A 57,671-nucleotide genomic window follows, 5' to 3' on the forward strand; every position below is an offset into this window, starting at 1 on the left:
CCCTCATGGTGAGCCTGTCGAACCACGAACCATGTTGATGCAAAGCATCCTAAAATCAGAAGGCGGCGGTTATTCCGCCGCCGCCTGTTCATCATCCAATCCGAGGAAGCCACCGGATTGGCGGGCCCAAAGCCCGGCATAGATGCCGTCAGCGGCAATGAGTTCCTCATGGCTACCGCTTTCGACGATTTTGCCCTGATCCATCACCACGAGGCGATCAAGCGCCGCAATGGTGGACAGGCGGTGTGCGATGGCAATGACGGTCTTTCCCTGCATCAACCGATAGAGGTTGTCCTGAATGGCCGCTTCCACTTCCGAATCCAGCGCAGAAGTCGCCTCATCCATGATCAGAATGGGCGCATCCTTGAGCATGACCCGTGCGATGGCTATACGCTGGCGCTGACCGCCCGACAGTTTCACACCGCGTTCGCCCACATGAGCATCGAACCCGCGCCTTCCCTTGGGGTCAGATGCAGCCTCGATGAACGTTTCCGCCTGTGCGTTCTGCACAGCCTGCCGCATCAGTTCTTCCGATGCCTCAGGCTTGCCATAAAGCACATTGTCGCGGATCGAGCGGTGCAACAGCGAGGTATCCTGCGTGATCATACCGATATGCTCACGCAGGGAGTCCTGCTTCACCTTTGATATGTCTTGTCCATCAATGGTTATGCGACCGCTCTCCAGATCGTAAAACCGCAGCAACAGGTTGACGAGCGTCGACTTGCCCGCGCCTGACCGCCCGACGAGACCGATCTTTTCGCCGGGGCGAATATCAAGTGACAGACGGTCGATGACCCCTGCTCCCTTGCCATAATGGAAGCCGATAGCATCGAAGCTGATGGCACCGGTACTCACCTTGAGTTCGGGAGCGTTGGGAACATCGGTGACAAGGCGTGGCAACGAAATGGAGGTAATGCCGTCTTCCACTGTGCCGATATTCTCGAACAGTGCCGACATTTCCCACATGATCCACTGCGACATGCCGTTGAGACGAAGCACGAGACCAATACCGACTGCCACCGCGCCAACCGAAATGGCAGAGCCCAGCCACAGCCAGATCGCAATGCCGCTGACCGAGAACAGCAACAGGCAGTTCATCACATAGAGCGTGGCGTGGAATCCCGTCACCATGCGCATCTGCGTATAGGCTGTTGACAGGAACTCCTGCATTCCCTCGCGCGCATAGCTTTCCTCCCGTTTGGAATGGGAGAACAGCTTGACGGTGGCAATGTTGGTATAGCTGTCAACGATACGTCCGGTCATGGACGAGCGGGAATCCGCCTGCGCCTTTGATGCCACCTGCAATTTCGGGATGAAATACCACATCAGGCCGACATAGGCGGCCAGCCAGACGAGAAATGGTATCATGAGACGCAAATCCGCAGCGGCGGCAATGATCAGGGTACCGCTGAAATAAACGATCACATAGTTGAGCACGTCGAGCAGCTTCATCACCGCCTCACGCACGGCGAGCGATGTCTGCATCAGCTTGGTGGAAATTCGCCCGGCGAACTCGTCCTGGAAGAACGTCATCGACTGGCGAACCACATAGCGATGCACCATCCAGCGGATGCGCATGGGATAATTGCTCAGCAGCGTCTGATGGATGACAAGCGAATCGAGCAGAACAATGCCGGGCATTACAATCAGCACAACGCCGGCAAGCAAGGCGAGCTTCCAGCCTTCCTGCGCAACAAAGGTATCGCGTGACTGGTTGGACAACCAGTCAACGACATTGCCCATAAAGGCATACATCGACACTTCAAGCACGGCGATCGACGCGGTGCAGATGGCCATGACAACAAGCCACGGCCAGACACCACGTGTATAGTGCAAACAGAACGCAACCAGCGTTTTGGGTGGCTCCCTGGGCTCGGCAGATGGAAACGCCTCAAGCCTTTGTTCAAACCAGCGGAACATTATCAAACCTCTTTCGGGCAGCGGTCTCGAAGAAATGCGAGACAGGAATAAATCCGACGCAGATTGGCAGGTACTGCGCTTGAGTTGCCGGAGCATGATCGAAAGTGAAGAAAACAAACATGCAAACGCCAACTCGGGCGAATGCGACTTGTGTCAGGGAAGAAAAACTACGCGGAAAAAACAGACACAAGACCGCCAACGACACCGGCCAAGGCTTCAGCAGGTGAAGCCATCCGGTTTGGAAGAAGTCGGAAAAATTCAGTCATCGACACCTCCAAAGTTAGCGTTGCGGTCGAAACCCTATACCTATTATGAACAGAAAAAGCGAGAGGCTTTTCTAAGGAAAGATACTTGCGCGAATAGATTGTTGCCAATGGAGCACGCCGCCTGTGACTGACGCCAGACCTGACCTGCGCATTGCGCTCTACCAGCCAGATATTCCCGGTAATACAGGCACGATCCTGCGCATGGCCGCCTGTTTCGGTATCAGCGTTGATTTGATCGAGCCCGCAGGCTTCGATATTTCCGATCGTTCACTCAAGCGGGCCGGTATGGACTACCTCGAACAGGCAGCCCTCACGCGCCATGCGGACTGGCAGCATTTTCAGAACTGGCGGCTGGGCGAAAAGCGCCGGTTGTTGCTTTTCTCAACCAAAGCGGCCGTGCCCTATACGCAATTTGCGTTTCAGCCCGGTGATATATTGCTGCTCGGGCGCGAATCGTCAGGCGTACCGGATGAGGTGCATCAATCGGCTGATGCGCGGCTGATTATCCCGATGGTGCCGGGCGCCCGGTCGCTCAATCTCGCACTATCAGCAGCGATTGCCACCGGCGAGGCTCTCCGGCAGTTTTCCCTACCATCATAAAAAACGCCGGTCATTGCTGACCGGCGTTCTTATTCACATCAAAGCAAGCTTACTTGACTTCAGCTGCCTTGCCGCCTTCCCACTTGTAAAGAACAAAGGTCGGCGTCGTCAGATCGCCAGTCTTTGCATAGGTAAGGTCGCCAACAACGGTTGAAACCGGTGCGCCGGAATGCAGTGCTTCAGCCACCTTTGCCGGATCGGCAGAGCCAGCCTTTTCGATGCCAGCCTTGATGACCTGCAGCGCAGCATAGGCATTGAGCGTGAAGGCTTCAGGTGGAATGTTCTTGGCTTTCAAAGCTTCCATGATCTTCGCAGCGGATGGGTTCTTTGTCGGATCGGCACTGTTGGTGAACAATGTACCAGCAGCAGCTTCGCCGCCAATGGCCCAATATTCCGTGTTCGACAGGCCTTCGGCACCAATGATCTGGGCTTTGATGCCCTGATCAGCCAGCTGGCGGGCAATCAGGCCGCCTTCCGGATGATAACCACCGAAATAGATCACTTCGGCCTTTTCGGACTTCAGGCGGGTAATGAGCGCGCTATAGTCCTTTTCACCGGCATTGATGCCCTGATCGACAACTTCCTTGACGCCACCCTTGTTGAGCGCAGCCTTCAGACCATTGGCCAGACCCGTGCCATAGGTGTTCTTGTCGTAGACAACGGCAATGCGCTTGTCCTTGTAATGCTCAAGGATGTACTTGGCAGCCACGTCAGCCTGCTGGTCATCACGGCCGCAGGTGCGGAACACGGTTTCCAGACCGCGTGTGGTCAGTTCAGGCGTGGTGGATGTCGGGGTAATCATCAGGATGCCGTTTTCAGCCAGCACATCGGAAACCGGCATCGAAACGCCTGATGTAACCGGACCAACAACGAACTTGATGCCTTCGCCGACCACCTGGTTGGCAACCGACACGCCCTGCTTGGGCTCGCCCGCATCATCGAACAGCTTGATGACGATCTTTTCGCCCTTGATGCCCCCCTCGGCATTGATGGCTTCGGCGGCCGCTGCAACGCCGTTCTTCACCTGTGTGCCATAGGCAGCAACAGGGCCGGTAACAGGCGCGATATTTCCGATGACGATGTCAGCCCGGGCGAATGAAGTCATCGCCATGACAGCCGTCAACGCCACGCCAGAGATCAACGATAAGCGCATAGTGTCCTCCTTGAATTTTTTATTGCGCGGCCGGAAGATTCTCCGGCACTGAAAAAAGTTCTACTGTCTTTATGGCAGGCTGTCAGCCACGATTCATGACAATCCTGAATCCTTCGTTGAAATATTTTGATGCCATTTATGAAGAAAAGTGTTCCGTACCAGCAGTTTCAACCCGAGATTGTCAAAAATTCCAGAGTTCCCGTACTGAAAACAGTCTTTTCAGCGGATTTTAGTCCGCATTTGGCAAACGGCGCATGGTGAACTCGATGATATCGCCAGGCCGCTCGTACCAGCTCTCAATCTCGGTCCAGTAGGCGGCTTTCGGGTATTGCTCGAACCATTCCTTCGCCTTCTCGCGCGCTGCAAGGCGCGGCAGACGAAAACTCTCGCGGATGAATGCCCCGCGCTGCCGGCCGGTTTCACTGCGGCTTTCTTTCAGCTGCTTGCGCAAGCCGTCGAGCGGCGGCTTGGGGAAGTGTGCTCTGGGTACTTTGGAGACCATCTCGTATCCCTTCCTGAACCCTACATCCTCAGATTAGATCAAACTCAGCCCTGAAAACGAGTCATTTTTTTGGGATAGGTAAAACAGCTCCTTCCTTTGCTGGTGCCCTGATGTGATAACGTGCACAGCAAGAAGGATTCGTTGATATGGACCGCCCTGATATTCCTGCCATCCTGCCAGAAGCACTTGAAGACAAGAAGACAGCCGCGACTGCGTGGTTTGCCGAACTGCGCGACAAGATTTGCGCCAGTCTTGAGAAGTTGGAAGATGATCTGGATGGCCCCCTCTCCGACCGGGCGCCGGGCCGTTTCATCCAGACGCCTTGGCAACGCGAGGAAGGCAAAGGCGGCGGCGGCATCATGTCCATCATGCATGGCCGTGTCTTTGAAAAGGTTGGCGTGCATACATCGACGGTTCATGGCGAATTTTCACCCGAATTTCGCAAGCAGATACCGGGCGCCGAGGAAGATCCGCGCTTCTGGGCTTCCGGCATTTCGCTGATTGCCCATCCGCAGAACCCTTATGTACCGGCTGTTCATATGAACACGCGCATGGTCGTGACCACCCGCCAATGGTTTGGCGGCGGCGCTGACCTGACGCCGGTTCTTGATCGCAAGCGGACGCAGGAAGATGCGGATACGGCGGCCTTCCACAAGGCGCTGAAATTTGTCTGTGACAAACACTTTGCCGTCGCGAACCACGAGAAGTTCAAGAGCTGGTGCGATGAGTATTTCTACCTGCCGCATCGCAAGGAACCACGCGGCACCGGCGGCATTTTCTATGACTGGCTGCATTCATCGGAAGAAAATGGCGGCTGGGACGCGGATTTTGCCTTTACCCGCGATGTGGGCCGGGCATTCTCGGTCGTCTACCCGCATCTTGTGCGGCAGAACTTCAATCAGGATTGGGGTGCTGAGGACCGGCAGGAGCAGCTTATCAGGCGCGGCCGCTATGTGGAGTTCAACCTCCTCTATGATCGTGGCACGATCTTCGGGCTCAAGACCGGTGGCAATGTGGACTCGATCCTGTCTTCCATGCCACCGACAGTCAAATGGCCGTGATTTGATTTTTTAAGGGATCAATCTGGTTTTTTATGCGTTATGCTGCTGTTGGTACGGTTTTGACGCCGTATCTCGATGGAGAGAGTTCGTCTTATACGTGCTCACGACAGGGAGAAAAGCCATGAAAGAACTTCATTGCATCGTTCCCGGTTGCCAGTGGCATACCCGTCACGACACCGAAGCTGAAATCATCCGCCGCACCACCGAGCATCTTCGCGAAACCCATGGTGAGACGACCATTCGCGAATCCATGCTTGAAACCATCAAGGCCAATATCCAGCCTGAAAAGATCAAGGCTGCTTAATCAGGCCTTCCCATCAGTTCAGGAATTCTGGCAAGCAGCGCATCGCGGTCGAGGGCAAAGCCTGAGTCAATCCAGGCATCTTCAAGTGCGCGTTGCAGCTTGCCCACCTCGGGCCCCTTTTCCAGCCCGGCAGCGACAAGATCGCCGCCGGTTAGAGGGAATTTCGGTTTTTCATACCGCTCGGCAAATTCCAGCAATTTTGACAGATGACCGGCGCGCATCATGGCAGCATTATCATTGAGCGCACCCAAGCGCGCGGAGACCAATGCCAGCCGCAAGCAATAAATCATACCCTGACGGTCGCTGCGATAAAGCCGCTTGGCGAACCCCGTCTCCGAGATTTCGGCATTGGGCACGACAGCCGTCGCCCATGCTTCCAGACGCTCACGCTCCTGATTGGAGAGCTTCAAACGCACTGCCATCTCATTGATACGCTCCGCATTTGGCGGAATGATGCTGGCCAGACGCAGCAGCGGATCAACCTGCCAGCCCAGTTCTTTTTCAGTTTTGACAAGTCCATGGATCGTGTCGATGCCCCATTTCTCGCTCTCGGGCAGAACGGACGTCAGCACACCCGCCTGACGCATCCATAGAAGTGCGCGCGAGGGGTCCGGCGCCGCCAGCATTTTCTTCAGCTCCGACCAGACACGCTCCGACGACAATTGCGCCAGACCATCTTTCAACCGGGCGCAGGCTTTCAAGCCTTCGCTTTCGGGCCGGCCATGGCCATACCAGGCGAAAAACCGGAAAAACCTGAGGATACGCAGGTAATCTTCGCGGATACGCTGCTCGGCATCGCCGATAAATCGCAATGTCCGGCTTTCAATATCCGCAAGGCCGCCAACCAGATCAACAACCGTGCCATCAGCCTCAAGATAGAGCGCATTAATGGTGAAATCGCGCCGCGCCGCATCCACCTGCCAGTCCCGCCCGAAGGCGACAGCCGCATGACGCCCATCCGTCTCCACATCAGTCCGCAACGTTGTCACCTCGAAAGGCCGCTTGTCGGCGACGACTGTCACCGTGCCATGGCTTATGCCGGTTGGAATAGTCTTGAAACCAGCCTTCTGAGCACGATGAACCGTTTCATCGGGTACACAGGTTGTTGCAATATCGAGATCAGACACCTCTTGGCCCAGCAGCGTATTGCGCACCGCACCGCCGACAATGCGCGCGCCTTCGCCATCAGCGGAAAGAATGGAAAGCAATGTCTGCAAGGCTTCGTCCTGCAACCATGGAGCCTTGTCAGCAATGGAAATTCTCGTGCTCAAGAATAGAGCCTTTCATAAAGTATGCGGATGATGCCAGCTGTAGCGCCCCAGATGAAGCGGTCACCAAACGGCATGGTGTAATAGAAGCGCTCCTTGCCCTGCCATACACGACTTTCCCTTTTGTGGTTGGCAGGATTCATCAAAAAGGACAATGGCACTTCGAACACATCGGCCACTTCATCCGGGTTGGGTGTCAGGGTAAAAGGCGGATGGACCAGCCCGAGCACCGGCGTGATGGAATAGCCAGTCATGGTAAGATAACGCGGCAAACGGCCGAGAAGCTCCACATGCCGCCCCTCAAGCCCGATCTCCTCGTGGGTTTCGCGCAAAGCTGCCTTCTCAGGCTCGAAATCGTCCTCCGGATCAATCGCACCACCGGGGAAAGCCACTTGGCCCGAATGTTTACGCATATTGGCATTGCGCAGTGTCAGGATGACACCCGCCTCGTCGCCGCGGTCAACGATCGGGATCAGCACAGCCGCATCGCGCAATTTGGTTGCCGCTATCAACGCATCGAGATCGGGATTGAGCAGATGGTCGCCATTATCCCCGCTCAGCGGTTCATTGCCTTTCGATGCCACGCGCAGCGCAAAGGCGCGGGCAGAAAAGCCATCCTCATGCCACATGGTCTGGCTCATAGGCTCTGCTCTTCCAGCTCGCCCGATGGCATGATCGGGAAGATTGTTCCCTTGGAGCGCACGGCAAACATGGATTTGCCGTCGATCACCATATCTTCGCCATGGCTGACTATTTCATACATCACGGGCCGGGCCAGCAGGGCTTCCAGCCGCCCGCGCACCAGCAGATAGGGTTTCAAACCGCCATTATCAGGATCAATGACAAACCGCAGCGGATGATCCGCGCCAGCCTCGATAATATCGCCGACATTGCTGCGGAACGTCATGACCTGATCATCGCCCTCGCCAGAGACATTAAGCTCAACAGCAATGAAATGCGCATCCGCAATACGGATACCAACCTTCTCGACCGGGGTAACCAGATAGGTCTTGCCATCCGCATCCTTGCGCAGGACGGTGGAGAAAAGGCGGACCAGCGGCGCCCTGCCAATAGGGGTGCCCATATAGAACCAGGTACCATCGGCCTTGATCTCCATATCGAGATCACCGCAGAAATCCGGGTTCCATTTTTCAACCGGAGGCAGGCCCTTGCCTTGCGCAGCGGCGCGCGAAATCAGCGCTTCAAGTCCCGCCGCGTCCCGCAGACTGCCCTCTGACTGTGCCATTTTCAGACCTTTTTGCTCATTCGTCACGAAATAGTCACCGTTAAACCGCTTGTCAGCATGTCATAGTGATTTAGACTCATTTAATAATGGAACTGACCATAAACCAGCTCCGCAGGCCAGTGGTACGAATTTGACATGGAGACGAGGTAAACCATGACGATTATCAAAACCGGGGAACAGTCCGATCCGAAGGCGATGATAGCCGAAGCCGAAAAGGCGCTGGCCGATATTTCCAGAATACGCGCTGCAATCGGTACTGTCATCTTTGGTCAGGAAAGCGTGATTGAACGTACACTGGTGGCGCTGCTGGCTGGCGGCCATGCGCTTCTCGTGGGTGTTCCCGGCCTTGCCAAGACCAAGCTGGTGGAAACGCTCGGAACGGTGCTTGGTCTCGATGAGCGCCGTGTGCAGTTCACGCCCGATCTGATGCCATCGGATATTATCGGTTCGGAAGTCATGGAGCAGGACGACCATGGCAAGCGTTCGTTCCGCTATGTCAGGGGCCCGATCTTTGCGCAATTACTGATGGCCGACGAAATCAACCGCGCCTCGCCGCGCACCCAATCTGCGCTGCTGCAATCCATGCAGGAATATCATGTGACGGTTGCCGGTGAACGGCATGACCTGCCAACGCCGTTCCATGTGCTCGCGACACAGAACCCGCTGGAACAGGAAGGTACCTATCCCCTGCCCGAAGCCCAGCTTGACCGCTTCCTCATGCAGATCGACATTCTTTATCCTGAGCTTGATGCGGAACGCCGCGTCCTGCTGGAAACCACCGGCACATCGGAAGTACGCGCCGCCAAGACCATTGATGCCGAACGCCTGCGCGAAATGCAGCAGCTTATCCGCCGCATTCCTGTTGCAGAAGGCGTTGTCGAAGCCATTCTCAAGCTTGTGCGCTCGGCGCGTCCCGGCGCTGACAACGAGATTGCGCAAAAGTTCATTGCATGGGGTCCCGGACCTCGCGCCAGTCAGGCGCTGATGCTGTGTGCCCGCGCCCGCGCGCTTTATGACGGACGGCTCGCGCCTTCAATTGATGATGTCAGGGCGCTTGCCGAACCTGTTTTGCAACACCGTATGGCGCTGACATTTGCCGCCCGCGCCGACGGCATGAATGTACGTGAAGTCATCGCGAAACTGACAAAGGCAGCCCTCTGATGGCTGCAATCGGCGCGCAGGTCCAGAAGACAGCAACAAGAGAGGCACTGGCGCGTGCACGCCAGCGCGCCGCTCTGTTGCCTGATCTTCTGGTCGAAGCCCGCCGCATTGCCAACACCACGAATACCGGCTGGCATGGCCGCCGCAAAAGCGGCGTCGGTGAAACTTTCTGGCAGTTCCGGCCCTATACGGAAGGCGAAGCCGTTTCGCGTATCGACTGGCGCCGCTCGGCCCGTGATGACCGGATTTATATCCGCGATCAGGAATGGGAAGCCGCCCATACTGTCTGGCTTTGGGCTGATTCGTCCGCATCCATGCTCTACAAGTCAGAAATGGCGCAGGTATCGAAGGAATCACGCGCGCTCGTGCTCATTCTGGCTTTGGCCGAGCTTCTTTCGCGCAGTGGTGAGCGCATCGCCTTCCCCGGCGTGACTGACCCGACCTCCGCCGCCAATGGCGCAGAACGGTTGGCGACAGCATTGTCCCACGCAATTGATTTACCCAAACAGCCGGATTTCAGCAGGGTCAGGCGGTTTTCCGACGTGGTACTGGTGAGTGATTTTCTCGAACCGGTCAATGAAACGCTTGCCATGCTTGAGCAGATCGCGCAGCGCGGTGCCCGCGCCCATCTGGTCGAAATTTACGATCCGGCGGAAGAGGATTTCCCCTATAAGCGGCGCACGGAATTCGTCGACCCGGAATCCGGCGCGATACTGACTGTTGGTCGCGCGCAGGATTATGCCGAAGAATATAAGCGATTGTTCATTGCCCGGCGCGAAACCTTGAGCGCCTATTGCCGTCGCATCGGCTGGAGCTACACGACCAACCGCACGGACCGGCTTGCCTCTGAAGCGCTTGTTTCCGTTCACCTGAACATGACCGCTGACGCCGGTTATCAGAGGACCGGCATATGATGAGTGCTTTTCCTCTTGCCCTTGGTGCTCCGGCGATCCTTCTGGGTCTGCTGGCATTGCCAATTATCTGGTGGCTGCTACGGGCAACACCGCCACGGCCAATCCGCGAATCCTTCCCGCCGCTGAAAATTCTGGCGCAAATCCTCAAGAAGGAAGAAACACCGGATAGAAGCCCGTGGTGGCTGACATTGTTGCGGCTCGTGCTGGCAGCGATTGTCATTCTGGCACTGGCCGAGCCCATCTGGAATCCACGCCCCGAAACTTTGAGCGGCAAGGAACCTGTTGCCATCGTGCTCGACAATGGCTGGTCTTCCAATGAAGAATGGATTGCCCGCAAGGAGACGGCAGAGCGGTTGATTGCCGATGCCAATTCTTCCGGTGCGCTCATCTACATTCTTGGCACCGCCGAGAAACTGAATACCGATGTCGGGCCATTCGATGCCACAGCGGCGCTTGAACGGCTGCGAGCGCTGAATATCAGGCCAATCCCCGTCGACCGCGCTGCGGCTTTTGACCGGTTGAAAGCCGTTCTGACTGATGTCAAAGGCGTTCGTGTTGCCTACCTCAATGATGGTGTCGATACCCCGCAGGCAACCGCCGCCGTGAAATCGATGGAAGGATCAGGCATCGCCTCGGTGATCTGGTATCAGCCGTCTATCGCCAACCTTTCCGCCATCCGGCAGGTAGAGAACAATGCAAACGGGCTGACCGTTCACGCCGTGCGCTCCAATGACAGCCGCGCGTCCGGCGGCATTACTATTGGTGCCTATGACGAAAAAGGCCGCCGCATTGCCGAAACAGGACTGGTTTTCCGTGCCAATGAATCAACAGGCGAGGCAGTGATCACAGCGCCTTACGAGCTGCGCAACGATTTCAACGCACTGCGCATCGACAATGCTCCCAATGCCGGGGCGACATTCCTCGTCGATGACAATAACAAGCGGCGGCGCGTCGCGCTGCTTTCGGGCTCTGAAGCTGATCTGTCGCAGCCCCTGCTTTCACCACTCTATTACATTTCGCGCGCGCTGGAGCCTTTTGCCGATCTCCTGCGCCCGCACAATGCGGAACTGACCAAAGCCATTCCCGAACTGCTGGAGCAAAAACCATCCGTGGTCATCATGGCTGACATTGGCAAACTGCCCGGTGAAACGGAGCAGGCTATGGTCGATTGGGTGGCCAAGGGCGGCACGCTCATCCGCTTCGCTGGTCCACGCCTTGCTGGAAACAGCGAAGCGGACCCGCTTTTGCCTGTTAATCTGCGTAAGGGCGAGCGCTCGCTTGGCGGCGCATTGTCATGGAAAGAATCGCAGCCCATTGCCGCTTTCCCGGATAAGGGCCCGTTTGCCGGCCTGCCGACGCCGCAGGATGTCACGGTCACACGGCAAGTGCTGGCGGAACCCGCCGTCGACCTCTTCGAAAAGAGCTGGGCTAATCTCGCTGACGGCACACCGCTGGTAACAGGCGAAACGCGTGGCCGCGGCCAGATCGTCCTGTTCCACGTGACGCCCGAGGCCACATGGTCAAATCTTCCCATCAGCGGTAGTTTTGTTGACATGCTGCACCGGATTTTGACTTTGTCGCGCAACACAGGTCCATCACCGCAGGAAAATGGTGCTGTTGCTTCGCGCGCTCTTCCGCCTTACCTGACGCTGAATGCGGAAGGCGCCCTCACCCCACCCGGAGGAGACGCTAAGCCCTTGATCCTGAAAACAGGCGAAACCGGCAAGGTGAGCTTTGACAATCCTCCCGGTTTTTATGGTGTCGAGGATTCCATGAGCGCGCTCAATCTCTTCAAGCCCGACAGCGAGATCAATCCATTGGTTCGCCCCGATCTCAATATGCCCGTGACCACCGCGCGCTATGCCGTCGATGAATCGGTGCCGCTGCGCGGCCCGCTCTTTGGCCTTGCGGCCCTGCTTCTGGCTCTCGATGCTATTGCTATTTTCTGGCTAGGCGGGCATCTGCGCCGCCGGTTCAAGACCGCGGCGGTCACTTCTCTGGCGATCCTGCTCATTCCGGCTGTTCTTGCATTCGGCCCCTCTCCGGCCCACGCCCAGCAAAATGACAGCAAACCGGGTGATCAGCAGATACTGGACGCGGTCAATGTCACGCACCTTGCCTATGTGATCACAGGCGACAGTTCTGTCGACGATATCAGCAAGGCAGGTCTGTTCGGTCTTTCCAGAGCCCTTGCCGACAGCACAGCGCTGGAGCCGGGCGATCCCATCGGCGTCAACCCTGAAACCGACGAACTCGCGTTCTTTCCGCTGATCTACTGGCCGGTCGATCCATCAGCCAAAATGCCTTCCCCTGCCTCGATAGCCAAGATCGATGCCTATATGCAGCAGGGCGGAACCGTTCTGTTTGATACGCGCGATCAGGATGCGGCGGCAATCAGCTTTGATAACAGCTCGACACCGGCCAATGCGCGTCTGCGCGATATCCTGTCCGGGCTGAACATACCGGCGCTGGAACCGGTTCCCAATGATCATGTGCTGACCAAGGCATTTTACATCCTGCAGGATTTCCCGGGCCGTTACCGGGGTAGCCAGCTCTGGGTGCAGGCCTCGCAGGCGCCCGAGGCAAGCAAGGACAGGCCGGTGCGCGTAGGTGATGGCGTTTCGCCCATCATGATCACCGGCAACGATTTTGCCGGAGCATGGGCCGTCAACGCCAGCGGCACACCTCTGCTGCCCACCGTTCCGAATGATCCCGATCAGCGGGTTCTGGCCTATCGCGCAGGCATTAACATTGTCATGTACATGCTGACAGGCAACTACAAATCCGATCAGGTGCACGTCCCTGAACTTTTGAAGCGGCTGGCGAACTGACATGTATCTTTCCCTCGATTTCCAGCCCCTGCTCTCCACATCACTTCTGGCGCTCCTGCTGCTGCCTTTGCTGGCGCTTGCATTGGCGGGCCTTTATCTGCGCCAACGCGGCGGCGTTATTCGCCTGCTGGCTGCCGCCGCGCTTGCCATGGCCCTGTTCAATCCGGTTGTGATCAATGAGGAGCGGGAGCCGCTCAAAAGCGTTGTGGCTGTCATAGCCGACCGCAGTCAGAGTCAGGACATAGGCGACCGCGCGGCTGATACCACCGAAGCACTCAAGCAGGTTCAGGCAGCACTTGGCCGCCTGCCGCAGTTTGAGGTGCGGACCGTCGAGACCAACCGCGCCAGCGAGAATGATGACGCCACGGCGACAAGGCTGTTTCAGGCGGTCAACAGTGCGTTTCGCGATGTCCCGCCGTCGCGTATCGGTGGCGCCATTATGATCACCGATGGTCAGGTGCACGACATTCCGAACAATGTAGCCGGTCTCGGCTTCAACGCACCGGTGCATGGCCTCATCACAGGCAGACCGGGCGAGATTGACCGCCGTATCCAATTTGTCCGCGCGCCCCGCTTTGGCATAACAGGCAAGCCGCAGCAGATGACCTATAAGGTGACAGCTGCCGGTGAGCCGCAGGGCGGCCGCGCCCGTGTTACCGTGCGCGTCAATGGCAATCAGATGACGTCGCAGGATGCGATCATCGGCGAGGAGATGCCACTTGAAGTGACCCTGCCCCGTGCTGGCGTCAATATTGTCGAACTTTCAGTTGATGCGGTTCCCAATGAGCTGACCGAGATCAACAACCGTGCCGTCGCCATGGTTGATGGTATCCGGGAAAACCTGAAAGTCTTGCTGGTCTCCGGTGAACCACACAATGGCGAGCGCACCTGGCGCAATCTTCTGAAATCCGATGCCTCGGTGGATCTCGTCCACTTCACCATTCTGCGTCCGCCAGAAAAACAGGACAGCACGCCGATCAATGAACTGTCGCTGATCGCTTTCCCGACGCGTGAGCTGTTCGTTGAGAAGATCGATCAGTTTGATCTGATCATTTTCGACCGCTATCAGCACCGCGATGTGCTGCCGCTGCTCTATTATGACTACATCAATGACTATGTGCAGAAGGGTGGCGCATTGCTGATTGCGGCAGGTCCTGAATATGCGGGCAATGTATCGATCGCCAATACACCGCTCCTGACTGTCCTGCCCGCAACGCCAACAGGCGAGGTGACGGAACAGGCCTTCTATCCGCGTTTGAGCGATGACGGCAAACGCCATCCCGTCACCCGTGGCCTTGAAGGCAGCACACAGGAGCCACCACAATGGAGCCGCTGGTTCCGCGTCATTGATGTCAACAAGCCGGAGGGTTCTGTTGTCATGAATGCGGGTGACAAGCCGCTGCTGGTGCTTAACCGCATCGGTGAAGGCCGTGTCGGCATGTTCCTTTCCGATCAGGGCTGGCTTTGGGCGCGCGGCTTTGAAGGCGGCGGCCCGCATGCGGCGCTCTATCGCCGGATTGCCCATTGGCTGATGAAGGAGCCGGAGCTTGAAGAGGAAGCGCTGACGGCATCGGGCAGTGGCCGCAATCTCGAAATCCGCCGCCAGACGATGAAGAAAACCGCCGCACCGGCAAGCATCATTACACCATCGGGCAAGAAGCAGGACATTCCACTCACCGAGACGGAACCCGGTGTGTTTACGGCATCCGTGCCGACAACGGAAATCGGGCTGTTCCAGATCGCCAATGGCGATCAGACAACGCTCGCCCATGTCGGGCCGGTTGATGCACCTGAATTTGCTGACAATGTATCGACAACGGACAAGCTCAATGATCTGGCGCGCGAAACCGGCGGCGGTACCCGCCGCTTGCGCGAAACCGCTGATCAGCCATCCATCGAGGTGCCAAGTATCGTCGCCTCGCGTGGCTTTGCCAGCGCCAGCGGCGACAACTGGATCGGCTTGCGCCCAACCAATGAAACCGTATTGAAGAGCGTCAATCGTCTGCCGCTGTTCTCAGGTTTCCTTGGCCTAGCAGCTATGATCCTTGTTCTCGGCAGCATGTGGTATCGCGAAGGCCGGTAAAATCAGGCTTAGCGACCACCCGAATCCGCGTGTCTAACCCAGCCCTGAACATCTTTCAGCACACGAGGCTCAAGTTCGCAGGCGAGAAAGCGGGATGGTTCGACTGGTGCGGGCATTTCAATCTGATGCCCGACAATCTGCCGGAAGCCGAAAGGCGCGTAATAAGGCTCGTCACCAACCAGAATAATCAGCTTGTGCCCGGCAAGACGCGCCGTCTCGATAGATTTGCGCATAAGCGCCGCGCCGATACCCTGCTTCTTCCAGGCGGGCCGAACCGCAAGCGGACCGAGCAGCATGGCTGGTGTGGTGCCGATCAGGATGGGCGTCAACCGTACGGACCCGACGACATAAGCGCCATTCATCGCAACAAAGGAGAGATTACGGTCATGCGGACCACCTTCGCGGATGCGATAGGCAGCACGGGTAAAACGGCCGGGGCCAAAAGCCTCTTTGTTGATGTCTTCAATGTCAGCATCGTGCGCCGGTTCTTCCGGTGCGTAGGTCACGACATGGGTCAGCATGCTGGGTATCTTTATAAAGGAGTAGACAATGGCCTTCGGGCCAACACAGGAATATCCGCCGCGCTTTTCAGCGCCGGTACTGGTTTCATCGTCGGATGAAGAGGAATCCTGTCACAAAATGTCTCCTTTTTTCCCGCGTAGCATCTCAGCAACGCTGCGTAAACCGAATTTCTCGCGGCAAGCGCAAAAAGTGACGCTCTGTTCACCCTTGCAAAGCTGGTTTGAACGACATTTATGTCCAAGTATAGGCTATCAGCAACAAACACGATTATCATTGCCCGTGCGCAGCATTGCGGGCCAAGGAGTATGAAATGGGTCTTCTCGTTGACGGCAAATGGCATGACCAGTGGTACGACACCAAAGACAGCGGTGGGCGTTTCATCCGCTCAGAATCGCAGTTCCGCAATTGGGTGACGGTAGACGGCTCCGCTGGACCGACGGGCAAAGCCGGGTTCAAGGCTGAAGCTGGGCGCTATCATCTCTATGTTTCCTACGCCTGCCCATGGGCGCATCGCACCCTGATTTTCCGGGCCCTGAAAAAGCTGCAGGATGTCATTTCCGTATCCGTTGTCGATCATTTCATGGGAGCCGATGGCTGGACCTTCAATGCCGTCGATGGTGCCACTCCTGATCATCTCTTTGGTTTCAAACGGCTCCACGAAGTCTATACGCGCGCTGATCCGGCTTATTCTGGCCGCGTAACGGTGCCTGTGCTGTGGGACAAACACCAGAACACCATCGTTTCAAACGAGTCTGCGGAAATCATCCGCATGCTGAACTCGGCATTCGATGCCTTTGGCGATGCCTCGCTGGATTTTTACCCGCAAGCCCAGCGCACCGAGATCGATGCCGTCAATGCACTGGTTTATCCCAACATCAACAATGGGGTGTACCGGGCTGGCTTTGCCACCACACAGGACGCTTACGAGGAAGCCTTTGACCAGCTTTTTGCAACACTGGATCAATTGGAAGAGCGTCTTGCCACACAACGCTATCTCACTGGCAATCAGTTGACCGAGGCCGACTGGCGTCTGTTCACCACCTTGCTGCGTTTTGATCCTGTCTATGTCGGGCATTTCAAATGCAACCGGCAGCGCATTGCCGACTATCCGAACCTGTCGAACTATACACGCGACCTTTATCAGGTGCCCGGCGTGGCCGAGACGGTGAACATGCTGCATATCAAGGCGCATTATTACGGCAGCCACAAAACCATCAACCCAACAGGTATTATCCCCAAGGGACCGACGCTGGATTTTACCGCTCCACATGACCGGGACCGCTTCTGATCTACCAGGTCAGCGGCACCTCGGCACCCTCTAGAATTTCAGCAAGCCGGCGCCGGGTGGAAGCAGTCGTCCCTTCAGGGAGGGCATCGAGCCTGAAGAACCCCGCTTCGGCGATTTCGCGATCCGGCAGGCGCTGTGCAGTCTGCCGGAATGAGCGGCAAACATAGAGCGCGACGTGATCGCGCTTTGAAGCATGGGCATTGTGATAGATGGCAAAGAGCTGCGGCCTTCCTGTCAGCTCGATATTGCCCTCTTCCATCAGTTCCTTTGCAAGTGTCTGTTCAACCGTATGGCCAGTTTCCACGCCGCCGCCCGGAAACTGCCAGCCTGGCACATAAGTATGCCTGACGAGGAAGACCGATTGCGTTGCTTCGTCAAGGATAACGCCCCGCGCGCCCAACGTCATGGGACGTCGCAGGAGAAAATAGGTGTGAAACAGGCGATATCGCCACTTCACGCTTTTGTCAGCCATTTCGTCGGTCCTAATGGGAACCTTGCAGCAATGCGACGGTTCTAACACTGGATTCCTACGCTATACTCTCTTAAAGCTGAAATAATGTTCCGCCTTGCACACATCTCCGACATTCATCTATCGCCTTTGCCCGCGCTGAGCCTGCGCGAGCTGATTTCCAAGCGCATCACAGGTTACGTCAACTGGCGCTCTAACCGCAAAGGCTCGATGACCGGCGGGACGCTCGAAACATTGGTTGCTGATTTGAAGGCACAGTCACCTGATCATCTGGCGGTGACCGGCGATCTCGTCAACCTTGCCCTTGATGAGGAACTGGAAACGGCGGAGCGCTGGTTGAAAACACTTGGCAATCCCCATGATGTTTCTGTTGTGCCGGGTAATCACGACGCCTATGTGCCGGGCGCATTGAAGAAAACGCGGCGCTATTGGGCGCCGTGGATGCTGGGGGACCGCGAGGTGGCGGAGCATCGCCCGGTTGAATTTCCCTATTTAAGGGTTCGCGGCGATGTGGCGCTGATTGGCGTATCCTCGGCACGGGCAACCGCCCCGTTCATGGCAACAGGCGATTTACGCGACCGACAGGCAAGGCGTCTCGGCGAAATCCTTGACGAAACCGGCAAGCGCGGGCTTTTTCGTGTGATTATGATCCACCACCCGCCCGTGCGCGGCGCTGCGCCAGCGCATAAGCGGCTGCTTGGCATCGGGTTGTTTCAGCGGACCGTACGACAGCATGGCGCGGAACTCGTCCTGCATGGCCACACCCATCTGGCAACACGCTATGAAATCAATGGGCCCGACTGGAAAGTCCCTGTTGTTTGCGTACCATCCGCCAGCCAGAGCTTTGGGGCGCACAAGCCGCCAGCACGTTTCAATATTTTCGCAATCGAAAAGACGAATTCCGGCTGGTCGTGCCGCATGACGGAGCGCGGCATCGTCAACGCCGAAATGACTATCGAGACGATAGCAGAGCATGATCTGAACGTGGGCGCCGTTTCCGCAAACGCCTAAGTCTCAGAAATAGGGCGAGAGCCGGTCCCAGAAAAAGGCAAGCAAAGCGCCTGCGCCCGCAAGCGCACCGATCAACAGCCAGATCACCGCATTGACGAAATCATTCACCATGGAACGATGCTGCCGTATCTGAACAACGGGCGCTGCCACCGGCTGGAGAGCCGTTTCCATTTGTTTGGCAGGCTCGGGTTCAGCAGCTCCGTCACGCAGACTGATGCGCTCGCCTTCCATCATGCGCTGACGCTCGACAATCCGCTCGGCGATGTAATTGGTGACCGCATCCGAGATGGGTTTTACCTCGGTCGCTTCAGCCACAACGATCCGGCCAAGCCGGGTATCGCGGACAAAGCGATAGGTACGGCGATCCCGCCCCATCATCACATGCGAGGTTGCATCGATCCACAAACGCGGCTGCAAACCGGTGGAAATGGCAAAATCCCATTGTTCGTCATCAGCAGGCACTTCATCGAAAACCGGCTTCAAATCTTCTGCCAGAATCTCGATGCGGGCGCGGTCCGCTTCCTTCATGTCGATGACAACGTCACCGCGATCGGCAGCCGCTACCTGAGCTCCGCGAATGGCATCGCCAAGCCTGCGTCTGTCATCCGGGATCTTGTCTCGCATCTCACTCATGGGCGTTTCCAGCAGAGAGGGTTAAGGCATCATTAACAATATGCCCGTGCCATTGCACCAGAAACTTGTCCGAATTCAGCCAGTGCCCACAGTTGCGAGAATCAGGCTGCTGACTTCATCGGGAATTTCCTCGATCAGCATATGCCCCGCCCCGTCAAACCGGTGTAGGGCGAAGCTGGATGGCAGACCTTCCGATTGATAGAGAGGCAGAACATTGTCGAGCCGTCCCCATGCAAGAGTGACAGGCATCGTGAATGCGTCAAGAAACTCACGGGGAATTGTCCCTTGCAGCCCGTCCTTCATCATCCGGGCGAGAATGGCATCGAGCCGTTCGATCTGCCCCGGTTTCGCGCGCAGGTTTATATCGCGCCTTATCATGTCCTCGGGCACTGGATGACGCCAACCGAACATGCCTTCGAGCGCCATCTTCAGGTCATCATATTCGCGCGCAGCCGCATAATGCTGAAGCAACCGGCCATTGATATCAGGACCAAAACCACCGGGTGCAAGCAATGTCAGCGATGAGACTTTCTCCGGCGCAAAGGCTGCGATCAAGACCGCCGTTGCGCCGCCCATTGAATGGCCGACCAGATGCACCTTCTGAATAGTCCGCCTGCCAATATCGTCAATCACCGCCTGCGCGAAATGACGTGCAGTCACAGCATCGGGATAATCAAGCGATGCTCCGTGACCGGGCAAATCAAAAGCAATAGTCGGATGCTTGCCAGAGACGGCGCTTTGGACTTCATGCCAACTGGCGGCTGTTCCACCAAAACCATGCAGAAACACAATGGGTGTTCCTGCACTCTCACCCATCTCGATTGCGCCCAGCTGGTGCATGCATATCTCCCGACAAGAAAAAGGCCGCTTCACAGCGGCCTCTTATGTCTGCCCGGCTTACTTGCCGATGATGCGATTGGCCGCCGAAACAATGCCCTCAAGCGAGGCGGCAACAATGCTCTTATTGATACCCGCACCGAAAATCTTGCCGTTCGGATGCTCAATTTCCATGTAGCTGATAGCCGCTGCATCGGAACCATGCTGGAGCGAATGCTCCGAATAATTGACGACTGAGAGCCTGAAACCGAGATAGTGCGACAGGGCATCAATGAAACCATCAACAGGACCGGTGCCCCTGCCCTCGATCCGCTTGGTCTCGCCGCGATCGGTAATTTCAGCGGAGAGAATGCGCAGACCCTTGTGTTCCGTATCCGGGTAGGTGTGATGATCCACAAACTTCAACCGTGCATCCGGCTGATCGACATAGACCTCGATGAACCGCTCATAGATCTTCTTGGACGGCATTTCCTTGCCTTCCTCATCGGTGATCTGCTGAATGTCCTCGCGGAACTCCACCTGCATGCCGCGCGGCAGGTTCAAGCCATAATCGGCCTGAAGAATATAGGCGATGCCGCCCTTGCCTGACTGCGAATTGATACGGATGATCGCCTCATAGCTGCGTCCGACATCCTGCGGATCAATCGGCAAATACGGCACTTCCCACAGGGTCTTGTTGGCCTGCTTGATCGCCTTCATGCCCTTGTTGATCGCGTCCTGATGCGAGCCGGAGAACGCCGTGTAAACCAGTTCGCCCACATAAGGGTGGCGTTCCGGGATAACCAACTGATTGGAATACTCGTAGACTTCCTTCATCCGGTTGATATCCGAGCAATCAATTTCCGGATCGACACCTTGCGTGAACATGTTCAACGCCAAGGTCACGATATCGACATTGCCCGTGCGCTCACCATTGCCAAACAAGGTGCCTTCAACGCGATCAGCACCGGCCATCAGGCCGAGTTCTGTCGTGGCAATACCTGTGCCGCGATCATTGTGCGGATGCAATGAAATGATCAGATTCTCACGATTATCGAGCTGACGGCACATCCATTCGATACGGTCTGCATAAACGTTCGGCGTCGACATCTCGACCGTTGAGGGCAGATTGATGATCAGCTTGTTATCAGCGGTCGGTTTGACGATCTCGGTAACCGCGTTGCAAATCTCCAGCGCGACTTCCAGTTCCGTGCCGGTAAAACTCTCCGGCGAATATTGGAAGCGGAAACCGCCACCCGCCTTGGCAGCCATGTCTGTAATCATCTTCGCCGCATCAGTGGCGATGGTCTTGATACCACCGACATCCTTGTTGAAGACAACCCGGCGCTGCAATTCGCTGGTCGAATTGTAGAAATGGACAATCGGCTGGGTCGCGCCTTGCAATGATTCGAAAGTGCGCGTGATCAGTTCAGGACGGCACTGCACCAACACCTGCAGGGATACATCATCGGCAACATTGCCTTGCTCGATRCACCAGCGGGCAAAATCAAAATCCGTCTGCGACGCCGATGGAAAGCCGATCTCGATTTCCTTGAAACCCATATCGAGCAACAGGGCGAACATCCGCACCTTGCGGTCATGACCCATCGGGTCGATCAAGGCCTGATTGCCATCACGCAAATCGACGGAGCACCAGATCGGCGCTTTCTCGATTCGCTTGGACGGCCACTGGCGGTCCTTCAGATCAACAATTGGATAAGGTTCGTACTTTTTATGGGCGTCGGGCATACCCACAATGCGGGGAGTGGTCATATCGGTCATTTGCTTCTCGTTTCCGGCCGTCTGCGCAACTCTGGCGCACGTGCAGCACTTTTTTCAAGCGTTGGAATGGTCTTGTAAAGGGGTAAGGAGCAAAAAGCCTGGCGGCACTTTCGACCGCCGGACGCTCCTCTCAACGAGCCCGGCGATCGCCGATAAGGTCGAGAAGTAGCGGAAGGAGATAGGCGCGGCTGGTCAAACCCGCAAAAGCGGACTTGGCAAAAGACGACTGATGTGTCTGGCGCGTTTTCATGGGCCAGACAATTAAACGACTGTCTGGCCGGATGCAAGGGGCTGTTTTGTTAGTTCTTCTTCAGTTGGGCCGTAGTGCCTGACAGCCACTCGCTGACGACCTTCACGTCATCACTGCCAAGACCGTGATCTGATTTGATCGACCGTGCTTCAACCAGCGCGCCATGCGAGCGCAGCAAGGTTTCCAGCGCGGGAGCAAATGGAGCATAGGTCTGGTCGGAAGCGCCCGATACGGTGAGGACACGCGCACCGGCGAGATTGGCATCGGTGTTCTCGGTCAGCACAGGCATGGAGCGCAAAAGCACCGCCTGCTTGACCATATCAGGGTAGAGCATCATCACAGCTCCAACGAGATTGGCTCCGTTGGAATAGCCGAGATATGTCGTGCGCTTCAGGTCAATCTTGTACTTGTCCGTTGCCTGTTTCAAAAAACCGGCGAAGGCCTTTGCTTCGACGTGAATATCCTTCTGGTCAAAACTGACAGGTGTCAGGCGACGATACCAGCGGCTGGTCCCATCCTGGACGATGCGGCCACGAACAGCGAGCAACAGGGCGTTTGGCGCAATCTTTGTGGCCAGCGAGACAAGGCTCGTTTCATCCTGCCCCGAACCGTGCAGAAGAACCATCGTATCGCCATTCGGGTCTTCTGGACGGTAAATGCGATATTTGAATGCGAGATCGTCACGCAGCGTATTTTCGCCTTGTGGAAGAATTTCGCCTTTGACTGCCTTTTTCAAAATGCCTGCACTGCCCGTTGTTGCAACAATATTGATCGGCATCGCCTTCTCGGGCGCCGCCATCGCAGCCTGCGGCTTCTGCGCACAGACGTCAGTGTTATTTTTACCCATGGCACCAAATGGATCAACCGTATTTGACAGGTCCTGCGCCTTGGCCGCGACGGGCTTGTCGCAATCAATGATGCTCCGCGCGCTGGCCGGATAAACAGCTGCGATCAGAGAAAGTCCTGTTATTGCTGCATAAATATACGGTTTACCCATAAGTTAATCCTGACAGTTAAAGGTTAACTAACTTTGTAAACAGCCGCGGTTGTCCGCTCGGCGCTGCCATGCGTTCTTGGCGCTCATTTCCTTTGGGAATTGATGCTTGCCGCCAAATTTCCTGTCCCCTGACCCCACGCCCCCGGCGTTGCATCATCAATGGAGAATTGCATTGCTGCGCGACCATGTCGTTCAGCAGCTCCCCTATGTCAACATAATTGTAACGAAATCATGACGAGATGAAACATTGCGTGACAAATGTTGCAGCCACGCATCGATTTCCCCAAATTTTAGTGATGGACTAGTCTCAAGCAAAAGGAACAGCAGCCGTGCCGATCGGTAGTTTTGCCTCATCTTCCGGCTCGACATGGATGACGACACTTGAGTCGGGAATCTGAGCCATCAGCGCATTTTCCATCCGGTCGCAAATAACATGCGCATCACCAACGCTCATGCTGGCGTGAACAACCAGATGAAACTCGATAAAGGTCACACGGCCCGCAATCCGGGTCTTGAGGTCATGCACTTCAAGCGCACCATCTGCATTCGCCGAGATAATGTCACGGATTCGCATGGTTTCTTCGGTTGGCACACCGACATCCATCAGCCCCTGTACGGATGAGCCGATCACATTCCAGCCTTGCCAGAGAATGTTGAGCGCAACGATAACCGCAAGCAGCGGGTCAAGGAACGTCCAGCCGGTGATGACAGCGCCGACAAGACCGATGAACACGCCGATTGATGTCACCACATCGGTCATGATGTGTTTGCCATCGGCCAGAAGTGCCGGCGACTTAAACAGACGACCGCGACTGATCAGCAGCGAGGCCCAGAGCGCATTAACGAGAGAAGCTGCACCGTTGATAGCCAGACCCAGCCATGGCTGATCCAGAACCCTCGGCGCTTCCCAGGCAGACCAGACTTCCCGCAGGATCAAAAGCGCTGCCACAACGATCAGCACGCCCTCGAGCACCGCCGAAAAATACTCGGCCTTGTGGTGCCCGAAAGGGTGATTCTGGTCGGCTGGCTTATGACTGACACGGATCGCCCACCACGCGGCAAGCGCCGCCACCACGTTCACAATTGATTCCAGCGCATCCGAATAGAGCGCGACGGAACCCGTGACGTGATAGGCGGCATATTTCAATGCCAGCACACCGATGCCGATAAAAATCGACCAGAATGCCAGTCGCTGGACGATTTTCTCACCTTCCATCAGGCAGCTCGTTCCTTGGCTTTGCGCGGTAAATGCGCCACGACATTCTCGATCATGCGCATACCCGCATTGTGTCCAAGGGTCATAATCGATTCCGGATGGAATTGCACCGCCGCAATCGGTTCGCTCTTGTGCTCGAAAGCCATGATGACACCGTCTTCCGTTTCTGCCGTCACGATAAACTCATCCGGCAACCGGACCGGATCGGCAAAAATCGAATGATAACGGCCAACCGTGACTTCTTTCGGCAGGCCGGAAAAAATCTTGCCCTGCTTTGTAATGCGGATACGTGACGGTTTTCCATGCATGGGAACATGCAACTGCCGGAGTGAACCACCATAGGCTTCCGCAAGAGCCTGCAGGCCGAGACAGACACCAAAAATTGGCAGATCACGTTTGCGCGCTTTCTTGATTGTCGCCTTGCAGTCGAAATCCTCTGGCGTACCGGGCCCCGGCGAAAGCACGACCAGATCAGGCTTCAACCGGTCAAAGACTTCCTCAGGCACTGGTGTACGGACTGTTGTCACAGTCGCGCCAGTCTGGCGGAAATAATTGGCCAGCGTATGCACGAACGAATCCTCGTGATCGACGAGCAGGATCGACAGTCCCTCGCCGACCCGGGCAACCGCCCGTTCTTCCGGCAGCACATTGCTCTTATGCGCATCCCGCACCGCAGCAATCATCGCGGAAGCCTTGAGTTCGGTTTCCGCCTCTTCCTCTTCCGGAATGGAATCGAAAAGCAGCGTTGCACCGGCGCGAACCTGCGCTATACCATCCTTGATACGGATGGTGCGCAGTGTCAGGCCCGTATTCATATCGCCGTTGAAATTGACCATGCCAATGGCACCGCCATACCACGCACGCGGGCTACGCTCATTCTCTTCGATAAAGCGCATGGCCCAGAGTTTTGGCGCGCCAGTCACCGTCACAGCCCATGCATGGGAGAGGAAACCGTCAAAGGCGTCCATATCCTCGCGCAAACGTCCCTCAATGTGATCCACCGTGTGGATGAGGCGCGAATACATTTCGATCTGGCGACGACCGATCACGCGCACTGAGCCCGGCTCGCACACGCGGCTCTTGTCGTTACGGTCGACGTCCGAGCACATGGTCAGCTCGGACTCGTCCTTCTTGGAGTTGAGCAGTTTGATGATCTGCTCGGAATCGGCAATCGCATCCTCACCGCGCTTGATCGTGCCTGATATCGGGCATGTCTCAATACGGCGGCCAACCACGCGAACGAACATTTCAGGCGACGCGCCAACCAGATATTCATTGTCGCCAAGGTTGATATAGAACGAATAGGGCGACGGGTTGATGGCTTTCAGACGGCGCGAGATGACCGATGGCTTGGTCTCGCAACGCTCATAGAACGTTTGCCCCGGCACCACTTCGAAGAGATCACCGCGCTTGAAGCTTTCCTTGGCCTTCTTCACCAGTTCCGCATAAACGCCGGGATTGTGATCACCGCGACCCGGAATCACGTCCGTCGGCTTGAACGCCTTGGCTTCCGTCTCACGCGACAGGCCTTCGGTGGAAGCGCCCTCAAACGCATATTCATAGCGGTCGAGCCATGCCTTGGCCGCGTGGTGGTCAACAACAAGAATTTCATCCGGGAGATAGAGCACTATATCGCGCTGATCATCCGGCCGCTTCAGCTTGTACTGGATCGGATCGAACTGGAATGCGAGGTCATAACCAAACGCGCCATAAAGACCCAGATTGGCGTCCTCTTCCGTAAAGAACAGGGCAACAATGCCGCGCAACACTGTAAATACGGAGGGAATACGCGAGCGCTCTTCTTCGGTGAACGGGCGGCTTGGCAAGGCAATTTCGAGATCAAGCTTGGTTGCACTCGCGGCGCGGACCGAAACTTCGGCAAGCGCCAAAACCGTCTTGTGAATCGGCTTCAACAACACTTCGCCGCGCTTGTTCAACGCCTCGATGGTCATGTGACGGCCATTGGAGGTGATGGCAACGGGCGGATCGATGATGGCTGTATCCCAGCGCGTATAACGACCTGGATACTCGTAGTTGGAGGAGAAAACCGCGCCGCGTCGTTCATCCAGTGCATCGACATAGCTGTCGATGGCGCTGGCATAGGCAGTCGCAATGCGTGACCGGGAAATCGTAACACCACCTGCGGTGTCGAATATTTCCACATCGCCCTCAATTCTATGCATCATCATTTCCACTCCGTTGCATTTGGCCTTGGGGGTTTTGCAGGCGGTCAAACAAAAAGGCCGCCCGGAAAACCCGTTGCGGCCCTGATCCCTTTACGTGCGTGCAAAAGGCTTGTGTGGCCGCTTTCAGCGAGCCCACCACCAACCATTTGAAATAATAACGCACGTGTTCATGGCGGTGATTGTTAGCGTCACGCGGCGGCGCTTGCAACAGCAAAAATCGCGGCCACGAAAATCGTTCAGAACAGCCCTTCGATCAAACCCTCATCGTTGAGGTGAATGCGCTCGGCCGACGGTGACTTCGGCAGGCCCGGCATGGTCATGATCTCACCGCAGATCGCAACGACGAAACCAGCACCCGCCGACAGTCTGACCTCGCGCACATGCACCACATGATTGACAGGTGCGCCGCGCAAATGCGGATCGGTCGAGAAGGAATATTGTGTCTTGGCCATGCAGACAGGCAGATGGCCATAGCCCGCCGCTTCCCACTGCCGAAGCTGCTCACGCACACTGGCATCAGCATCGGCCTCAGCACCGCGATAGATTCGCTTGACGACTGTTTCGATCTTGTCGAACAGGGAGAGTTCATCCTCGTAAAGCGGTGCAAATTGCGCCGAACCGCTTTCAGCCAGAGACACCACCTTATGCGCCAATTCTTCAATACCGGCTGATCCCTGCGCCCAGTGCTTGCATAGAATCGCTTCCGCACCGTGGGCTGCCACGAAATTCCTGATCGTTTCGATCTCGGCATCTGTATCGGCACTGAAATGATTGATCGCGACGACAACGGGTACACCGAACTGCCGAACATTTTCCATATGGCGACCAAGATTGGCACATCCGGCCTTTACAGCCGCTGTGTTCTCAAGACCGAGATCATCCTTGGCGACACCGCCATGCATTTTCATCGCACGAACCGTGGCAACGATAACGGCAGCAGCCGGTTTCAATCCGGCCTTCCGGCATTTGATATTGAAGAATTTCTCCGCTCCAAGGTCTGCACCAAAACCCGCCTCTGTCACTACATAATCCGCAAGCTTGAGCGCAGTGGTGGTAGCGACAACAGAATTACAGCCATGGGCAATATTGGCGAAGGGTCCACCGTGAACAAAGGCAGGGTTGTTTTCCAGCGTCTGCACCAGATTGGGCTGCATGGCGTCTTTCAGGAGAACCGCCATCGCCTTGTCGGCTTTGAGGTCACGCGCGTAAACGGCGGTTTTGTCGAAACGATACCCGATAATGATATTACCGAGCCGCTGCTCCAGATCGTGCAGATCGGTCGCAAGGCAAAGGATCGCCATGACTTCCGAAGCCACGGTGATGTCAAAACCCGATTCGCGCGGGAAGCCGTTGGCCACGCCGCCAAGTGACGAGGCAATGTCTCGCAGCGCGCGGTCATTCATGTCCATCACCCGCCGCCATGTTACACGGCGCGTATCGAGGTTGAGCTCATTGCCCCAATAGACATGGTTGTCGATCATGGCCGCGAGCAGATTATGGGCCGAGGTGATGGCGTGAAAATCGCCGGTAAAATGCAGGTTGATGTCTTCCATCGGAATAACCTGCGCGTACCCGCCACCCGCAGCGCCGCCCTTGATGCCAAAACAGGGACCGAGCGAAGCCTCGCGAATACAGACAATCGCCTTCTTGCCGATGCGGTTAAGACCATCGCCAAGACCAACCGTGGTTGTCGTCTTGCCTTCGCCTGCGGGTGTCGGGCTGACAGCCGTCACCAGGATGAGCTTGCCGTTCTTGGCATCCTGCTTCGAACGAATGAACTCCGCCGAGAGCTTTGCCTTGTCGTGGCCATAGGGAACGAGGTGTTCGGGATCGATGCCGATCTTCGCGCCAATCTCGAAAACCGGCTTTTTGTTTGCGGCGCGGGCGATCTCAATATCTGATTTGACGGCGGCCATCGGCATTGCTCCCTGTTTTGAATACGCCAAATAGCATCGCAGAAACGAAATGGGGATAGTGAGCAGCTCACTATCCCCAATTGCACGTTTATTTTTGCGGTTTTGCCGCTTATTCACCCATGGCGATGAGGCTGGCATTACCACCGGCAGCAGCTGTGTTGACCGACACCACCTGTTCCAGCGCAAAACGCGAGAGGTAAGACGGTCCGCCCGCTTTGGGTCCTGTGCCGGAAAGGCCTGAACCACCGAAGGGCTGTGTCCCGACGACCGCACCAATCGTATTGCGATTGACATAGACATTGCCGGTATCGAGCCGGTCGATGACCTTGGCCACGGTTGCTTCGATGCGCGTATGCAGACCGAACGTCAGGCCGTAACCTGTTGAGGCGATCTGATCGAGTACCTTGTCGAGATCCTTGGCCTTCCAGCGCACTACGTGCAGAACCGGACCAAACACTTCCTTTTCCAGCGCTTCCGCATGGTTGAGCTCAACAATATGCGGCGCGAAGAACAGGCCCTCATCCGGCGCAGCACCGGCATAGCGCACCTTCTGGCTCTTACGCATCGCGGTGATATGCGCCGAGAGCATATCGCGCTGCGCCTGATCGATGATCGGGCCGACATCAGTGGATGCCAATGACGGATCGCCAAGGGTCAACTCGCGCGCCGCACCCTCGATCATCTCAAGCATATTGTCGGCGATATCTTCCTGCAGATAGAGGATACGCAGCGCCGAGCAACGCTGACCAGCCGAACGGAAGGCCGACATGACGACATCATCGGCAACCTGTTCCGACAAGGCGGTTGCATCGACGATCATGCCATTGAGACCGCCGGTTTCAGCAATCAGCGGAACGATCGGGCCTTTCTTTGCTGCAAGCGCGCGGTTGATCGCCCAGGCCGTATCGGTTGAGCCTGTGAAGGCAACACCCGCAATATCCGCGTGCGAGGTGAGCGCCGCACCGACTGAACCATCGCCCGGAACATAGAGCACGGCATCCTTGGGCACACCGGCTTCATGCAGAAGCCGGATCGCCTCATAGGCGATGAGGGGTGTCTGTTCAGCAGGCTTGGCCACCACCGTGTTGCCAGCAGCAAGCGCTGCCGTTACCTGCCCGAGGAAAATCGCCAACGGGAAATTCCATGGGCTGATGCAGACAAATGCGCCGCGTCCGCGATGGCGCAGCTTGTTGTCCTCGCCTGTCGGCCCCGGCATGACCTTGTCAGCGGCAAACTGGCGGCGCGCTTCGGCGGCATAGTAGCGGCAGAAATCCACGGCTTCGCGAATTTCGGCAATGCCGTCATCAAGGGTCTTGCCCGCTTCACGGGAAAGAAGGTCCATCAGCAAATTGCGATTGCTTTCCAGAAGATCCCCAGCCTTTTCCAAAGCCTTGGCGCGGGTTTCAACCGGCACACGCGACCACGAAGTGAAACCTTTCTTCGCAATACCAACAGCTTTTGCGGCTTCATCGGCGGTGGCAAATACCACTGTGCCGACAGTGGAACCATTGACCGGAGAAATCACATTCTGGGCTTTGCCTGACACTTTCACGCCATCGATCAGCGGCACAGCATTAACGGTACGGGATGCCTTGGCAATTCCGGTCAAGAGTGCCGCCAGTTCCTTGCGGTCACCAAGTTCCACGCCAGCCGAATTGGCGCGCTTGCCGTAAATCTTGGCAGGCAGTGGAATATGCGGATGGCGATAGCCCTTGCCGTCATTGAGCTTTTCAGCGGGGCGCACCAGCAAGTCAGCAATCGGCACATTGCTGTCGCCAACCACTGAAACGAAAGACGAATTGGCACCGTTTTCGAGAAGGCGGCGCACAAGATAGGCCAGAAGATCGCGATAACCACCGACAGGTGCATAGATACGGCAGGCGATTTTCTCATCCTTTTCCGTAATCTGCTTGTAGAGGCTCTCGCCCATGCCATGCAGGCGCTGGAATTCAAAACCCGTTTTGTCGTCACCGGCCATTTCCAATATCATCGCAACGGTCAGCGCGTTATGCGTGGCAAATTGCGGGAATATGCGTGGGCGTGCATCGAGCATTCGTTTGGCGCAGGCCATGTAAGACGCATCAGTTGCAGGCTTGCGGGTAAAGACGGGATAATCCGGCAGGCCGCGTTCCTGCGTACGTTTTATTTCCGTATCCCAGTAAGCGCCCTTCACCAGACGCACCATCATCTTGCGGTTATGGCGGGCCGCTAGCCGGTCAATATGCTCGATCACGTCAAGCGCGCGTTTCTGATACGACTGAATGGCAAGACCAAAACCGTCCCAGCCATCAAGCGACGGATCAGCGAAAACCCGGTCGATCACATCCAGCGACAGCTCCAGACGATCCGCTTCTTCGGCGTCAACCGTGAAGTTGAGATCATAGGTTTTTGCTTTCTGCGCCAGCGCCAGAAGATCAGGCACCAGTTCAGCCATAACCTGATCATGATGGGTGGCAAGATAACGCGGGTGCAGGGCCGAAAGCTTGACCGAAATGCCCATGCGATCCGGCAGCTTCTTGTTGCCCGTAGCGCGGCCAATCGCATCGATAGCATCGGAATAGGACTTGAAGTACCCACGCGCATCCTTGCGGGTCCGGGCGCCCTCGCCCAGCATATCGAAGGAATGCCGATAGCCCTTGGCTTCGTTCGAGGCGGCGCGCTTCAACGCATCTTTGATGGTTTCACCAAGAACAAAGTGGTGCCCGAGATAACGCATGGCCTGCTTGGTGGCCGTGCGCACTGTGGGAAGGCCGATGCGCTTGACCAGTGAGGAAATTACGCCTTCCGGGGTCTCACCGGGCTTGATTACTTTGGCGGAAAGGCCCAGCGCCCAGGCGGATGCCGATACAAACCATGTATCGCCGCTTGGCTCGTGTTCCGACCATTTACCTTGCTTGAGCTTATCCTCAATCAGCTTGTCCTGCGTTGCCGCATCCGGCACACGCAACAGCGCTTCGGCAAGCACCATGAGCGCCAGACCTTCGCGAGTGGAAAGACCATATTCGCGCAGGAAATCCTCGACGCCGCCGATACCACTGGCTTCCTTGCGAATCGTGGCGATATATTTGCTGGCGCGCGCATCAATACGGCGGTTGACCTCTTCCGGAAGCGCGATGGTTTGCAGCAAAGATGCAACCAATTGCTGATCATCGACAGCATATGGCGCAGTAAAATCGTTTGAAGACGGCAATGGTCTGGTCATCAGGCTTCCCCTTATTGATTTTTCCCATATAATCTATTCCACTTGGTTCTTCTCACCAATGAAAGCTGACAAATCAGCGTAAAAAACTAAAAATACGGGGTGTTTTAGAGATGAAAAATTTAGACAGCCTTGACCGGCGCATTTTGCGCGAGCTGCAGAAGGACGGACGGCTCTCCAACACCGAATTATCCGAGCGTATCAGCCTTTCCCAAACGGCGACGACCGAACGGGTCAAGCGCCTGACAAGGGATGGCTATGTTCTTGGCTACACCGCCAGACTGTCGCCGAAAAAGCTCGACCGCGCAATGCTGGTCTTCGTGGAAATCAAGCTCGACCGCACCACGCCGGATGTTTTTGCCACCTTTGCGGCAGCGACGCGGCGCAACCCTGATGTTCTGGAATGTCATATGGTCGCCGGTGGATTTGACTATCTGATCAAGGCGCGGGTGGCCGACATGGAGCACTACAGACGCTTTCTCTCCGATGCTCTGCTCTCGCTACCCGGCGTGCGGGAAACACACACCTATGCGGTGATGGAAGAAGTCAAGGAAACAACGCATCTGCCGGTCTGATCAAGACGCAAGCCATCAGCCTTGCCGCCAGCGTTCTGAAACCGAACGCGTACCTCGATACAACTTCCCGTTCGTTGCGGAACCGGATCAACTCGATCATCAATGAAAACGTTAAGAGCTAAAGCAGCGACACCGGGCCAGCGGTGTATCGGAGAAGATTGGCTGCTCCGACTGCGGCAACAGCCTTGCTTTTAACCTTGGAGGTGTAGCAATGCGGTTTTTCAGACTGCGAAGCATCACCCTGGAAATGAAACGGATCCGGAATCACTGGCAATTGACCCTCCGGATCCAATTCATATAACAGGAAAGAGGGTGGGCGAAAGCTCGCCCTCACTCCAAGACCAAATATAGCATTTTATCCAATCAAGTCTACTTATTGTTGCAGAACCTGTTTGATATCGATCAGATTGGAACGCACGCGCAGAATATAAAAACCCATGGTTGTCAAATGGTTGGGCAACAACCAGCCACCCTCGCTGCCATTGGCGATAATCCACGGCCGGATGTTGAGCGCTGAACGCAACTGTCCGTCCATGCCATCCCACAGCGGTGTCAGATGCTTTTCCTGCAGGACCTGCTTGAAATCAACCTGCGCCGCATTCATCAGGCCGTAATAGGCATAAAGCTGGCCATAAGCGAACCAGAACCGGTCATCGGCACGGGTATCGAACCAGCCATAATTGTTGTTCTCGGAGCGATCCTTCAAGATAGCCGAAGTTGCACCGATATCATTGGCGATACGGTCAATGAACTGGATGAGATTGTCGGCGCGCGCATCAAAGATGGCGTTGCAGGTTTCAAGCTTGGAGTTAAACGTCCTGAGGTCTTTGACTGCCGAGCGATAATAGCTTGGCGTTGGAGTCTTCGGACCAAACGGGCTGAACCCGAAATACCATGAATCCTCGGTGAATTGCAGGTTGCCACGTGCCTTCTGCAGGTCGCCATCGATCTGCGATGTACCACGGACGCGGCCGAGTGTGTCGACAAGCTCAACAGCCGTACGCCGGACAGCCGAATTGATACCGCGCTGGAAGGCCGCCTTGTTGTCGAGGAACGGCGTATCATCCCACGACATACCGAAGAAACCCATCTTGAACAGCAGCATGGATGAAATCCAGGCGTTCTGGTTCACGTTGAAATCGGTAAGGTCAGCCGTGACCTCGACCACCGCAGACCGGGCACAGGTCTTGGGTGCCGTTTCAGCCGCCTGCGCGGGAACAGGCTCACCGGCCGCCACTTCGCGCTTTTCAAAATTATAGGCCGCGACGTAATCCGGGTTAAAATTGGTCCAGACCTGAGTGACCCAGAAGAAATAGCCATACAGCCCTATCCAGAGGATCACCAATGCGCCAACAACTGTCTTCAATATCCAGCCGCGCTGCGTGTACCAGCTTCCCAGCCACATGAACGGCCATAGGACGATACCGACCGCATAACCGATGCCGCGTCCGATCAGGTAAAAAATCCGGCTGAAGAAATTAATCACGGGGTCGAGCATTGTGCATCCTTGTTAGGAGGTGAGACCGTAGAGCCGTTTGCGCAGCCCTTCCTTGTCCTTCAAATAGGTTGTTTTGAGTATATCGACAACGTGTTCCTGATAGGTGGGGCTCCATTTGGTGTAATCGGCATAGAACCCCTGCTTGTTGAAGACATAGCGCGAGAGAAAATCCCACGGCACAAAATCGCTGATCAACTGATTGACCAGCCAGGCATCGGAGTGGCGCGGCAATGCCCGCACAACCAGAAAGCGGCGCGCCGGATCAATCTCGGACAGATTGATTTGTCCGGTCTGGGCGATTTCGCGTTTGACCGCATTCAGGAACGGCCATGTCCCATCATGATTGATCAGGCTCGCATTGGCGTGAATCCACGTCTGCAACCAGATGCGGTCGATGCCAGTCAGATTGCGCTCCGGTTCAAGAGTCTGGATGAGATGGCGGATGATCATCTCGCCGCGATTTTCAAGATAGCCTGACTGTTCGACCCATGAGCCACGCGGCAATTCGATACGGCCCGTCGAGGATAGAAACTGGAAGACCTGATCGGCGTCCTTGATGGAGATGTAATTCACCTGCCAGGGGCGTGAGCGCCGAAAGCCCGGCGCAGCTGGATCGCCGATGACCGTGGTCGTATTGTCATCGACAAAGATGTAGATGCCGCCGAAATGGCTGGTCCAGAAGGCCTTGTGGCGAAAGATTACCTTGTCAGGCACCAGCGAGTTCTCGCGGATATCACCAGTAACCTTGGCAAGCTCCACCATACGGTTCAGCACATCATTATCGCGCCATGTGTTCGGTTCATTCTGAAGCCGGTCCACCAGCAGGCGCAATTCCGCCGCCTGCCCCATGACATTCTCAGCCGAAAGGACACGAAATTCGACCTGATTGATCGACAGCAGGTCTTCAATATCATTGACAACAGAAACGCTATCTTCGATCTCGCCGTAAATCACATCCTTGATCGTCAAGGCGTTGATCGCGCGCGCATTGCTGTTGAAGAATTCGTACATCAACTGCGATGTATTGGAGAATTGTGTGTGAACCACCGGCAAGGTGGCCTGGTCAGGCGTGAGAATGATAAATCGCCTGTTGACGCCATTGGGATCAAGATAAGACGCATCTTTCAGCTCGGTGGCAATCTCAGGAGAGAAACCGGTCCGATCGATCTCGAAGGTCTTCAGGTTCGTTGCCTTGAACCCGAACGCCGTCAGCGCGCGGTTGTAGCGCTCGATCAAATGCGGCTGATCAACAGTCAGAAGACGCCCGTAAATCAGCTCGTTTTCGTAGAGAAGGTCCATCAGGCGTCCCACTGCCCCTTGGCTTTCAAGTCTTCCACTTGCTTGATTGCCCGTTCGCGCAGACGCGCATCGCGGACAATCTTCTCAACGGCGGCATCGTCGGACTTATCGGCATAGCGGAATTCCGAATCCGCGTAGCGATTGGTTTCCTGCAAAACCATTTCCACGGTGAAAGGCTTGCGCAGCTCTTCAACCATCGCCTTTTTCTCATCATAGGGCTTGTGCATGAAGCTTTCGGGTTTTTCGAACCATTCATCCGGCAGCTCGATATCCATCGCCCGCATCTTGATGGCATCGGTAACGTTCTTGATCGCGCGGCCGGTAAAGCGAGGCTCGCGCTCCTTGATCATGTGCAGATAGGTGCCGATATCAGCGAGCGTTTCCGGCTCACCATTTTCGTCAATGAAGCGCTCATAGACAAGCTTCAACCCATCTTCCTGCGGCTTCGACAATTGATCATAGGCGGTTTCAACGGCCCGCTCGATCTGCTGATCCTCGAACAGCTTGTGCTCGCCAAGCGGAATCTTGTGGTTCTTGCCTGCGAGCAATGCGAAAATATCGATATAATCGTTGCGCGTCTGCGGGCCATCAACCAGCCAGCGGGCACCGGCGCGCTGCCGTAATGCATCATCCACATTTTCAGGATAGTTGGAGAACATGCCGAAAGAACAATTGCCGCGCACCACGGTCGAAGCCCCGGCAAAGGCTTCCATCAGCACGCCGGTGATTTCCTGCTGCCCGGCAGATGCACGGTCGTCGGATCGCCGCGCTGCTACCTGATCAATATCATCGATGGTTCCAAAACCGATGATGCGCGGATTGAGCACGTTGTTGACGAACTGACGGCAGTTCTGTCCGGATTTGCCCTGATAGGATGAAATCTGGTCGACACCGAAATTCTCATAGTGGAAGGCATAGCCTGCCACCTGACAATAATCATTGACGAGACCGGCAATCATCTGGATCAGCGTCGTCTTGCCAGTGCCCGGCGCGCCGTCGCCAATGAAGGTGAACAGAAACCCGCCCAGTTCCACAAAGGGATTGAGCTGCCGGTCAAAATCATAGGCCATCAGCATTTTGGACAGTTTCAGGGCCTGATATTTGGCAATGTGGTTGCCGACGACTTCTTCGGGTTTGCGGAAGGTCATAACAAGCGGCGTGCGCTTCTTGCCCGGCGCTACATCAAAACCATCAAGCGTGAAATCATCGCTGTCGAGCCGCAGATGTGTGTCTTCGAAACTGCCCAAGCCATCAAAACGGCCCTTGCGTTGCAGCAGCCCTTCGATGGCCGCAGCGGCATAGGCTTTTGCCCGTGCCAGCATGGTCTGTTCGTCGGCAGCCCCGGCAATCGCCCGATCAAGTCCGCCAATGACAGATTTCAGCGCATCCTGCGCCGTATCGAAATTAAACTCCGGTGCTTTGATATCATTGGCAGCCTGCGTGTCCGCTTCAATGAGCTGTGACAGATAGGCGGCAAGCGCAAAGGCCGATACATAGGCGGCGGCCGACAGCAGCTTCTTGAAATGCGCAGCCTCTTCCCCTTGCAGCGGGGCGGAGGCATTGCGTGCCATCAGGTTCTCGAGGTCGCTCTGACGTGCGAAAACATCGGCCACCGCAAGCGCAACAGCAACGCCGCGGCGGGCGCGAAAGAGCAGTGTGTGCTGGGCAATGGACAGCATCTGATCATCCGGGCGCACGGCCTGAATTGTCTTGGTCAGATCCACTTCGCGGGTGGAACGCAAACCGCCTGTTGAGACCGTCGACACGAACCGGCGCCCCGTGCCGGCAATTTCCGTCCCGGATTTGGCATCGCCTGTTTCAAGCACGACAAAGCGTGTCACCATGGCCTGCGCCACCGGCAGATGCTTGGTGATGTCCTTCTCGTCAATGGTGGTCAAACCGACATCCATGATCGTGCTCCCCTAAATGTCGCTGATGACCTGCCCATTGGACAGGATGTGGGTTTTGAAACCGCTGAAAATACGGGTCGCCTCACCCGAAGCATAAAGCGCCTGATAGGCTTCATGTGGCACAAGCGCATGCTGCTCATAGCTGCTGACACCCTGCCGCGCCGCTTCGAGATCATCCGTATTGATATAGAATTCCTCACGCGAAGGCTCCGAGGACCAGAGGCCACGCTTTCCCGGCCGCTCAGCCTTGGAGAAAACTTCCTGCATGGTCCAGGTCAGAAGCCAGGCATCTTCAGGCTTGCGCACGCGTTCAAGCACGTCCGCCACCTTCTGATTATGCTCGGTGATACCAGTTGTGTAGAACGGGCCGAGCACCACACGCCGCAATTGCTTGGGGTGGAGTTCAGGAAAATCAGTATCGAGACTTGTCGCGATGGTTATTGGCGACAGTGAATAGGCCGAATTCTTCGCAGCGAAATCATCAAAACGGCGCGCCAGCTCCGGATTGAGCAACCCGCCAACCGGCAATGGAATCCTGACCTTTGGATTGAGCTTGCCATCCTCGCCAACGAGGGTCTTCACGAGATCATCAGACGAGTCCTCGATGATTGCCATATAAATCAGCGGCAGGTTGGACGCGCCGTCAAACGCCCCCCAATGCACCACGTAGAGCGGTCGCATGGTTTTTGGATTGACCGAAACACGAATGGTCACCGGGAGGATGAAGGGAGAAAACACCTCGCCCTGCTCAACGGTTTCCAGATAAATCCGCTCAGCCATGGATTTTTGCAGGTCACGCGGGAATTCACGATGCCGCAGAATGAAATCCGCCATCTCGCTGCGCAAAGCCGTCGCAGGCGGAATGGCAGCAAGCCGGGCTTTCGTGTCCTTCTTGTCGTTTTCCAGTTCCAGCACGTTCTGGAAAACCGGAAAGCCGCTTTCTGCGCGCGAAATCTGAAACCGGTCGGTAAAGCCGATCCGGTTCCGCCAGCATTCAAAGGAGGCCTCCAGCCGCCGCAAATATTCCGATACGGTCTGTGCAACAAGATCGTGCTTATAGAGCGGCGACTGCTGGTTATTCAGAAATATATCCAGCCCGTCCAGTGCAGCACGTATCGCACCGAAATAGCGTTCGGCGGCTGTCAGGTCAGCATTCTCGGTCATGCATTAGCTCTGCACGTAATCAGCAGCGTTATGCTTCTTCAAGACTTCCGAGAACCGGCGTGAGAACGCATCATCAGCCAGCTTTTTGCGGCGCTGGATATCCTGCGTGCTGACCATGTTCTTCTCATGCATTTCGAGAAGATCGCCAATATGCTTCTGTGCAGCAGCACCAACACCGGCCATGGTCTCCTCAGCCGCCGTATCGACCCGGCTGCCGAGCGTGTTGATCTTGTGCGCGACATCCTGCTGGGCAGCGGTTTTCAATGAGTCTTCCAGTGCCTTGTAGAGCACAATGCGCTGTTCCGTATCGATGGAGAGCTTGTTGATCAGGGTGCTTTGCGCCGCAATCTGGTTGTTGAGCGAGTCAACAAAGGTCTGGAACATGGATGTGTAGCGTTCCAATGTCTGGCTTTCGGCCAAAAGCTCCTGCTCCTTCGCCTGACGCTCATTATACTCAGTTGCGAGTTTCGAGCGTTCACCTTCCAGTCCAGCACGGGTGCCCTGATCAGTGGAGGCGGCAATACGGTTTTCGATGTCGAGCAGCAGCGGGTTCAATTCCTCAATGCGCTTTTGCGTGGCTTCCAGCGATGCGACCGTCGTCTTGCGACGTTCAATTACGTTGGCAAGGCTGGCTTCCGATGTTTTGTAGCGCGCGTCGAGAACGGTTTTCTGTTCTTTGAGGATACCGACAATACGATCAGACTTGGAAAGCAGTTCCTGCAAATTGCCGGCAAGCGACATGTTGCGCACGCGGTCAGTGCGCAGGCGCTGCATCTTGTCTTTGGAGAAAACACCAACCAGCTTTTCCCAGCCGGAATAGCTTTTCATGCTTTCAAATTCGGAACCGAAAACATTGGTCGCATCTTCAAGCCCAATGATCAGGTCGGCAATATTGCCTTCCATCACCTTCTGCTGACGCAAGACATCATCGATTCGGGCATTTTCGATATCGAAATCAGGATTGCCAATCTTGGCATCCGCCTTGGCGAATTTGTCGAGAACGACGCTGGATTGGTCAATTTTCGTCCGCATCTCATTGACCATATTGCGGGTCTTTTCGATCTCGGTATCAAAGCTCTGCAAACTCGCCATTCGTGTCTCCCCTGAATGCCCAGAATAATTTATGTGTTATCTGCCGTCTGAATATAGACACGGCATTTAACGAAAAAAAGCCTGTAGAAAAATGACAGGCAATATTAGATTGAAATGAGGCTAGTGATCCGAAGCGATCCGCCCGGTTTCTTCTTCCCAGTGCTTGCGGCAAAGCGAAACATAAACGGATTTTTCAATCGAAACCTGATCGCCTTCGACAATAGCCTTTCCTGCCGAATCGTGCCGGACCACCATGGTCGCTTTCGAGCCGCAATGACAGATGGTCCTGATTTCGCGCAATGTATCGGCAATCGCCAGAAGCTCGGCTGAACCCGGAAACAGCTTGCCCTGAAAGTCGGTGCGAAGGCCAAAGCACATGACAGGCAGATGCAGCCTGTCAGCCACGCGCGCCAACTGCCATACCTGTTCCCTGGTCAGGAACTGCGCTTCATCGACGAAAACACAGCTCAGCGCATTCTCACCGTGCGCCGAGGCAATCCATTCGAACAAATTGTCCTCGTCGCGATAAAGCTCCGCAGCAGCGGTCACGCCAAGACGTGAAGAAATCACGCCAACGCCGTTTTCCGCATAATGGCCCGCGGTGAACATCATCGTTCGCATGCCGCGTTCCTGATAATTGTACGATGCCTGCAAGAGCATGGTGGACTTGCCGGCATTCATGGTCGAGTAGCTGAAATAGAGTTTTGCCATATCCGGGTTTAATCAGACTTAGGTCTAAGCTTGAAGCCTCTTGCCCGATGAAGGTGCAACTTTTACCGGAATATCAACAACTGTCGCGAATTGACCGGATTTATGCGCGGCTATGCTTGAACCCCTTCGAAATTGGTGATTGGTTCATGCTCTTAACAGCCGGTAGAAAACCGGAGAGGGAGAACAATCGATGAAAATGTTGACCAAACTCACTGTTTCACTGGCTCTCACACTCGCTGCGGGCACCGCTTTTGCCGCCGAGCCCGAGAGTTGCAAGTCCGTTCGATTCGCCGATGTCGGCTGGACCGACATTACCTCCACCACCGCAGCGGCAAGCGCCGTGCTCAAGGGATTGGGCTATTCCACGGATACAAAAGTCCTGTCAGTTCCGGTGACCTACGCTTCGCTTGGCAAGAAGGACATTGATGTATTTCTCGGTAATTGGACACCCAGCATGGCGGCGGACCTTAAGCCCTATCTGGACAACAAGACCGTCGAAGATCTCGGCCCCAACCTGACTGGCGCAAAGTACACTCTGGCCGTACCGCAATACCTCTATGATAAGGGCCTGAAAGACTTCAAGGATATCGTCAAATTCAAGGATGATCTTGGCGGCAAGATCTACGGCATCGAGCCGGGTAATGATGGTAATCGCCTGATCCTCGACATGATTTCCAAGGACGCTTTTGGTCTCAAGAGCTTTGAAGTTGCTGAATCATCCGAGCAGGGAATGCTTGCGCAGGTGGCCAAGCAGTCGAAAACCAAGGGGCCGATCGTTTTCCTTGGCTGGGCGCCTCACCCGATGAACACCAATTTCAAAATCCAGTATCTCTCCGGTGGTGATGATTTCTTTGGACCTGATTTTGGCGGCGCAACAGTTCACACCAATGTTCGCTCCGGCTACATGACCGAGTGCCCGAATGTTGGCAAACTTCTGACCAATCTCAAATTCGACCTGAAAATGGAAAATGAGATCATGGGAAAGATTCTTGACGATGGCGAAGATGGTCCGAAGGCGGCTTCCGAATGGCTGAAAGCCAATCCTGCTGTTCTCGATACCTGGCTTGCTGGTGTTACGACAGTTGACGGTAAAGACGGTCTGCCAGCTGTCAAAAAATCTCTCGGTCTCTAAGACCTGCCAATCATACCGTCCGGCGCATCCGCCGGGCGGTTCTTTCGCTTGATGCTGCAACCGACAGAGGAATTTTCGCTTGGACTGGCTAACACAAGACAAGATTCCGGTAGGCAAGACGGCAAAAGCCGTCGTCGACTGGCTCACGAACAATTTCGCCGGGTTTTTCGATGGGCTCGCCTATGTCATGCAGTCGTTCATCGACGGGCTCATGTTCGTTCTGAAATATCCGCATCCGCTGATCATGGTCGCCATTTTTTCCGCGATCGCCTATGCACTCAGGCGCTCGATTGCCGTGACACTGCTCACACTGTTCGGCTTTCTCTTCATTCTCAATCAGGGCTACTGGAAGGAAACGATGGAGACCCTGACGCTGGTTCTCTCCTCCTGCATCCTGTGTATGGGCATCGGCGTGCCCGTTGGCATTATTGCGGCGCATAGGCCGAAATTCTATTCGGCCATCCGCCCCGTGCTTGATCTCATGCAGACGCTGCCAACCTTCGTCTATCTGATTCCGGCTATTGTCTTCTTCGGGATCGGCATGGTTCCCGGCTTGATTGCAACAGCAATCTTTGTGCTTCCCGCCCCGATCCGGTTGACGCATCTTGGCGTTTCTTCGACACCCCAACATCTGGTCGAGGCAGGCGAGGCCTTCGGCGCATCGTCACGCCAGTTGTTGTGGAAGATTGAGCTTCCCTATGCCATGCCGCAAATTCTGGCCGGTCTGACCCAGACCATCATGCTGTCGCTTTCCATGGTGGTTATTGCGGCACTGGTCGGCGCTGACGGCCTCGGCGTTCCGGTTGTCCGCGCGCTCAATTCCGTTAATACGGCGCTTGGTTTTGAAGCAGGCCTTGTCATCGTGGTTGTCGCCATCGTGCTCGACCGTATCTTCCGTCCCGGCAAGGAGCCAGGTGAATGACCGCGATTACACTCGAAAACGTTTGCATCATTTTCGGCAAAAAGACCGAGGGCGCGCTGTCGCTGGCCGATCAGGGCAAAAGTCGCTCTGATATTCAGGCGGAAACCGGCCATGTGCTTGGCGTCCACAATTGCTCGATCACCATCGCCGAAGGTGAAATTCTTGTGCTGATGGGCCTGTCGGGTTCAGGTAAATCCACACTTCTGCGCGCAATCAATCGCCTTAACCCGATTTCGCGCGGATCGGTTGTCGTGCATCACGGCGGGCGCTCTGTTGATGTCGGCAAAGCCGACAAGAACACGCTACGCGATCTGCGCAAACACCTTGTCTCCATGGTGTTCCAGCAGTTCGGTTTGCTGCCCTGGCGCACGGTGGAAGAGAATGTCGGTTTCGGCCTCGAACTCTCAGGCGTTTCCAAGGAAGAGCGTGCGGAAGCGGTCGAACAGCAGCTGGCTCTCGTCAATCTGAAGGACTGGGCCAAGCGCAAGGTCGGTGAACTCTCCGGCGGCATGCAGCAGCGCGTTGGCCTTGCCCGAGCCTTCGCGACAGGCGCACCGATCCTGCTCATGGACGAGCCATTCTCGGCGCTTGATCCGCTCATTCGTACCCGTCTGCAGGATGAGTTGCTCAGCCTGCAGGAACGCTTAAAGAAAACCATCGTCTTCGTCAGTCACGATCTCGATGAAGCCATGAAAATCGGCAACCGCATCGCCATCATGGAAGGCGGCCGCATCATCCAGTGCGGCACGGCGCAGGACATCCTGCTCAATCCTGCCAATGATTATGTCGCGGATTTCGTCGCCAATATGAATCCGCTTGGCGTGCTGACAGCCGGTGATATCATGGTCCCGCTCGATCGTACCCGCTCTGCGGCCAACCGCCCCTTCGCGGCCACAGCACGGCGCGATACCCCTGTGCGTCAGGTTATGCAGGCCGTATCAAAGAACGGCGGCGATGTAGGTATCGTTGAGAATGGTGCCATTCTCGGCATGATCTCGGCCGATGACATCGTACGGGGCCTACTAAAGCATCAGAGAAACTAGCTTCGACCATCTCTACAGTACGACAGATTACACCATATTGATGGTGTGATTTACATCGTTTTTTGATGGTGGTATGTTCATGGTGCAAGCGAAAAATCTTGTCGCGCGGCGAGTCTTTGTTGATCAGGATATATTTACCGAATTTGTTGTCTGGCTTGTACCGAAACCCTTGAGAGGTAGCCTTCATAATTATAAATACCGCTTCGCCTTGGTTGCCAATAATGTGTGTGTGTTGAGATATGACAACGAAGCAGGAAAAGGCGACCATAAACATGTAGGAGAAACCGAGGTTTCCTATAGGTTTTCGACGATCGAGGCACTACTCGCGGATTTCAAAAGTGATGTAGAAAGGTGGCTCCATGAAAACAATCGTGTTTAAGGTTCAGACGCTGGCGTCTGTGCTTGATGACGTTGAGATCGCATGGAATACCGGTGAGGCAGATACCACACCCCAGTTCAGTTTCGTCACATGGGAAGTCATGCATAAAATCCTGTCGCCGAAGCGATTGAACATCATAAAGGTGATGGCCAGTGCTGGCCCTTTGAGCATTCGGGAGATTGCTCGCCGCGTTGAACGGGATTTCAAAGGCGTTCATCTGGACGTTACGCTGCTTTTGAATGCTGGAATCATCCACAAGACTGACGAGGGTAAGGTGATTTTTCCCTACGACAAGATTCACGTCGATTTCAAGATTTCAGCGGCGGCTTAAGCAGAGCAATACACCCTACCCGTTCTCTTCATCCTCATCCTCACCGGCCTTGTTGGCCGGTTGCCACGCATGCGGCGTCACCTTCTTCTGCGTGTTTGAATCGGTGAATATCCACCAGCCGGCGTCAGTCTCGTCCCACTGACCACCGGTCGCCTTCAGGCGATCAAGCGAACGGTATTGCGCGAGGGATTCGTTTTCCTGTCCGTCCTCATCTTTCCAGAAGACCTGAACCTTGCTGCCGTCTTTCGGGGCAGTTGCGATTGGCTGACGTCCGCTCATGATACTTCCTCCCTGCAAATCTGTTGTGCGTGATTTGTGGTCCGTGGTTCGACAAGCTCACCATGAGGGAGAGGGGTGATGCAACGCTAATCGCAAAGATTGCAAAATTAGCCCCCCCTCACCCTGAGCCTGTCGAAGGGCGAACCAGAAACCCACGCAACGCACAATTCTGCCACCAGCAAAATCAGGCAGCAGCTTTTTTCTTCTCCAACCGCGCCCGGATGCTGGCGACATCAGACTTTGGCGTGGCCGCAAACAGCGTCTTGGTATAGCTGTGCTGTGGATTTGAGAACACTTCCTCGCGCGTGCCATACTCGACCACTTCACCATAATACATCACCATCACCTCATCGGCGATGTAGCGCACCACGGACAGGTCATGGCTGATGAACACATAGGTCAAGTTGAACTCGTCCTGCAGATCCGCCAGCAGGTTGAGGACCTGCGCCTGCACCGAAAGATCGAGCGCCGAAACCGGCTCGTCCAGTACCAGCAGGCTTGGGCTCATCATCAACGCGCGAGCAATGGCAATACGCTGGCGCTGACCACCGGAGAACATATGCGGATAGCGGTTGTAGTGCTCGGGACCAAGCCCGACCTTGACCAGCATCTGCATGGCAAGCTCGCGCCGTTCAGCAGCGGTCTTGTTGGTGTTGAGCAAAAGCGGCTCACCCAAGACTTCACCGATCTTCTGGCGCGGGTTCAGCGATCCATAGGGATTCTGGAAAATGATCTGCACCTTGCGGCGCATTTCCGGTGTTACCCTATCCTTGGCGATGTTGATGGGCTTGCCATCAATCAGCAATTCGCCTTCAGACTGCGGATCAATCAGCGTCAGGATGCGGCCCAGTGTTGACTTGCCACAACCACTCTCGCCAACAATGGCGAGGGTCTTGCCCTTTTCCAGCGTAAAGCTAACGCCCTTGACCGCACGTACAGTCTTGGGTTTGCCGAACAGGCCACCACCAACGTGATAATCACGGACGATATTGCGTCCTTCAAGAACGATCTCGCTCATGATGCTGCTCCTGCATTGGCGGCTTCGTTCTTCATAAAGTCTGCCACGGTCGACAGGCGGTCGCCCGTCGCGTTTTCCGGCAAGGCAGACAGAAGGGCACGCGTATATGGACTTTTGGGCGTTTCAAACAGCGAAAGCACGTCGGCTTCCTCCATTTTGCGCCCCTTGTACTGAACGATCACGCGATCAGCGGTTTCAGCAACAACGCCCATGTCGTGGGTGATCATGATCAGACCCATGCCGTGCTTGGCTTGCAGGCTGACCAGCAGGTCGAGAATCTGCTTCTGGATCGTCACGTCGAGCGCTGTGGTCGGCTCATCAGCAATCAGCAGCTTTGGATTGCAGGCGATGGCAATGGCAATCATGACGCGCTGGCACTGGCCGCCGGACATCTGGTGCGGGAACGAATTCAGCCGTTCCTCCGGTGTCGGAATACCAACCTGCTGCAACAGCTCGATGGCGCGCTTGCGCCGGGCCTTGCCATCCATTTTCATATGGAAACGCAAAACTTCTTCCAGCTGAAAGCCAACCGTAAAGCACGGATTGAGGCTTGCCATCGGCTCCTGAAAAATCATCGCCACGTCGCGGCCAACAATTTCCCGGCGCTGTTTGGTGCTCATGGTCAGCATGTCATGACCGTTGAAAACCATTTTGTCGGCAGTCACAGTTGCGGTCTTCGGCAACAGGCCCATGACGGCAAGCATGGCCACTGATTTACCCGAGCCGGACTCGCCTACGATGGCCAATACTTCGCGTGCTTCAACGTGAAGGTCGATCCCTTGCACCGCCATGAACTGGCCGGAACTCGTGTCGAACCCAACCGAGAGATTCTTGATTTCAAGCAGAGCCATGATCTCAGCTCCTCTTCAGTTTGGGATCGAGGGCGTCGCGCAAACCGTCGCCAACGAGATTGATTGCAAGCACAGTAATCAGGATTGCGAGACCGGGGAATGTGACAACCCACCAGGCGCGCAGGATGAATTCGCGTGCTTCCGCCAACATCGTACCCCATTCTGGTGTGGGCGGTTGTGCGCCCATGCCAAGGAAGCCAAGCGCAGCCGCTTCAAGAATGGCATTGGAGAACGACAGCGTTCCCTGCACGATCAACGGTGCCAGACAGTTCGGCAGGATCGTCTTGAACATCAGACGTATATGGCCAGCACCGGCAAGCTTTGCGGCAACCACATATTCGCGGTTCTTTTCGCTCATCACGGCAGCACGCGTAAGGCGCGCAAAGTGTGGTTGCAGAACCAGCGCAATGGCAATCATCGCGTTAAACAATCCCGGTCCAAGAATTGCCACCAGCACGAGTGCCAGAAGCAGCGGCGGGAAAGCGAGAATGATGTCCATAATGCGCATGATCAGCGCATCAACCCAGCCACGGAAATAGCCGGCAAGCACGCCAAGGATCACGCCCGTGACCATGGAAAGCGTTACGACGATCAGACCGATGAACAACGAGAAGCGCGCGCCATAAATCAGACGTGACAGCAAATCACGGCCAACGGCGTCGGTACCCAGCAGAAATGTCGAATTACCGCCTTCCTGCCATGCGGGTGGTGTCAGCAGCGATTCGCGAAACTGTTCATATGGCGCATGCGGAGCGATGAACGGCCCGAGGATTGCGACAAGTACCAGAAAAATCAGAGTGACAAGCCCGATAACAGCGCCCTTGTTAACGCTGAAATAGAACCAGAATTCCGTGAACTGGCTCATGCGGCCCGATGAAGGGGCGGCGGTGAGCGTTACGGGAGGGGAAACTTCGTTAGTCACGGTTCCTCACTTTACGCGGATACGCGGGTTGACGACCGCATAGAGCAGATCGACAATCAAATTGACGGTCATGACGATGAGCGCGACCAGCATAAGGCCACCCTGAACGACGACGTAATCACGCTTGGCGATAGCATCGATCATCCATTTGCCGATACCCGGCCACGAGAAGATCGTCTCGGTCAGGATGGCACCGGCCATCAGCAGACCCATTTGCAGACCAATCGTCGTGATGACGGGGATCATGGCATTACGCAGCGCATGAATGCCGATGACACGCTTCGGGGCAAGGCCCTTGGCGCGCGCTGTACGCACATAATCCTCACCCAGCACTTCCAGCATGGCAGAACGTGTCTGGCGGGCGATAACCGCAAGCGGAATCGTCCCAAGCACGATCGTCGGCAGGATAAGGTGCGAGAACGCAGACTTGAATGCGCCCTTCGGACCTGAAATCAGGCTGTCGATCAGCATGAAGCCAGTTGTCGGCTTGAAGAAATAGACCAAATCCATCCGGCCCGAAACTGGCGTCCAGTGCAGAATACCGGCGAACAAGATAATGAGCAGAATACCCCACCAGAAAATCGGCATGGAATAACCGACCAGTGCAATACCCATGCTGAGCTGGTCGAAGATCGAACCACGCTTGACGGCGGCAAAGATGCCTGCAGGAATGCCGATGATGACGGCAAACAGCATGGCGCAGATGCTCAGTTCAAGCGTTGCCGGAAAGAGTGATAGAAAGTCGGCAAGGACCGCGCGTTTGCTGGCGATCGACGTGCCAAAGTCCCCGTGAAAGATATTCCACAGAAACGAGAAATATTGCTCCCAGATCGGTCTGTTGAAGCCAAACTGCTCCATCAGCATCTGGTGGCGTTCCGGCGTCATGCCGCGTTCGCCTGCAAGCGCAATGATGGGATCGCCGGGAAGCAGGCGGATGAAGATAAAGGCCACAAAGCTGATACCAATAAATGTCGGGATCAGCAGCAGCACTCGTGAAGCGATATATCGGAACATGGTAACCTAATAAAAAGCGGTACCGGCCGAAGCCGGTACCGCGAGGAGTGATTTACTCGGTGATGTCAACATCGGCGAAGTTGTGAACGCCGAACGCGCTTTGCACGTAACCGGTCACATTCTTCGTCGTAACATCGGTTACCAACGAGTGCGCCAAGGTAGCCCATGGTGCTTCACGCTTGAAGATAACCTGAGCCTGTTCGTAAAGCTTGGTGCGTTCAGCCTGATCGGCAGTCACAGCAGCCTTGTCGATGAGCGCGGTGAACTCCTTGTTGCACCATGCGGTACGGTTGGCCTGACCAACAGCCTGGCACGAAAGCAGTACGGCCAGGAAGTTGTCCGGATCACCATTGTCACCGGTCCAACCGAGAATGACGGCACCGTCATGCTTTGGATCGGACGCGCGCTTCAGGTATTCCTGCCAATCGTAGCTGACGATTTCGACCTTCACACCAACCTTGGCAAAATCGGACTGCAGAAGTTCTGCGGTACGGCGGCCATTTGGCATGTAAGGGCGTGCAACCGGCATTGCCCAGATCTTCATCGACAGATTCTTGACGCCAGCCTTTTCGAGAGCCTTCTTGGCCGCTTCAGGATTGTATTCGTCATCCTTGATGGCCTTGTCATAGGACCACATTGTCGGCGGGATCGGATTAACAGCCGGTGTGCCCTGACCCAGATAGACAGCGTCTACAATAGCCTTCTTGTCGATGGCCATGTTGAGCGCCTTGCGCACTTCCGGCTTGTCGAAGGGTGCCTGTGTCGTGTTGTAACCAAGGTAAGCAATATTCAGGCCCGGCTTCTGAATGACCTTCAGATTGGCATCGGCCTTGAGGCCAGCCACATCAGCCGGATCAGGATAGATCGTGATGTTGCATTCACCGGCCTTGATCTTCTGCACGCGCACGGCAGCATCCGTGGTTACAGCAAAAATCAGGTTGTCGACCTTTACCTTGCCCTTGAAATAGCCCGGGTTGGCTTCGTAGCGGATGGCTGTGTTCAGCTGATAATCAACGAACTGGAACGGTCCGGTACCAACAGGCTGTTCATTGAACTTCTGCGGTGTACCGTCAGCCTGTAGCTTGTCGGCATATTCCTTCGATACGATCGAGGAAAAATCCATCGCAAGACCTGCAAGCATAGGGGCGCTTGGCTTGTTCAGCGAAATCTTGACAGTCAGGTCATCGACCTTCTTGACTTCCTTGATCAGCTTGGGGAAGTCCATGCTTTCAAAATATTCGTAGGTGGCGCCATCAACATATTTGGCCCACTTGCTGCCTTCCTTCTGACGCTCGAACGAGAAAACGACGTCATCAGCATTCATATCGCGGGTTGGCGTGAAAAAGCTGGTTGTCTGGAACTTGACGCCCGGACGAAGTTTGAATGTGTATTCAAGACCATCATCGGAAATCGTCCAGCTCGCTGCCAGGCTTGGCTCGACTTCGGATGTACCCAGCTTGAATTCAACAAGCTTGTTGAAGACAGCCTGTCCGGTCGCATCAAGCGTTTCACCGCCGGTATAAAGTGCTGGGTCGAAACCGCCGGGAGCAGCTTCAGAGCAGAACACGAGATTTTTCGCCGAGGCTCCACCTGCCATCAGCCCACCCGTCAACATTGCAAGCGCTGTCGCCGCAAGGAATTTCTTGTAGGTCTTCATTTTTCCACCTTCAGAGGTTTTTTGTGTTGCCGGCCCCCTTGCCCGCAACCGAGGTTGCATGGAAGCCTTTGCAATGTCGCAATGCAAGCAGATTTATTCGCAGTCAACCTTCCAGCGGGCGAAGAATTGAAGATTCTGGGGAAATTTTTTAACAAAGCCACAAAAATAGCGAAATTCACTAAATGTGGCGGCCTGAACTTTTGTTATGCATTGTTTATAAATCAACATATTCTTGCATCGCGGGTGCCCTTCCCTCGCTTGGAGAGCAAATATCGGCTGGATCAAGTCCCAAACTCGTGCCAGAAGACTTGAAAACCAGCGAGGAGACGCATTGTGAATATTCAGGGCCAAACAGCGATTGTAACGGGCGGCGGGTCCGGCCTGGGAGCAGCCACGGCGCGCGCACTGGCGGAAAAAGGCGCGAAAGTTGCACTTTTTGACATTAATCTTGATGCAGCGCAAAAAGTGGCCAGCGAAATTGGTGGCTTGGCTGTCGCCTGCAATGTCTCCAGCGCCGACGACGCGCAGCGAGCTGTCGCCCATGTCGCAGACAAGCTGGGCACGACGCGAATCCTCGTTAATTGCGCCGGTATCGCCAATGCCGGACGGATTGTTGGCCGTGACGGTCCGCACGATCTTGAGCTTTACCGCCGTGTCATCGAAGTCAATCTCATTGGCTCATTCAACATGCTTCGGCTCGTCAGCGATGCAGCCTCCAAACTCGACGCGCTTGAAACGGGCGAACGCGGTGTCATTATTTCAACAGCATCAGTTGCCGCCTTTGACGGCCAGATTGGTCAGGCGGCCTATGCCTCGTCAAAAGCCGGTATCGCAGGCCTGACATTGCCGGCAGCGCGCGAACTCGCCCGCTTCGGTATCCGGGTCATGTCGATAGCACCCGGAATCTTTGGAACACCTATGCTTTTGGCCATGCCGCAGGACGTTCAGGATTCGCTGGCAGCCTCCATTCCCTTCCCTTCCCGTCTTGGCAAACCCGAGGAATATGCAGCACTGGCACTGCATATCATTGAAAACCCCATGCTCAACGGCGAAACGATTCGTCTTGACGGCGCCATCCGTATGGCGCCTAAATAAGACAGATTAAGCAGGTTCAAGCGAAAAACGGGATACACCTCAGGGTTGTGATGCGACCAAAAGTCCGTGCAACCCTTTGGTATTGGCCACGTTCTGTTAACGTCGGTCATCTAAATTCCTTTTTAGCGAGCGAATGCTGAGGGCGCTGACAACACCGCAATTCAGAACCTGGAAAGGTGGCAGATGTCCGTTATCAATCGTCTGGTCGTTTTGTTGCCGGGCTTTGAACATATGCCGGTAGAGGCCCATCATCGGCGCTTCCTGCGGGAAGCAACCAAGACAGCGCCTGTCTATGACATGGCGCTGCGCGAAGATGGTGCGCTGAAAATTTCGTCCGCGGAAGATACTGTCAGCGTGGGTGAATTTCGGTTGCAAACGGCGGGGCCAAACTGGTCTGCACAGACCGATTTCGTGCTTTATGGACTGGGTGACATCAATCTTTTCTATGCATCCAGAAATCCCATTGCCCGGATTTTGAGCGGGATCATTGCGCTGATCGATTTCATCATCACAGGCACATTCTTCCGCTTCATTGCAACGAGCTGGCGTTACGCGCTGTTCTTCCTCTATCCACTCGTCATCATGGGTGCCATCCTTGGTCTCGCTTTCGGTGCCGGGGGCATTGCCTGGCAGTTTTCCCGTGAGGCGATGGCACCAATGGCGGTTTCGGTGATCATGGCGCTGGCATTGCTGGTGCTTGCAGCCCGCAGAATGCATTTTCTGCTGCTCATGGATGACTGGACATTTGCGCGCGATATGGCGCGCAACCGGCGACCGGACATTACGGCGAAGCTGCGATATGTGATTGCAGACGCGGCAAACCGTATCAGCCGCGCACCTGCCACAACCGAAGTCGTGGTCGCTGCCCACAGTATGGGCGCCATCTGTGCCCTGCAGATTCTTGATAAAGCCCTGCAAAAGAATAGTTCACGGCGTTATGGCTTGCTCACAGTTGGTTCAAGTCTTCTCAAGATCGCCTTGCACCCGGCAGCAGACGCTTTGCGCTCCAGTGTCGAGAATGTCGCCCGCAGCCGCACACTTTGGGTTGATGCGCAGTCACTGACAGATCCTATGAATTTCTATAAATCGAATCCGGTACGCGACCTGAATATATCAGATGCGGAATCCCCCGTTCTGGTCAGAGTCCGCTTCCGCAATCAACTTTGCGATGAAACCTACAAAGCCATCAAACATAATTTTTTCCGCGTGCACCGGCAGTTTGTCTACGGCGTCGAGAAGCGCTCAGCCTATTCCTGGCATGCAATACTCTGTGGACCTGAGTGCTTTTCGGATATCGCAACAAGCGGCGGCCTGGCGTGCGAGTGTACTGCGCATGTCGCCTCGTCCATCAAAATACCTGAAACTGCCGCCGTATGATTTCGCTTGTCGTTGCCGGAAAGGCCCTGTGGGTCGTTTTTATAGTGACCTGGTATCTGTTGCGCCGCCCGTTTGACCGGCGCGCGCAACGGGCCAAATTGACAGTTGATCGCAGAAAGGGTGCAGATACCGTCCGGCTGGCCGTGTCTCTCATTGGTCTTGGCATCATACCCGCATTCTATGTAGCGACAGGACAGCCAAGATTTGCGTCTTACACCCCGAATCCTGCACTCCTAGCCCTTGGTATTCTGGCCGGTATTGCCGCTTTGATCCTGTTTCGCCTGACGCACAAGGCACTCGGTCAGATGTGGTCCGTGTCGCTGCAATTGAAACAGGACCACAAGCTCATCACCACAGGCATCTACAAACGCTTGCGGCACCCCATGTATTCGGCCTTCTGGCTGATGGCATTGACCCAGGCCCTGCTTTTGCCCAATTATATTGCCGGTCTTTCCGGTCTCGCGGGGTTCGGCTTCCTGTTCTTCCTGAGAATAGGAGCGGAGGAGCGAATGATGGAGGAAGCTTTCGGGGAAGAGTATCGTCAGTACCGTGCCATAACCTGGCGCGTGCTGCCATTCGTCTATTGAAAGCCGGGCCATTTCGATGGTCTGGTCATCACAGGATTGAAAAGAGAACCGCCTTGGTGAACATTGCCTCAACCGCTTCCGCGCCGTTCAAGGTGCTGCTTGCATCGGTCTTTGCGACATCCCTCGCTGCCTGCCAGTCGACCCCATCATCCGATGTGTCCGTTAGCCCGTCTGCTTACACGGCCGAAATACCAGAATTGACCTGCGCCGCCCACGGCAGCGTCAAAGGCGCCGCGGCGAAATTGACAGCCAACCGCACCAGACCGGGTGACCCGGCCTATATGGAATTCCGTCAGCGTCTGTCTCCGGGCATTCCAAGCGGCCACATGTATGTGGTCTTCGGAAGGCTTGATGCCAAAGGCAATCCCGTGACCCGCCAATATAATGGCCTCTTTCCCAAAGGCAGCTTGCTTGGCCTTTATGGCGGCGCCATCATTCCCATGCCGTCCGAACTGAAACCGAGCTATTCCGATTGCAATTTCACCACCGGCGCCGCCTATCGCGTTTCCCTGACAGAGGCCCAGTACCAGCGTCTTCTCAGCAAGGTACGCGCCAATCTGGCCAACCCGCCGCTGTGGACCATGTTTGGTTTCAACTGCAACAACTACGCCGCCTCTTTGGGCTCTGTTGCTGGTCTTGTCGAACCATCCAACCGTGCCCTGCCGTCATTTGCCTATATCTACGCTTACATCGAAGTAAACGGCGATAAGAAACCACCGGCGAAAAAGCCGGTGTGACCCGGCATCACAACCAGTTTACCGCTGTGGATTATCCAGCCGGCTTCCATAATTTGGTCCCAATCCGGGAGACATCTGACGGCGTTTTGGACTATGGTTCGAATGGTCCCGCATGAAGGCAAGCCGTCCATTGATCCCGACAAATTATACAATTCTTCTGCCCAAATTTCAGAGAGCCCGGCGTAAATGAAATCACTTATAGCCATGCTTTTATTGACGGTCGCAATGACCGGTTCATCCAAGGCCATGGATTCAAAGGAAGCGGAAGAACTGGAAGGATTGAGCCCGGAAACGCGGCTGGAGCAGCGGTGTGACCTTGAGGCAATGGAGCGCATTCACCACGATCCGGTCAAGCTCGTACCCGATGAACTCGTCGCCTACGCCTTTAAGGACCCCAAGGTGACCGGTGATAAAATCCAGTCCACCGGCGCTGCGTTTCGCAGCAAGGGCGAGTGGTATCACCTTTCCTACACATGCACGACGTCACCGGATCACATGACCATCCTGACGTTTCAATATGCAATCGGACAGATGGTTCCACACGACGAATGGTCACAGCACTTCCTCGTGCCATAACCACGCGCCAAAAAGCGCCGCTCTCGCGGCGCCAGATCGTTCTTTGCCTTAATTGGCGGGAGCCGGACGGTCCTGAGCGAGCAGCATCTGGCCGATAGCATCAACCGATTTGCTCTTGGGAGCTTCGAAAGCAAGCACAGCCGGTTCTGCAGCCTGTGGCATAGCAGTTGGCTTGGCCGAGGCTGGTGCAGTGAAGACCATAGCCGGTGCGGGCGGATCAACCGGCACCGCAATATTGGCAAATGCAAGCTGCTGCGGCGCAGCAGCAGGTGCCGTCTGAGCCTGAGCCACCGCGAAAGGCTGGTTTGTCACGCGCCCGGACGTTGTGGTCGTCATCGTCGGCTGCGCACTGGCAACCATGATGTTGTTGACCGACGCCGGGTTGGTATTTCTCATGCTGGCTATATAGGCATTGGCAATGGCAACGCTTGCCACCTTGCTACCCAAATCAGGCGTATTGTAACGGTCCCGCTTCTCGTAAAAGGCATTACCACCGGCAACAACCGTGTAATGCATATTCCGGTAAGGGAAGCGCAGTCCGGCCGTATGGAAGAACATTGCTTCCTTGACCTTGGGATGACGCTGGCCCTTGAGCACCGCATCCGCTGCCTGCTGTACATCAGGAAGCGCTGCCGACTGCATAGGCCGGGAAAGAACACCGGGAGCAAACTGCCCCTTTTCACCAACGACGCCGCAAATCGTATTCGCATATTTGCCGGAATCGAGGCGATTCATAACCACAGTTCCCACCGCGAGCAAACCATCCTGGCTCGAGCGGTTGGACTCAAAGAACATCGCCCGCTCAAGACATTCCTTGTCCTTCGGGGTATAGGCGTAGCTTTTGGAAACGGTTGTATTGTTGCTTGCCAGATTTGCCTTCACCTTACCGGCGTGTTGGGCAGTCTGCGTAGAGCACCCACTTACGAGGCCAATGGCGGCTATAACACCCACAATCCCGGGGGTTTTCCACTTCCTTGCGCCGATCACGAAGCAATTCTCATCGCTGTTTTTCCTGCTGGTGAAGTTGGTCACAGATTGATGTCATTTAGGGCCAAACAATGGCAAAGAGAGTTAACGTGTAATCACTTTCTATCATCTATTTGAAATCATGGCGTTATTTTATTCACAAAAGAAGCAAAAAATTTCTAATAATGGCAAAATTAAGAATTTGTTTACCGTATTTATAGTATGATTTTCGCAGTTGATCCCGGCTTGAGAGGCAGAATCATGCCAAGCTATTCCGCAAGATATGACACGCGTGAAGCATTGATGGAAGCGCTCGTGGAACTGATGGCGCTCGACATTCCTGTTGAAGAATTTGCCCCGGTTTTGTGTACGATTGGCCCTGTCGATCTCGATCTGCTCGCCGATTGCATCCATGATGCCGGCATTAACGACACCAGATCAATCGCTGCTTAACACCTTATCGTCCTTTCGCTGAAATCGCTTGTCCTGTACCGGCCGAGCAACTATCTCTCGCTCAACATAATGAGGGATAGGCCGTGACCGACAAGAAGGATGTATTACGCGAGACCGACGCAGAAGCTGTCCGATTGGCAAAGACACTGGTCCGCAAGGCGCGTTACGCTGTCATTGCTACACTTGACCCTGCGACCGGCGGTCCCATTGCCACCCGTGTCGGCCTTTCCACGGATCATGACGGCACGCCTGTTATTCTTGTCTCCGCCCTTTCCGCACACACGCCTGCCCTGATCGCTGACCCGCGTTGTTCGCTGCTGATCGGCGAAGTCGGCAAGGGCGATCCGCTGGCCCATCCACGCATTACCATGTTTGCCAAGGCACGGGAAATTGCCCGCGAAGGCGCTGAACATGCCCGTATCGAATGGCGCTATCTCGCGCACCAGCCCAAGGCCAAGCTTTATGCCGGGCTTGGCGATTTCCGCTTTTTCCGTCTTGAGCCGACAGGTGCGAGCCTCAACGGCGGGTTTGGTAGGGCTTACCAGGTAACTGCTGATGACCTGCTCAGCCTCAATCCAGTCAATGAAGAATTGGCGGCGGCGGAGAAAAATGCAGTCGAACATATGAATGATGACCACGCGCAGGCCATAGCGCTCTATGCGCGGTTTTACGCCAAGGCACCTGATGGCAGCTGGCGGATAACCGGCATCGACGCGGAGGGTTTTGATATTGCCGATGGCGATGATGTGCAGCGTATCTGGTTTTCCACGCCGCTCGGCTCAGCCAAGGATATGCATATGAGCCTCGTGCGCATGGCTGGAGAGGCGCGGGCAGGCTTGGGCACTGCTGGCGAAAAGGCCTGAAACATGGCATCGGATGACCAGATCTGGCTCGACCATCGCACCATTCGCATCGATGATCCAGAAGATGCGCGGCTTGTGCCCTATCGCGATGTTCGCGAGCGCGATCTGGTTGGCCGGGAAGGCCGCTTCATCGCGGAAGGTAAGGTTGTACTCAATGTATTGCTTGCGAACGCTGCTTTTGCCGTAGAGTCGCTTCTGGTCCTGGAAAACCGGCTTGCAGGGCTGTTAGAGCAAATCCGTCTCTGCCCGGATAACGTTCCTGTCTATTGCGTGTCGCGCCATGTCATGGATGCGATTGCCGGTTTTCCCATGCATCGCGGTATTCTCGCAGTTGGGCGGCGCAGTACGCCCTGCTCTACCAGTCAATTGATTGATGCTCTCCCCGAAAAATCACTTGCCGTGGTGCTTTGCGGCATATCCAACCACGACAACATGGGTTCGATCTTTCGCAATGCCGCTGCGTTCGAGGCTGACTGCATTCTGATGGATGAAACCAGCTGTGACCCGCTTTACCGCAAGGCAATCCGCGTATCCGTAGGTGCAGCGCTCAAAGTGCCATTCGCCCGCGAAGGTTCGATTGAGGAAATTGTCGGCAAGCTGCAACGAGCCGGTTTTGATATCTATGCGTTGAGTCCCTCAGGCACCGAAACCATCTACACGGCACAACCCGGAGCGCGCACAGCCCTGCTGCTCGGAACCGAGGGAGAAGGTCTGCCAAAAGCATTGATGCAAAAGCTGCGGACTGTCAGAATTCCCATGTCGCAGGAATTTGACAGTTTGAACGTCGCAACAGCGTCAGGGATTGCCCTGTCACGATTTAGCCGGTTCTCCGCCGCCTGATTCAAGCGCCGATGCTGCTTTTTGCAGCGCGCGGATACGATCGGCCAGACTGACAATGACCTCGCCATTGTCGTCATAGGCCACTGCCGCATCTTTACCCGTGCCATCAAGCAGTTTGTTCACCGGGGACGCTGGTCCCTCGAGCCGGGCAACCATCGCGACGACCTGCGATGCAAGTGTGTTCATTTCCTCGCGCAGCCGTTTGCTTTCCTCAGCCTGCACCAGCGCCTGCTTGCCACGAGGCGTTTCCGTGGCAGCAATGCCCTGTTTGCGGCCTTCAGCAATCACGTTGCGCAACCGCTCATTAAGCCGTTCAACTTCTTTTTCCCGCCGCAATAGCTTGGCCTCACTGTCTGAAAGCTGTGTCACAAGGGTTGTCGCCTGTGTCTGGGCATCGCTGCCCCGCTTTTTTTCCTGTTCGAATGAATGCTGCAAGGCTTTGATCTCGGTCTCCAGCTTGCGCTTCTGCTCCTCGGCATCACGTCGGCCCTGACGCGCTTCCTTCAACTCATCCGAAAGATTCTCGATGCGCGTGCCCTGCGCTGCAACATCGATCTGCAAGCTGTCAGCCTTCGTTGCCGTGCTGGTCAAACGCCTGTTTAAAAGCTCCAGCTCCGCTGAACGTTGTTCGAGGGTCTGTGCTGTATTGCTCAGGTCTTTCCCCGTCTTTTCTAGCGTCTGCCCCCGTTCGGCAAGCGTAGCCTGCAACTCGGCAATTGTGGTGTCACGCGCAGAAACATCACTGGAAAGTGTGCGAATCTGCCGTTCCTTGTCACTGAATTCGGC

At 55.6% G+C, this 57,671-nt stretch carries 54 protein-coding genes (1 of these 54 running past the window's edge); 24 read left to right on the forward strand and 30 right to left on the reverse strand.

The window, feature by feature from the left end:
• Positions 1-69: 69 nt before the first annotated feature.
• A complete protein-coding gene (locus AB4Y96_RS20375) occupies positions 70-1,920 on the reverse strand; it encodes an ABC transporter ATP-binding protein (RefSeq protein WP_441919487.1) in 1,851 nt (616 codons plus the stop codon).
• Between the two features lie 389 nt (positions 1,921-2,309).
• Between AB4Y96_RS20375 and AB4Y96_RS20380 the strand changes: the two genes are divergently transcribed.
• Positions 2,310-2,786 carry a tRNA (cytidine(34)-2'-O)-methyltransferase gene (locus AB4Y96_RS20380; RefSeq protein ID WP_112525845.1) on the forward strand — a complete coding sequence of 159 codons (477 nt, stop codon included), beginning with the start codon at positions 2,310-2,312 and terminating at the stop codon, positions 2,784-2,786.
• A gap of 49 nt (positions 2,787-2,835) precedes the next feature.
• On the opposite strand, the gene AB4Y96_RS20385 is transcribed toward AB4Y96_RS20380, so the two are convergent.
• Positions 2,836-3,939: an ABC transporter substrate-binding protein gene (locus AB4Y96_RS20385; protein ID WP_441919488.1), complete on the reverse strand. Its 1,104-nt coding sequence runs from the start codon at positions 3,937-3,939 to the stop codon at positions 2,836-2,838.
• Between the two features lie 229 nt (positions 3,940-4,168).
• On the reverse strand, positions 4,169-4,441 hold the full coding sequence (locus AB4Y96_RS20390) for a hypothetical protein (protein WP_441919489.1): 273 nt from the start codon (positions 4,439-4,441) through the stop codon (positions 4,169-4,171).
• Positions 4,442-4,587: 146 nt separating this feature from the next.
• On the opposite strand from AB4Y96_RS20390, the gene hemF reads away from it, so the two are divergent.
• Positions 4,588-5,502, forward strand: a complete 915-nt coding sequence (gene hemF / locus AB4Y96_RS20395) for an oxygen-dependent coproporphyrinogen oxidase (protein WP_441919491.1) — start codon at positions 4,588-4,590, stop codon at positions 5,500-5,502.
• 121 nt (positions 5,503-5,623) lie between these two features.
• Entirely contained in the window at positions 5,624-5,806 is a 183-nt protein-coding gene (locus AB4Y96_RS20400; protein WP_091878023.1) for a DUF1059 domain-containing protein, read from the forward strand.
• On the opposite strand, the gene AB4Y96_RS20405 is transcribed toward AB4Y96_RS20400, so the two are convergent.
• Genes AB4Y96_RS20405 through AB4Y96_RS20415 form a run of 3 tightly spaced genes read right to left on the reverse strand, consistent with a single transcriptional unit; the run spans position 5,803 to position 8,320 of the window.
• Positions 5,803-7,077, reverse strand: coding sequence for a CCA tRNA nucleotidyltransferase (locus AB4Y96_RS20405; protein ID WP_441919493.1), 1,275 nt, complete (start codon positions 7,075-7,077; stop codon positions 5,803-5,805). The two genes, AB4Y96_RS20400 and AB4Y96_RS20405, sit on opposite strands and share 4 nt — an antisense overlap.
• Complete coding sequence (locus AB4Y96_RS20410; RefSeq protein WP_441919494.1) at positions 7,074-7,715, reverse strand: CoA pyrophosphatase; 642 nt, start codon at positions 7,713-7,715, stop codon at positions 7,074-7,076. The genes AB4Y96_RS20405 and AB4Y96_RS20410 overlap by 4 nt, the downstream gene beginning before the upstream one ends.
• Positions 7,712-8,320: a DUF1285 domain-containing protein gene (locus tag AB4Y96_RS20415; RefSeq protein ID WP_441919496.1), complete on the reverse strand. Its 609-nt coding sequence runs from the start codon at positions 8,318-8,320 to the stop codon at positions 7,712-7,714. Before AB4Y96_RS20415 ends, AB4Y96_RS20410 begins: the two co-directional genes overlap by 4 nt.
• Before the next feature lie 153 nt (positions 8,321-8,473).
• Here AB4Y96_RS20415 and AB4Y96_RS20420 point away from each other — a divergent pair, with 153 nt between their 5' ends.
• Genes AB4Y96_RS20420 through AB4Y96_RS20435 form a run of 4 tightly spaced genes read left to right on the forward strand, consistent with a single transcriptional unit; the run spans position 8,474 to position 15,309 of the window.
• Positions 8,474-9,481 (forward strand): AAA family ATPase, encoded by a 1,008-nt coding sequence (locus AB4Y96_RS20420; protein ID WP_441919497.1) that lies wholly within the window; start codon positions 8,474-8,476, stop codon positions 9,479-9,481.
• Positions 9,481-10,395, forward strand: coding sequence for a DUF58 domain-containing protein (locus AB4Y96_RS20425; RefSeq protein WP_441919499.1), 915 nt, complete (start codon positions 9,481-9,483; stop codon positions 10,393-10,395). The genes AB4Y96_RS20420 and AB4Y96_RS20425 overlap by 1 nt, the downstream gene beginning before the upstream one ends.
• Positions 10,395-13,226, forward strand: a complete 2,832-nt coding sequence (locus AB4Y96_RS20430; RefSeq protein ID WP_441919501.1) for a DUF4159 domain-containing protein — start codon at positions 10,395-10,397, stop codon at positions 13,224-13,226. Before AB4Y96_RS20425 ends, AB4Y96_RS20430 begins: the two co-directional genes overlap by 1 nt.
• 1 nt (position 13,227) lies before the next feature.
• Positions 13,228-15,309: a hypothetical protein gene (locus AB4Y96_RS20435; protein ID WP_441919503.1), complete on the forward strand. Its 2,082-nt coding sequence runs from the start codon at positions 13,228-13,230 to the stop codon at positions 15,307-15,309.
• 8 nt (positions 15,310-15,317) lie between these two features.
• Here the strand turns inward: AB4Y96_RS20435 and AB4Y96_RS20440 are convergent, their stop codons facing one another.
• The gene (locus tag AB4Y96_RS20440; RefSeq protein WP_441919505.1) at positions 15,318-15,830 is read right to left on the reverse strand and encodes a GNAT family N-acetyltransferase; all 513 of its coding nucleotides are present in this window, start codon (positions 15,828-15,830) and stop codon (positions 15,318-15,320) included.
• Between the two features lie 28 nt (positions 15,831-15,858).
• Here AB4Y96_RS20440 and AB4Y96_RS20445 point away from each other — a divergent pair, with 28 nt between their 5' ends.
• Together AB4Y96_RS20445 and AB4Y96_RS20450 are read left to right on the forward strand one after the other, a co-directional pair.
• Positions 15,859-16,140 (forward strand): hypothetical protein, encoded by a 282-nt coding sequence (locus AB4Y96_RS20445; RefSeq protein WP_441919506.1) that lies wholly within the window; start codon positions 15,859-15,861, stop codon positions 16,138-16,140.
• A gap of 1 nt (position 16,141) precedes the next feature.
• Entirely contained in the window at positions 16,142-17,119 is a 978-nt protein-coding gene (locus tag AB4Y96_RS20450; protein ID WP_441919507.1) for a glutathione S-transferase family protein, read from the forward strand.
• Position 17,120: 1 nt separating this feature from the next.
• Here AB4Y96_RS20450 and AB4Y96_RS20455 read toward each other — a convergent pair whose 3' ends face one another.
• Positions 17,121-17,576 carry an NUDIX domain-containing protein gene (locus AB4Y96_RS20455; protein WP_441919561.1) on the reverse strand — a complete coding sequence of 152 codons (456 nt, stop codon included), beginning with the start codon at positions 17,574-17,576 and terminating at the stop codon, positions 17,121-17,123.
• Positions 17,577-17,675: 99 nt separating this feature from the next.
• Between AB4Y96_RS20455 and AB4Y96_RS20460 the strand changes: the two genes are divergently transcribed.
• Positions 17,676-18,599 carry a metallophosphoesterase family protein gene (locus AB4Y96_RS20460; RefSeq protein ID WP_441919509.1) on the forward strand — a complete coding sequence of 308 codons (924 nt, stop codon included), beginning with the start codon at positions 17,676-17,678 and terminating at the stop codon, positions 18,597-18,599.
• Positions 18,600-18,602: 3 nt separating this feature from the next.
• Here AB4Y96_RS20460 and AB4Y96_RS20465 read toward each other — a convergent pair whose 3' ends face one another.
• From AB4Y96_RS20465 to putA, 8 genes are all read right to left on the reverse strand, one after another.
• Positions 18,603-19,232: a hypothetical protein gene (locus AB4Y96_RS20465; RefSeq protein ID WP_441919510.1), complete on the reverse strand. Its 630-nt coding sequence runs from the start codon at positions 19,230-19,232 to the stop codon at positions 18,603-18,605.
• Between the two features lie 75 nt (positions 19,233-19,307).
• On the reverse strand, positions 19,308-20,072 hold the full coding sequence (locus AB4Y96_RS20470) for an alpha/beta fold hydrolase (RefSeq protein WP_441919511.1): 765 nt from the start codon (positions 20,070-20,072) through the stop codon (positions 19,308-19,310).
• Between the two features lie 57 nt (positions 20,073-20,129).
• Entirely contained in the window at positions 20,130-21,830 is a 1,701-nt protein-coding gene (gene leuA, locus AB4Y96_RS20475; RefSeq protein WP_091878035.1) for a 2-isopropylmalate synthase, read from the reverse strand.
• 299 nt (positions 21,831-22,129) lie between these two features.
• The gene (locus tag AB4Y96_RS20480; protein ID WP_441919513.1) at positions 22,130-23,077 is read right to left on the reverse strand and encodes an alpha/beta hydrolase; all 948 of its coding nucleotides are present in this window, start codon (positions 23,075-23,077) and stop codon (positions 22,130-22,132) included.
• Between the two features lie 307 nt (positions 23,078-23,384).
• Positions 23,385-24,293 (reverse strand): cation diffusion facilitator family transporter, encoded by a 909-nt coding sequence (locus AB4Y96_RS20485; RefSeq protein WP_441919514.1) that lies wholly within the window; start codon positions 24,291-24,293, stop codon positions 23,385-23,387.
• Complete coding sequence (locus tag AB4Y96_RS20490) at positions 24,293-26,476, reverse strand: anthranilate synthase (protein WP_441919562.1); 2,184 nt, start codon at positions 26,474-26,476, stop codon at positions 24,293-24,295. The genes AB4Y96_RS20485 and AB4Y96_RS20490 overlap by 1 nt, the downstream gene beginning before the upstream one ends.
• Before the next feature lie 239 nt (positions 26,477-26,715).
• On the reverse strand, positions 26,716-28,395 hold the full coding sequence (locus tag AB4Y96_RS20495; protein WP_441919516.1) for a formate--tetrahydrofolate ligase: 1,680 nt from the start codon (positions 28,393-28,395) through the stop codon (positions 26,716-26,718).
• Positions 28,396-28,504: 109 nt separating this feature from the next.
• Positions 28,505-31,597, reverse strand: coding sequence for a bifunctional proline dehydrogenase/L-glutamate gamma-semialdehyde dehydrogenase PutA (gene putA / locus AB4Y96_RS20500; RefSeq protein ID WP_441919518.1), 3,093 nt, complete (start codon positions 31,595-31,597; stop codon positions 28,505-28,507).
• 110 nt (positions 31,598-31,707) lie between these two features.
• Between putA and AB4Y96_RS20505 the strand changes: the two genes are divergently transcribed.
• Positions 31,708-32,169: an Lrp/AsnC ligand binding domain-containing protein gene (locus tag AB4Y96_RS20505; RefSeq protein WP_091878040.1), complete on the forward strand. Its 462-nt coding sequence runs from the start codon at positions 31,708-31,710 to the stop codon at positions 32,167-32,169.
• Positions 32,170-32,542: 373 nt separating this feature from the next.
• Here AB4Y96_RS20505 and AB4Y96_RS20510 read toward each other — a convergent pair whose 3' ends face one another.
• The 6 genes from AB4Y96_RS20510 to AB4Y96_RS20535 all read right to left on the reverse strand — a co-directional run bounded on the left by AB4Y96_RS20510 (position 32,543) and on the right by AB4Y96_RS20535 (position 39,843).
• Positions 32,543-33,667, reverse strand: coding sequence for a DUF2333 family protein (locus tag AB4Y96_RS20510; RefSeq protein WP_441919520.1), 1,125 nt, complete (start codon positions 33,665-33,667; stop codon positions 32,543-32,545).
• A 12-nt stretch (positions 33,668-33,679) separates the two neighbouring features.
• On the reverse strand, positions 33,680-34,966 hold the full coding sequence (locus tag AB4Y96_RS20515) for a DUF6638 family protein (RefSeq protein WP_091878042.1): 1,287 nt from the start codon (positions 34,964-34,966) through the stop codon (positions 33,680-33,682).
• Positions 34,966-36,876 carry an AAA family ATPase gene (locus tag AB4Y96_RS20520; RefSeq protein ID WP_441919522.1) on the reverse strand — a complete coding sequence of 637 codons (1,911 nt, stop codon included), beginning with the start codon at positions 36,874-36,876 and terminating at the stop codon, positions 34,966-34,968. Before AB4Y96_RS20520 ends, AB4Y96_RS20515 begins: the two co-directional genes overlap by 1 nt.
• A gap of 12 nt (positions 36,877-36,888) precedes the next feature.
• A complete protein-coding gene (locus AB4Y96_RS20525; protein WP_091878044.1) occupies positions 36,889-38,040 on the reverse strand; it encodes a hypothetical protein in 1,152 nt (383 codons plus the stop codon).
• A 3-nt stretch (positions 38,041-38,043) separates the two neighbouring features.
• Complete coding sequence (locus AB4Y96_RS20530; RefSeq protein WP_091878045.1) at positions 38,044-39,132, reverse strand: hypothetical protein; 1,089 nt, start codon at positions 39,130-39,132, stop codon at positions 38,044-38,046.
• 120 nt (positions 39,133-39,252) lie between these two features.
• The gene (locus AB4Y96_RS20535) at positions 39,253-39,843 is read right to left on the reverse strand and encodes a thymidine kinase (RefSeq protein ID WP_441919524.1); all 591 of its coding nucleotides are present in this window, start codon (positions 39,841-39,843) and stop codon (positions 39,253-39,255) included.
• A gap of 190 nt (positions 39,844-40,033) precedes the next feature.
• On the opposite strand from AB4Y96_RS20535, the gene AB4Y96_RS20540 reads away from it, so the two are divergent.
• The 5 genes from AB4Y96_RS20540 (at position 40,034) to AB4Y96_RS20560 (ending at position 43,650) form a co-directional block, all read left to right on the forward strand.
• Positions 40,034-40,975 (forward strand): choline ABC transporter substrate-binding protein, encoded by a 942-nt coding sequence (locus tag AB4Y96_RS20540; protein WP_091878047.1) that lies wholly within the window; start codon positions 40,034-40,036, stop codon positions 40,973-40,975.
• 79 nt (positions 40,976-41,054) lie between these two features.
• The gene (choW, locus tag AB4Y96_RS20545; RefSeq protein WP_441919525.1) at positions 41,055-41,897 is read left to right on the forward strand and encodes a choline ABC transporter permease subunit; all 843 of its coding nucleotides are present in this window, start codon (positions 41,055-41,057) and stop codon (positions 41,895-41,897) included.
• Complete coding sequence (gene choV, locus AB4Y96_RS20550) at positions 41,894-42,940, forward strand: choline ABC transporter ATP-binding protein (protein WP_441919527.1); 1,047 nt, start codon at positions 41,894-41,896, stop codon at positions 42,938-42,940. Before choW ends, choV begins: the two co-directional genes overlap by 4 nt.
• 79 nt (positions 42,941-43,019) lie before the next feature.
• A complete protein-coding gene (locus AB4Y96_RS20555) occupies positions 43,020-43,319 on the forward strand; it encodes a toxin-antitoxin system TumE family protein (protein WP_441919528.1) in 300 nt (99 codons plus the stop codon).
• Positions 43,300-43,650 (forward strand): HVO_A0114 family putative DNA-binding protein, encoded by a 351-nt coding sequence (locus AB4Y96_RS20560; RefSeq protein ID WP_441919529.1) that lies wholly within the window; start codon positions 43,300-43,302, stop codon positions 43,648-43,650. The genes AB4Y96_RS20555 and AB4Y96_RS20560 overlap by 20 nt, the downstream gene beginning before the upstream one ends.
• A 15-nt stretch (positions 43,651-43,665) precedes the next feature.
• Here AB4Y96_RS20560 and AB4Y96_RS20565 read toward each other — a convergent pair whose 3' ends face one another.
• From AB4Y96_RS20565 to AB4Y96_RS20590, 6 genes are all read right to left on the reverse strand, one after another.
• Positions 43,666-43,929, reverse strand: coding sequence for a hypothetical protein (locus AB4Y96_RS20565; RefSeq protein WP_441919530.1), 264 nt, complete (start codon positions 43,927-43,929; stop codon positions 43,666-43,668).
• Between the two features lie 184 nt (positions 43,930-44,113).
• On the reverse strand, positions 44,114-44,947 hold the full coding sequence (locus tag AB4Y96_RS20570; protein WP_112525905.1) for an ABC transporter ATP-binding protein: 834 nt from the start codon (positions 44,945-44,947) through the stop codon (positions 44,114-44,116).
• The gene (locus tag AB4Y96_RS20575; RefSeq protein ID WP_441919531.1) at positions 44,944-45,798 is read right to left on the reverse strand and encodes an ABC transporter ATP-binding protein; all 855 of its coding nucleotides are present in this window, start codon (positions 45,796-45,798) and stop codon (positions 44,944-44,946) included. Before AB4Y96_RS20575 ends, AB4Y96_RS20570 begins: the two co-directional genes overlap by 4 nt.
• A gap of 4 nt (positions 45,799-45,802) precedes the next feature.
• Positions 45,803-46,663, reverse strand: a complete 861-nt coding sequence (locus AB4Y96_RS20580; protein WP_091878053.1) for an ABC transporter permease subunit — start codon at positions 46,661-46,663, stop codon at positions 45,803-45,805.
• 63 nt (positions 46,664-46,726) lie between these two features.
• On the reverse strand, positions 46,727-47,734 hold the full coding sequence (locus tag AB4Y96_RS20585) for an ABC transporter permease subunit (RefSeq protein WP_091878054.1): 1,008 nt from the start codon (positions 47,732-47,734) through the stop codon (positions 46,727-46,729).
• Between the two features lie 52 nt (positions 47,735-47,786).
• Positions 47,787-49,391 carry an ABC transporter substrate-binding protein gene (locus AB4Y96_RS20590; protein WP_091878055.1) on the reverse strand — a complete coding sequence of 535 codons (1,605 nt, stop codon included), beginning with the start codon at positions 49,389-49,391 and terminating at the stop codon, positions 47,787-47,789.
• 333 nt (positions 49,392-49,724) lie between these two features.
• On the opposite strand from AB4Y96_RS20590, the gene AB4Y96_RS20595 reads away from it, so the two are divergent.
• The 5 genes from AB4Y96_RS20595 (at position 49,725) to AB4Y96_RS20615 (ending at position 53,763) form a co-directional block, all read left to right on the forward strand.
• Complete coding sequence (locus AB4Y96_RS20595) at positions 49,725-50,486, forward strand: 3-hydroxyacyl-CoA dehydrogenase (protein ID WP_441919533.1); 762 nt, start codon at positions 49,725-49,727, stop codon at positions 50,484-50,486.
• A 183-nt stretch (positions 50,487-50,669) separates the two neighbouring features.
• On the forward strand, positions 50,670-51,863 hold the full coding sequence (locus tag AB4Y96_RS20600) for a hypothetical protein (protein ID WP_441919534.1): 1,194 nt from the start codon (positions 50,670-50,672) through the stop codon (positions 51,861-51,863).
• On the forward strand, positions 51,860-52,450 hold the full coding sequence (locus AB4Y96_RS20605; RefSeq protein WP_441919535.1) for a protein-S-isoprenylcysteine O-methyltransferase: 591 nt from the start codon (positions 51,860-51,862) through the stop codon (positions 52,448-52,450). Before AB4Y96_RS20600 ends, AB4Y96_RS20605 begins: the two co-directional genes overlap by 4 nt.
• 56 nt (positions 52,451-52,506) lie before the next feature.
• Positions 52,507-53,187 (forward strand): hypothetical protein, encoded by a 681-nt coding sequence (locus tag AB4Y96_RS20610; protein WP_441919537.1) that lies wholly within the window; start codon positions 52,507-52,509, stop codon positions 53,185-53,187.
• A gap of 186 nt (positions 53,188-53,373) precedes the next feature.
• On the forward strand, positions 53,374-53,763 hold the full coding sequence (locus AB4Y96_RS20615; RefSeq protein ID WP_441919539.1) for a DUF930 domain-containing protein: 390 nt from the start codon (positions 53,374-53,376) through the stop codon (positions 53,761-53,763).
• 48 nt (positions 53,764-53,811) lie between these two features.
• Here the strand turns inward: AB4Y96_RS20615 and AB4Y96_RS20620 are convergent, their stop codons facing one another.
• Positions 53,812-54,750, reverse strand: coding sequence for a cell wall hydrolase (locus tag AB4Y96_RS20620; protein ID WP_091878061.1), 939 nt, complete (start codon positions 54,748-54,750; stop codon positions 53,812-53,814).
• 240 nt (positions 54,751-54,990) lie between these two features.
• On the opposite strand from AB4Y96_RS20620, the gene AB4Y96_RS20625 reads away from it, so the two are divergent.
• The 3 genes from AB4Y96_RS20625 (at position 54,991) to AB4Y96_RS20635 (ending at position 56,885) form a co-directional block, all read left to right on the forward strand.
• Positions 54,991-55,182: a hypothetical protein gene (locus AB4Y96_RS20625; protein ID WP_139210400.1), complete on the forward strand. Its 192-nt coding sequence runs from the start codon at positions 54,991-54,993 to the stop codon at positions 55,180-55,182.
• An 83-nt stretch (positions 55,183-55,265) separates the two neighbouring features.
• Complete coding sequence (locus AB4Y96_RS20630; protein WP_441919542.1) at positions 55,266-56,045, forward strand: HugZ family pyridoxamine 5'-phosphate oxidase; 780 nt, start codon at positions 55,266-55,268, stop codon at positions 56,043-56,045.
• A 3-nt stretch (positions 56,046-56,048) separates the two neighbouring features.
• Positions 56,049-56,885: a TrmH family RNA methyltransferase gene (locus AB4Y96_RS20635; RefSeq protein WP_441919544.1), complete on the forward strand. Its 837-nt coding sequence runs from the start codon at positions 56,049-56,051 to the stop codon at positions 56,883-56,885.
• Here the strand turns inward: AB4Y96_RS20635 and AB4Y96_RS20640 are convergent.
• Positions 56,856-57,671, reverse strand: partial view of a hypothetical protein gene (locus tag AB4Y96_RS20640; RefSeq protein ID WP_441919546.1) — the 3' portion only. Its footprint extends 246 nt past the window's final position; the window shows 816 of its 1,062 coding nt (coding positions 247-1,062); the start codon falls outside the window, past its right edge; it ends in the stop codon at positions 56,856-56,858. The two genes, AB4Y96_RS20635 and AB4Y96_RS20640, sit on opposite strands and share 30 nt — an antisense overlap.

Origin of the sequence: Phyllobacterium sp. TAF24, from assembly GCF_052113785.1 — a bacterium.
Classification (GTDB): domain Bacteria; phylum Pseudomonadota; class Alphaproteobacteria; order Rhizobiales; family Rhizobiaceae; genus Phyllobacterium.

Bases quoted from the DNA above. Each gene is read 5' to 3' on its own strand.
- AB4Y96_RS20435 (WP_441919503.1), top strand. From the start codon at position 13,228: ATGTATCTTTCCCTCGATTTCCAGCCCCTGCTCTCCACATCACTTCTG.
- AB4Y96_RS20605 (WP_441919535.1), top strand. From the start codon at position 51,860: ATGATTTCGCTTGTCGTTGCCGGAAAGGCCCTGTGGGTCGTTTTTATA.
- AB4Y96_RS20420 (WP_441919497.1), top strand. From the start codon at position 8,474: ATGACGATTATCAAAACCGGGGAACAGTCCGATCCGAAGGCGATGATA.
- AB4Y96_RS20465 (WP_441919510.1), bottom strand. From the start codon at position 19,232: ATGAGTGAGATGCGAGACAAGATCCCGGATGACAGACGCAGGCTTGGC.
- AB4Y96_RS20470 (WP_441919511.1), bottom strand. From the start codon at position 20,072: ATGCACCAGCTGGGCGCAATCGAGATGGGTGAGAGTGCAGGAACACCC.
- AB4Y96_RS20495 (WP_441919516.1), bottom strand. From the start codon at position 28,395: ATGGCCGCCGTCAAATCAGATATTGAGATCGCCCGCGCCGCAAACAAA.
- AB4Y96_RS20375 (WP_441919487.1), bottom strand. From the start codon at position 1,920: ATGTTCCGCTGGTTTGAACAAAGGCTTGAGGCGTTTCCATCTGCCGAG.
- AB4Y96_RS20440 (WP_441919505.1), bottom strand. From the start codon at position 15,830: ATGCTGACCCATGTCGTGACCTACGCACCGGAAGAACCGGCGCACGAT.
- AB4Y96_RS20565 (WP_441919530.1), bottom strand. From the start codon at position 43,929: ATGAGCGGACGTCAGCCAATCGCAACTGCCCCGAAAGACGGCAGCAAG.
- AB4Y96_RS20485 (WP_441919514.1), bottom strand. From the start codon at position 24,293: ATGGAAGGTGAGAAAATCGTCCAGCGACTGGCATTCTGGTCGATTTTT.
- AB4Y96_RS20585 (WP_091878054.1), bottom strand. From the start codon at position 47,734: ATGTTCCGATATATCGCTTCACGAGTGCTGCTGCTGATCCCGACATTT.
- AB4Y96_RS20600 (WP_441919534.1), top strand. From the start codon at position 50,670: ATGTCCGTTATCAATCGTCTGGTCGTTTTGTTGCCGGGCTTTGAACAT.
- AB4Y96_RS20590 (WP_091878055.1), bottom strand. From the start codon at position 49,391: ATGAAGACCTACAAGAAATTCCTTGCGGCGACAGCGCTTGCAATGTTG.
- AB4Y96_RS20490 (WP_441919562.1), bottom strand. From the start codon at position 26,476: ATGCATAGAATTGAGGGCGATGTGGAAATATTCGACACCGCAGGTGGT.
- AB4Y96_RS20505 (WP_091878040.1), top strand. From the start codon at position 31,708: ATGAAAAATTTAGACAGCCTTGACCGGCGCATTTTGCGCGAGCTGCAG.
- AB4Y96_RS20430 (WP_441919501.1), top strand. From the start codon at position 10,395: ATGAGTGCTTTTCCTCTTGCCCTTGGTGCTCCGGCGATCCTTCTGGGT.
- AB4Y96_RS20625 (WP_139210400.1), top strand. From the start codon at position 54,991: ATGCCAAGCTATTCCGCAAGATATGACACGCGTGAAGCATTGATGGAA.
- AB4Y96_RS20555 (WP_441919528.1), top strand. From the start codon at position 43,020: ATGGTGCAAGCGAAAAATCTTGTCGCGCGGCGAGTCTTTGTTGATCAG.
- AB4Y96_RS20460 (WP_441919509.1), top strand. From the start codon at position 17,676: ATGTTCCGCCTTGCACACATCTCCGACATTCATCTATCGCCTTTGCCC.
- AB4Y96_RS20575 (WP_441919531.1), bottom strand. From the start codon at position 45,798: ATGGCTCTGCTTGAAATCAAGAATCTCTCGGTTGGGTTCGACACGAGT.
- AB4Y96_RS20385 (WP_441919488.1), bottom strand. From the start codon at position 3,939: ATGCGCTTATCGTTGATCTCTGGCGTGGCGTTGACGGCTGTCATGGCG.
- AB4Y96_RS20415 (WP_441919496.1), bottom strand. From the start codon at position 8,320: ATGGCACAGTCAGAGGGCAGTCTGCGGGACGCGGCGGGACTTGAAGCG.
- putA (WP_441919518.1), bottom strand. From the start codon at position 31,597: ATGACCAGACCATTGCCGTCTTCAAACGATTTTACTGCGCCATATGCT.
- AB4Y96_RS20580 (WP_091878053.1), bottom strand. From the start codon at position 46,663: ATGAGCCAGTTCACGGAATTCTGGTTCTATTTCAGCGTTAACAAGGGC.
- AB4Y96_RS20520 (WP_441919522.1), bottom strand. From the start codon at position 36,876: ATGGATGTCGGTTTGACCACCATTGACGAGAAGGACATCACCAAGCAT.
- AB4Y96_RS20390 (WP_441919489.1), bottom strand. From the start codon at position 4,441: ATGGTCTCCAAAGTACCCAGAGCACACTTCCCCAAGCCGCCGCTCGAC.
- AB4Y96_RS20525 (WP_091878044.1), bottom strand. From the start codon at position 38,040: ATGACCGAGAATGCTGACCTGACAGCCGCCGAACGCTATTTCGGTGCG.
- AB4Y96_RS20515 (WP_091878042.1), bottom strand. From the start codon at position 34,966: ATGGACCTTCTCTACGAAAACGAGCTGATTTACGGGCGTCTTCTGACT.
- AB4Y96_RS20560 (WP_441919529.1), top strand. From the start codon at position 43,300: ATGAAAACAATCGTGTTTAAGGTTCAGACGCTGGCGTCTGTGCTTGAT.
- AB4Y96_RS20480 (WP_441919513.1), bottom strand. From the start codon at position 23,077: ATGGGTAAACCGTATATTTATGCAGCAATAACAGGACTTTCTCTGATC.
- AB4Y96_RS20450 (WP_441919507.1), top strand. From the start codon at position 16,142: ATGGGTCTTCTCGTTGACGGCAAATGGCATGACCAGTGGTACGACACC.
- AB4Y96_RS20540 (WP_091878047.1), top strand. From the start codon at position 40,034: ATGAAAATGTTGACCAAACTCACTGTTTCACTGGCTCTCACACTCGCT.
- choV (WP_441919527.1), top strand. From the start codon at position 41,894: ATGACCGCGATTACACTCGAAAACGTTTGCATCATTTTCGGCAAAAAG.
- AB4Y96_RS20425 (WP_441919499.1), top strand. From the start codon at position 9,481: ATGGCTGCAATCGGCGCGCAGGTCCAGAAGACAGCAACAAGAGAGGCA.
- AB4Y96_RS20410 (WP_441919494.1), bottom strand. From the start codon at position 7,715: ATGAGCCAGACCATGTGGCATGAGGATGGCTTTTCTGCCCGCGCCTTT.
- AB4Y96_RS20510 (WP_441919520.1), bottom strand. From the start codon at position 33,667: ATGCTCGACCCCGTGATTAATTTCTTCAGCCGGATTTTTTACCTGATC.
- AB4Y96_RS20615 (WP_441919539.1), top strand. From the start codon at position 53,374: ATGAAATCACTTATAGCCATGCTTTTATTGACGGTCGCAATGACCGGT.
- AB4Y96_RS20400 (WP_091878023.1), top strand. From the start codon at position 5,624: ATGAAAGAACTTCATTGCATCGTTCCCGGTTGCCAGTGGCATACCCGT.
- AB4Y96_RS20530 (WP_091878045.1), bottom strand. From the start codon at position 39,132: ATGGCGAGTTTGCAGAGCTTTGATACCGAGATCGAAAAGACCCGCAAT.
- AB4Y96_RS20570 (WP_112525905.1), bottom strand. From the start codon at position 44,947: ATGAGCGAGATCGTTCTTGAAGGACGCAATATCGTCCGTGATTATCAC.
- AB4Y96_RS20535 (WP_441919524.1), bottom strand. From the start codon at position 39,843: ATGGCAAAACTCTATTTCAGCTACTCGACCATGAATGCCGGCAAGTCC.
- hemF (WP_441919491.1), top strand. From the start codon at position 4,588: ATGGACCGCCCTGATATTCCTGCCATCCTGCCAGAAGCACTTGAAGAC.
- AB4Y96_RS20635 (WP_441919544.1), top strand. From the start codon at position 56,049: ATGGCATCGGATGACCAGATCTGGCTCGACCATCGCACCATTCGCATC.
- AB4Y96_RS20445 (WP_441919506.1), top strand. From the start codon at position 15,859: ATGGCCTTCGGGCCAACACAGGAATATCCGCCGCGCTTTTCAGCGCCG.